The organism is Saccharopolyspora oryzae, from assembly GCF_027853915.1.
Classification (GTDB): Bacteria; Actinomycetota; Actinomycetes; order Mycobacteriales; family Pseudonocardiaceae; genus Saccharopolyspora; species Saccharopolyspora oryzae.
Genome location: NZ_JAQGLA010000049.1, coordinates 1 through 51,418, shown reverse-complemented (window position 1 = coordinate 51,418; position 51,418 = coordinate 1). Strand labels below are relative to the sequence as shown.

47 protein-coding genes and 1 pseudogene are annotated in these 51,418 nt (G+C 70.6%); 25 read left to right on the top strand and 23 right to left on the bottom strand.

From position 1 onward, the window contains the following. Positions 1-127 (bottom strand): annotated as a pseudogene (locus OU415_RS24650) (electron transfer flavoprotein subunit beta); the annotation flags it as partial. A 285-nt stretch (positions 128-412) separates the two neighbouring features. Between OU415_RS24650 and OU415_RS24645 the strand changes: the two are divergent. Further along, positions 413-1,255, top strand: coding sequence for a DegV family protein (locus tag OU415_RS24645; RefSeq protein WP_270951548.1), 843 nt, complete (start codon positions 413-415; stop codon positions 1,253-1,255). 327 nt (positions 1,256-1,582) lie between these two features. Here the strand turns inward: OU415_RS24645 and hrpA are convergent, their stop codons facing one another. The 3 genes from hrpA to OU415_RS24630 form a co-directional block, all read right to left on the bottom strand. Beyond that, complete coding sequence (gene hrpA, locus OU415_RS24640) at positions 1,583-5,545, bottom strand: ATP-dependent RNA helicase HrpA (protein ID WP_270951547.1); 3,963 nt, start codon at positions 5,543-5,545, stop codon at positions 1,583-1,585. Between the two features lie 174 nt (positions 5,546-5,719). Further along, the gene (locus OU415_RS24635) at positions 5,720-6,502 is read right to left on the bottom strand and encodes an enoyl-CoA hydratase/isomerase family protein (protein ID WP_270951546.1); all 783 of its coding nucleotides are present in this window, start codon (positions 6,500-6,502) and stop codon (positions 5,720-5,722) included. A gap of 255 nt (positions 6,503-6,757) precedes the next feature. After that, on the bottom strand, positions 6,758-7,522 hold the full coding sequence (locus OU415_RS24630) for an ABC transporter ATP-binding protein (protein ID WP_270951554.1): 765 nt from the start codon (positions 7,520-7,522) through the stop codon (positions 6,758-6,760). A 486-nt stretch (positions 7,523-8,008) separates the two neighbouring features. On the opposite strand from OU415_RS24630, the gene OU415_RS24625 reads away from it, so the two are divergent. The 3 genes from OU415_RS24625 (at position 8,009) to OU415_RS24615 (ending at position 10,340) form a co-directional block, all read left to right on the top strand. Next, positions 8,009-8,626: a cysteine dioxygenase gene (locus OU415_RS24625; RefSeq protein WP_270951545.1), complete on the top strand. Its 618-nt coding sequence runs from the start codon at positions 8,009-8,011 to the stop codon at positions 8,624-8,626. Further along, complete coding sequence (locus OU415_RS24620; RefSeq protein ID WP_270951544.1) at positions 8,623-9,048, top strand: rhodanese-like domain-containing protein; 426 nt, start codon at positions 8,623-8,625, stop codon at positions 9,046-9,048. Before OU415_RS24625 ends, OU415_RS24620 begins: the two co-directional genes overlap by 4 nt. Positions 9,049-9,197: 149 nt before the next feature. Next, positions 9,198-10,340 (top strand): hypothetical protein, encoded by a 1,143-nt coding sequence (locus OU415_RS24615; RefSeq protein ID WP_270951543.1) that lies wholly within the window; start codon positions 9,198-9,200, stop codon positions 10,338-10,340. A gap of 1 nt (position 10,341) precedes the next feature. Here OU415_RS24615 and OU415_RS24610 read toward each other — a convergent pair whose 3' ends face one another. Further along, a complete protein-coding gene (locus OU415_RS24610) occupies positions 10,342-11,286 on the bottom strand; it encodes an NADP-dependent oxidoreductase (RefSeq protein ID WP_270951542.1) in 945 nt (314 codons plus the stop codon). 69 nt (positions 11,287-11,355) lie between these two features. On the opposite strand from OU415_RS24610, the gene OU415_RS24605 reads away from it, so the two are divergent. After that, positions 11,356-12,294, top strand: a complete 939-nt coding sequence (locus OU415_RS24605; protein WP_270951541.1) for a GlxA family transcriptional regulator — start codon at positions 11,356-11,358, stop codon at positions 12,292-12,294. Here OU415_RS24605 and OU415_RS24600 read toward each other — a convergent pair. Then, a complete protein-coding gene (locus OU415_RS24600; RefSeq protein WP_270951540.1) occupies positions 12,291-12,890 on the bottom strand; it encodes a TetR/AcrR family transcriptional regulator in 600 nt (199 codons plus the stop codon). The genes OU415_RS24605 and OU415_RS24600 overlap by 4 nt on opposite strands. Positions 12,891-13,008: 118 nt before the next feature. Here OU415_RS24600 and OU415_RS24595 point away from each other — a divergent pair, with 118 nt between their 5' ends. Then, the gene (locus OU415_RS24595; RefSeq protein WP_270951539.1) at positions 13,009-14,193 is read left to right on the top strand and encodes a Cmx/CmrA family chloramphenicol efflux MFS transporter; all 1,185 of its coding nucleotides are present in this window, start codon (positions 13,009-13,011) and stop codon (positions 14,191-14,193) included. A gap of 52 nt (positions 14,194-14,245) precedes the next feature. Here OU415_RS24595 and glgP read toward each other — a convergent pair whose 3' ends face one another. Continuing rightward, positions 14,246-16,795 (bottom strand): alpha-glucan family phosphorylase, encoded by a 2,550-nt coding sequence (gene glgP, locus OU415_RS24590; RefSeq protein WP_270951538.1) that lies wholly within the window; start codon positions 16,793-16,795, stop codon positions 14,246-14,248. 104 nt (positions 16,796-16,899) lie between these two features. Between glgP and OU415_RS24585 the strand changes: the two genes are divergently transcribed. Both OU415_RS24585 and OU415_RS24580 read left to right on the top strand, forming a co-directional pair. Continuing rightward, the gene (locus OU415_RS24585; protein WP_270951553.1) at positions 16,900-18,027 is read left to right on the top strand and encodes a neutral zinc metallopeptidase; all 1,128 of its coding nucleotides are present in this window, start codon (positions 16,900-16,902) and stop codon (positions 18,025-18,027) included. A gap of 133 nt (positions 18,028-18,160) precedes the next feature. Beyond that, the gene (locus OU415_RS24580; RefSeq protein ID WP_270951537.1) at positions 18,161-19,633 is read left to right on the top strand and encodes a neutral zinc metallopeptidase; all 1,473 of its coding nucleotides are present in this window, start codon (positions 18,161-18,163) and stop codon (positions 19,631-19,633) included. A gap of 236 nt (positions 19,634-19,869) precedes the next feature. Here the strand turns inward: OU415_RS24580 and OU415_RS24575 are convergent, their stop codons facing one another. Continuing rightward, positions 19,870-20,802 carry a tetratricopeptide repeat protein gene (locus OU415_RS24575; protein ID WP_270951536.1) on the bottom strand — a complete coding sequence of 311 codons (933 nt, stop codon included), beginning with the start codon at positions 20,800-20,802 and terminating at the stop codon, positions 19,870-19,872. 325 nt (positions 20,803-21,127) lie between these two features. Between OU415_RS24575 and OU415_RS24570 the strand changes: the two genes are divergently transcribed. Next, positions 21,128-21,382, top strand: coding sequence for a hypothetical protein (locus tag OU415_RS24570; RefSeq protein ID WP_270951535.1), 255 nt, complete (start codon positions 21,128-21,130; stop codon positions 21,380-21,382). 105 nt (positions 21,383-21,487) lie between these two features. Here the strand turns inward: OU415_RS24570 and OU415_RS24565 are convergent, their stop codons facing one another. Beyond that, positions 21,488-21,790 (bottom strand): MTH1187 family thiamine-binding protein, encoded by a 303-nt coding sequence (locus OU415_RS24565; RefSeq protein ID WP_270951534.1) that lies wholly within the window; start codon positions 21,788-21,790, stop codon positions 21,488-21,490. A gap of 146 nt (positions 21,791-21,936) precedes the next feature. Between OU415_RS24565 and OU415_RS24560 the strand changes: the two genes are divergently transcribed. Further along, on the top strand, positions 21,937-22,437 hold the full coding sequence (locus OU415_RS24560; protein ID WP_270951533.1) for a MarR family winged helix-turn-helix transcriptional regulator: 501 nt from the start codon (positions 21,937-21,939) through the stop codon (positions 22,435-22,437). A 70-nt stretch (positions 22,438-22,507) separates the two neighbouring features. On the opposite strand, the gene OU415_RS24555 is transcribed toward OU415_RS24560, so the two are convergent. Together OU415_RS24555 and cutA are read right to left on the bottom strand one after the other, a co-directional pair. After that, positions 22,508-22,867 carry a DUF3817 domain-containing protein gene (locus OU415_RS24555; RefSeq protein WP_270951532.1) on the bottom strand — a complete coding sequence of 120 codons (360 nt, stop codon included), beginning with the start codon at positions 22,865-22,867 and terminating at the stop codon, positions 22,508-22,510. A 77-nt stretch (positions 22,868-22,944) separates the two neighbouring features. Continuing rightward, a complete protein-coding gene (gene cutA / locus OU415_RS24550; protein ID WP_270951531.1) occupies positions 22,945-23,262 on the bottom strand; it encodes a divalent-cation tolerance protein CutA in 318 nt (105 codons plus the stop codon). Between the two features lie 187 nt (positions 23,263-23,449). Here cutA and OU415_RS24545 point away from each other — a divergent pair, with 187 nt between their 5' ends. The 8 genes from OU415_RS24545 (at position 23,450) to OU415_RS24510 (ending at position 30,923) form a co-directional block, all read left to right on the top strand. After that, positions 23,450-24,424, top strand: a complete 975-nt coding sequence (locus tag OU415_RS24545; protein WP_270951552.1) for a LacI family DNA-binding transcriptional regulator — start codon at positions 23,450-23,452, stop codon at positions 24,422-24,424. Continuing rightward, complete coding sequence (locus tag OU415_RS24540; RefSeq protein WP_270951530.1) at positions 24,421-25,464, top strand: class I mannose-6-phosphate isomerase; 1,044 nt, start codon at positions 24,421-24,423, stop codon at positions 25,462-25,464. The genes OU415_RS24545 and OU415_RS24540 overlap by 4 nt, the downstream gene beginning before the upstream one ends. Then, positions 25,461-26,225 (top strand): ATP-binding cassette domain-containing protein, encoded by a 765-nt coding sequence (locus tag OU415_RS24535; RefSeq protein WP_270951529.1) that lies wholly within the window; start codon positions 25,461-25,463, stop codon positions 26,223-26,225. The genes OU415_RS24540 and OU415_RS24535 overlap by 4 nt, the downstream gene beginning before the upstream one ends. Continuing rightward, positions 26,225-27,274: an ABC transporter permease gene (locus OU415_RS24530; protein WP_270951528.1), complete on the top strand. Its 1,050-nt coding sequence runs from the start codon at positions 26,225-26,227 to the stop codon at positions 27,272-27,274. The genes OU415_RS24535 and OU415_RS24530 overlap by 1 nt, the downstream gene beginning before the upstream one ends. A 252-nt stretch (positions 27,275-27,526) precedes the next feature. Further along, positions 27,527-28,504, top strand: coding sequence for an ABC transporter substrate-binding protein (locus OU415_RS24525; protein WP_270951527.1), 978 nt, complete (start codon positions 27,527-27,529; stop codon positions 28,502-28,504). Positions 28,505-28,570: 66 nt separating this feature from the next. After that, entirely contained in the window at positions 28,571-28,750 is a 180-nt protein-coding gene (locus OU415_RS24520) for a hypothetical protein (protein ID WP_270951526.1), read from the top strand. A gap of 172 nt (positions 28,751-28,922) precedes the next feature. Continuing rightward, positions 28,923-29,342: a TipAS antibiotic-recognition domain-containing protein gene (locus OU415_RS24515; protein WP_270951525.1), complete on the top strand. Its 420-nt coding sequence runs from the start codon at positions 28,923-28,925 to the stop codon at positions 29,340-29,342. Positions 29,343-29,603: 261 nt separating this feature from the next. Next, the gene (locus OU415_RS24510) at positions 29,604-30,923 is read left to right on the top strand and encodes a DNA polymerase IV (RefSeq protein WP_270951524.1); all 1,320 of its coding nucleotides are present in this window, start codon (positions 29,604-29,606) and stop codon (positions 30,921-30,923) included. A gap of 227 nt (positions 30,924-31,150) precedes the next feature. On the opposite strand, the gene OU415_RS24505 is transcribed toward OU415_RS24510, so the two are convergent. From OU415_RS24505 to OU415_RS24495, 3 genes are all read right to left on the bottom strand, one after another. After that, on the bottom strand, positions 31,151-31,912 hold the full coding sequence (locus OU415_RS24505) for a hypothetical protein (RefSeq protein ID WP_270951523.1): 762 nt from the start codon (positions 31,910-31,912) through the stop codon (positions 31,151-31,153). 81 nt (positions 31,913-31,993) lie between these two features. After that, positions 31,994-33,181: an acetyl-CoA C-acetyltransferase gene (locus tag OU415_RS24500; protein WP_270951522.1), complete on the bottom strand. Its 1,188-nt coding sequence runs from the start codon at positions 33,179-33,181 to the stop codon at positions 31,994-31,996. Between the two features lie 120 nt (positions 33,182-33,301). Next, on the bottom strand, positions 33,302-34,306 hold the full coding sequence (locus OU415_RS24495; protein ID WP_270951521.1) for a hypothetical protein: 1,005 nt from the start codon (positions 34,304-34,306) through the stop codon (positions 33,302-33,304). 131 nt (positions 34,307-34,437) lie between these two features. On the opposite strand from OU415_RS24495, the gene mce reads away from it, so the two are divergent. After that, complete coding sequence (gene mce, locus OU415_RS24490) at positions 34,438-34,884, top strand: methylmalonyl-CoA epimerase (protein ID WP_270951520.1); 447 nt, start codon at positions 34,438-34,440, stop codon at positions 34,882-34,884. Between the two features lie 4 nt (positions 34,885-34,888). On the opposite strand, the gene OU415_RS24485 is transcribed toward mce, so the two are convergent. Further along, on the bottom strand, positions 34,889-35,758 hold the full coding sequence (locus OU415_RS24485) for a sigma-70 family RNA polymerase sigma factor (protein WP_270951519.1): 870 nt from the start codon (positions 35,756-35,758) through the stop codon (positions 34,889-34,891). Between the two features lie 90 nt (positions 35,759-35,848). Between OU415_RS24485 and OU415_RS24480 the strand changes: the two genes are divergently transcribed. Beyond that, the gene (locus OU415_RS24480; RefSeq protein ID WP_270951518.1) at positions 35,849-36,313 is read left to right on the top strand and encodes a carboxymuconolactone decarboxylase family protein; all 465 of its coding nucleotides are present in this window, start codon (positions 35,849-35,851) and stop codon (positions 36,311-36,313) included. A 6-nt stretch (positions 36,314-36,319) separates the two neighbouring features. Here OU415_RS24480 and OU415_RS24475 read toward each other — a convergent pair whose 3' ends face one another. From OU415_RS24475 to OU415_RS24465, 3 genes are all read right to left on the bottom strand, one after another. Beyond that, positions 36,320-38,704: a penicillin acylase family protein gene (locus OU415_RS24475; RefSeq protein WP_333778624.1), complete on the bottom strand. Its 2,385-nt coding sequence runs from the start codon at positions 38,702-38,704 to the stop codon at positions 36,320-36,322. Positions 38,705-38,839: 135 nt separating this feature from the next. Next, a complete protein-coding gene (locus OU415_RS24470) occupies positions 38,840-39,502 on the bottom strand; it encodes a TetR/AcrR family transcriptional regulator (RefSeq protein ID WP_270951517.1) in 663 nt (220 codons plus the stop codon). A gap of 115 nt (positions 39,503-39,617) precedes the next feature. Further along, positions 39,618-39,995: an SPW repeat protein gene (locus tag OU415_RS24465; protein ID WP_270951516.1), complete on the bottom strand. Its 378-nt coding sequence runs from the start codon at positions 39,993-39,995 to the stop codon at positions 39,618-39,620. A gap of 265 nt (positions 39,996-40,260) precedes the next feature. Between OU415_RS24465 and OU415_RS24460 the strand changes: the two genes are divergently transcribed. The 3 genes from OU415_RS24460 (at position 40,261) to OU415_RS24450 (ending at position 43,383) form a co-directional block, all read left to right on the top strand. After that, positions 40,261-42,123, top strand: a complete 1,863-nt coding sequence (locus OU415_RS24460; protein WP_270951515.1) for a M protein — start codon at positions 40,261-40,263, stop codon at positions 42,121-42,123. Positions 42,124-42,300: 177 nt separating this feature from the next. Beyond that, positions 42,301-43,116 (top strand): MerR family transcriptional regulator, encoded by an 816-nt coding sequence (locus OU415_RS24455; protein WP_270951514.1) that lies wholly within the window; start codon positions 42,301-42,303, stop codon positions 43,114-43,116. A gap of 102 nt (positions 43,117-43,218) precedes the next feature. Continuing rightward, positions 43,219-43,383 carry a hypothetical protein gene (locus OU415_RS24450; RefSeq protein WP_270951513.1) on the top strand — a complete coding sequence of 55 codons (165 nt, stop codon included), beginning with the start codon at positions 43,219-43,221 and terminating at the stop codon, positions 43,381-43,383. A 6-nt stretch (positions 43,384-43,389) separates the two neighbouring features. Here the strand turns inward: OU415_RS24450 and OU415_RS24445 are convergent, their stop codons facing one another. Both OU415_RS24445 and OU415_RS24440 read right to left on the bottom strand, forming a co-directional pair. Beyond that, positions 43,390-44,205, bottom strand: a complete 816-nt coding sequence (locus OU415_RS24445; RefSeq protein WP_270951512.1) for an alpha/beta fold hydrolase — start codon at positions 44,203-44,205, stop codon at positions 43,390-43,392. Positions 44,206-44,262: 57 nt separating this feature from the next. Beyond that, a complete protein-coding gene (locus OU415_RS24440; protein WP_408641907.1) occupies positions 44,263-45,210 on the bottom strand; it encodes an extracellular catalytic domain type 1 short-chain-length polyhydroxyalkanoate depolymerase in 948 nt (315 codons plus the stop codon). Between the two features lie 179 nt (positions 45,211-45,389). Between OU415_RS24440 and OU415_RS24435 the strand changes: the two genes are divergently transcribed. After that, positions 45,390-46,625 (top strand): 3-hydroxybutyrate oligomer hydrolase family protein, encoded by a 1,236-nt coding sequence (locus OU415_RS24435; protein ID WP_270951549.1) that lies wholly within the window; start codon positions 45,390-45,392, stop codon positions 46,623-46,625. Here OU415_RS24435 and OU415_RS24430 read toward each other — a convergent pair. Genes OU415_RS24430 through OU415_RS24420 form a run of 3 tightly spaced genes read right to left on the bottom strand, consistent with a single transcriptional unit; the run spans position 46,622 to position 50,535 of the window. After that, positions 46,622-48,400 carry a helix-turn-helix domain-containing protein gene (locus OU415_RS24430; protein WP_270951511.1) on the bottom strand — a complete coding sequence of 593 codons (1,779 nt, stop codon included), beginning with the start codon at positions 48,398-48,400 and terminating at the stop codon, positions 46,622-46,624. The two genes, OU415_RS24435 and OU415_RS24430, sit on opposite strands and share 4 nt — an antisense overlap. A gap of 4 nt (positions 48,401-48,404) precedes the next feature. Next, positions 48,405-49,742 (bottom strand): MFS transporter, encoded by a 1,338-nt coding sequence (locus OU415_RS24425; protein ID WP_270951510.1) that lies wholly within the window; start codon positions 49,740-49,742, stop codon positions 48,405-48,407. A gap of 28 nt (positions 49,743-49,770) precedes the next feature. Next, positions 49,771-50,535, bottom strand: coding sequence for a 3-hydroxybutyrate dehydrogenase (locus OU415_RS24420; RefSeq protein ID WP_270951509.1), 765 nt, complete (start codon positions 50,533-50,535; stop codon positions 49,771-49,773). Positions 50,536-50,685: 150 nt separating this feature from the next. On the opposite strand from OU415_RS24420, the gene OU415_RS24415 reads away from it, so the two are divergent. Then, on the top strand, positions 50,686-51,204 hold the full coding sequence (locus OU415_RS24415) for a GNAT family N-acetyltransferase (RefSeq protein ID WP_270951508.1): 519 nt from the start codon (positions 50,686-50,688) through the stop codon (positions 51,202-51,204). The last annotated feature ends 214 nt before the right edge of the window (positions 51,205-51,418 follow it).

Sequence of the window (51,418 nt, the reverse complement as noted above, 5' to 3'; positions counted from 1 at the left end):
CGGCGCGCTCGTTGATCTCATCCAAAACCGCATCGGCCGATTCGCGGTCCAACGTGTGATCCGCATCCGTGAGCTTCCGCTCGGAATACGTGTCGGGCACCTGCTTGACCAGGACGACGATGTTCATGGGCCCTCTTCGACCTCCTGCGGACTGACGACGCTCGCTGGCCCTCCAGCGGCTTTGCTTGCGGACCCGGCGCTGTGCGGTCCGGGTAGGTTGACCTTGCCATGCCCCTGGTTGAAAAGCACAGTGATGCCAACCACCGGCTATGTTACTCATCGGTAGCACGGCTGCACACCAGGCCCCGCACGTGACGGTACTCACCTTTCCCGACCTCGATGGAAGCGGAGTGGCGCGAACGTCTCCACGGGGCAGATATGAAGAATGTTTACCTCTTAGTAGCCTGGCCGCATGAGGCAACGCGTCGCCATCGTGACCGACTCGACGGCTTCCATCCCGCTCGACGTCGCCGACCAGCTCGGCATCTCGGTCGTCCAGCTGGAGCTGAAGGTCGGCGAGGAGCAGAACGACGAGCGCCGCGTACCGCACGCCCAGCTGGCCCAGGCGATGGCCGCGGGCACCCCGGTGGCCACCGCCGAACCGCCGCCGCCCGCCTTCTACTGGAACTACAGCGACGCCGTGGCCTCCGGCGCCGAGGCGATCATCTCGGTGCACATCTCCGAAGGCCTGTCCCGCACTTGCGAATCGGCCCGCATCGCGGCGGCCGAGATCGGCATCCCGGTCTACGTGGTCGACTCCCGGCTGGTCGGCCTCAGTCTCGGGTACTCGGTGATCGCCGCAGCCGAGGCCGCGGCCGGCGGTGCGACGCCGCAGGGCGTCATGGGCGTGCTGGACCGGCGCCTGCGCAGCACGATGCAGCTGCTCTACGTGGACACGCTGGAATACCTGCAGCGCGGCGGCCGGATCGGCCGGGCGCAAGCGTGGCTCGGCCAGACGCTGTCGATCAAGCCGGTGCTGGCCCTCAAGGAGGGCATCATCGACCAGCACGCCAAGGGGATCGGCATCGATCGCGCGCTGAAGAAGGCGGTGACCACCGCCGTCGAGCGAGCGGGCAACGCCCCGGTCGACATCGGCGTCGAGCACTTCGAGTTCGCCGACCGCGCCAACCAGGTGCTCGACGGGCTGCGCTCGAAGCTGCCCCAGATCCAGCGCGCCACCGTGGCGGAGACCAGTGCGATCCTCGGCGCCCACGCCGGACCGGGCGCGCTCGGCGTGACCGTCTCCCCCGTCTGATAGCTCTTCCGCCTCCGCAGCTTGGAGACTCGGGACGCCCGAACCCCAAGCTGCGGAGGCTCTTCATGAGAAGACGCGAAAACCGTTCTAACCACACACCAAACCAGCCTGCGAAACGCAGAACCCGTTAATCCCGAACGGTTTTCAGCAAACTAGTTCCCGGCTTCCACTCCGTCGAGTGATGCAAACGGCTGTTCGACTCCGGATACTCGATTTCGGGGCAGCGCGAAACGCACGAAACCCACTCCCGCGCTGCGCCCGCCCACCCGAAACCGATTCCGGAGGAACCCCATGTCTTCGAGCACCGTGCTGTTCCCGCTCGTCGGATCAGCGCTCCAGCTTGTCCATCGCGCGGTGGATTCGCTTCACCGACACCGGGAACGCCGTGCCGAGCGACTGCGCGAACAGGCTGACCCGCAGCTCCTCGATCATCCAACCGACGTGCAGCAGGGCTTCGCTCGGATAGCGGCCCTGCGGCACCCCGGCCAGCAGATCCCGATAGCGCTGCTCGACCTCGTCGACCTGGTACATCCAGTCCCGGTCGCGCTGCGGGTGGTACTGCAGCTTGTCCAGCCGCTGCTCGATCGCGTGCAGGTAGCGCACGAGGTCGGACAGCCGCGCGTACCCGGTTGTGGTCACGAAGCCGGGCCGCAGCAGCGCGTCCAGCTGGTCCCGGATGTCGGCGTAGGACTCGCCCGGCAGCACCTTGGCCCGGTCCGCGAGTGCGGACTCGACCCGCTGCGCGGTGACCAGCACCTGTTCCACTTTGGACATCGCGTCGACGGTGACCGCACCCAGCTGCGCCCGTACCTTGTCCTGCAGCGCGCTGAACGCCGCCTCGTCCCAGACCGGGCCGCCGTTGTCCGCCATCAGCTTGTCGACGGCGCAGCGCAGGCAGTCGTCCAGCACGGTGTTCAGGTCGCCGTGCCGGCTGCCGCCGAGCACCAGGCGGGTGGTGCCGCTCATGCCGCGCTGGATGGACTTCACCGGCGAGGGGATGTTCAGCAGCAGGAGGCGGCGGGTGCCGTCCCACAGCGCCCGGCGCTGCTCCTCCTCGGTGTCGAACATGCGCACCGCGACGCTGTCGCCGTCGTCGACGAGCGCCGGGTAGGCCTTCACCGGGTGACCGGAGCGCTGCTGCTCGAAGGTGCGCGGCAGGTTGCCGAAGCTCCAGGAGCGCAGTCCTCGCTGCTCGATGTCGTCGGCGGCCGCGGCAGCGGAGATCTCCGCGCGCAGCTTGGGCTTCAGCTTCCGCTTCAGGGCCTCCAGGTCCTTGGACTCGGCGAGCTTGCGGCCCTTGCCGTCCACCACGCGGAAGGTCATCTTCAGGTGGTCCGGCACCTTGTCCAGGTCCCACTCGGTGCCCGGCACCGCGATGCCGGTCATCTGCTTGAGGCCCTGCTGCAGGCTCTCCAGCAGCGGAGCGGCGAACGGCTCGATCCGGGACAGCACCGCCTTGGCGAAGTCGGGGGCCGGCACGAAGTTCCGGCGCAAGGTCTTCGGCAGCGACTTCAGCAGCGCGGTGACGAGTTCCTCGCGCAGTCCCGGGATCTGCCAGTCGAACCCGCTCGGGTCGACCTGGTTGAGCACCGGGAGCGGGATGTGCGCGGTCACGCCGTCCGCATCGGCACCCGGTTCGAACTGGTAGGACAGCGCCAACCGGAGCCCGCCCTGCGGCCAGAGGTCCGGGTAGTCCTGGTCACTGACCGCCGCCGACTGCTGGTTGATCAGCATCGACTTCTCGAAGTTGAGCAGGTCGGGCTGCTCGCGGCGCATCTTCTTCCACCACGAGTCGAAGTGCCGTCCGGAGACGACTTCCTCGCCGACGCGCTGGTCGTAGAACTCGAACAGGGTCTCGTCGTCGACCAGGATGTCGCGCCGCCGCGCGCGCTCCTCCAGGTCCTCGACCTCGTCCAGCAGCGCCCGGTTCTCGTGGAAGAACTGGTGCCGGGTGTCCCAGTCGCCTTCGACCAGCGCGTGCCGGATGAACAGCTCGCGGCTGAGCTCCGGGTCGATGCGCCCGTAGTTGACCTTGCGCCCGACCACCAGCGGAACGCCGTAGAGGGTGACCCGCTCGGCGGCGACCACGGCCGCACGGTCCTTCTCCCAGTGCGGTTCGCTGTAGGTGCGCTTGACCAGGTGCTGCGCGAGCTGCTCCACCCAGTCCGGCTCGACCTTCGCCACGATGCGCGCCCACAGCCGGGAGGTCTCCACCAGCTCGGCCGCCATCATCCAGCGCGGTGGCTTCTTGAACAGCGAGGATCCGGGGAACACCGCGAACTTGGCGTTGCGGGCGCCCTGGTACTCGTTGCTGCCGCGCCCCGGCGGGCCCTTCTTGTCCTGCCCGGACTTCTTGTCGACGTCCTTGAGGCCGATGTGCGAGAGCAGGCCGGCGAGCACCGACTGGTGGATCCGCGCCGGGTCGGCCTCCTGGTCGTTGAGCGTCAGGCCCATCGACCGGACCATCTGGCGCAGCTGGCCGAAGAGGTCCTGCCACTCGCGCACGCGCAGGTAGTTGAGGAAGTCCGTGCGGCACAGCTTGCGGAACTGGTTGGACGACAGCTCCTTCTGCTGCGTCCGCAGGTAGCGCCACATGCTGAGGTAGGTGAGGAAGTCGGACTCGGCGTCCTTGTCCACGAAGCGCGCGTGCTTCTGGTCGGCCGCCTGCTGCTTGTCCGTGGGCCGCTCGCGCGGGTCCTGAATGGACAGTGCCGCGGCGATGACCAGCACCTCGCGCAGGCAGCCGTTGCGATCGGCTTCGACGACCATCCGGGCCAGCCGCGGGTCGATCGGCAGCTGCGCGAGCTTGCGGCCGACCGGGGTGAGCCGCTTGGCCAGCTCGGACTTCGAGTTGTCCAGCGCGCCCAGTTCCAGCAGCAGGTTGATCCCATCGGTGATCTGCCTGCGGTCCGGCGGTTCCACGAACGGGAAGGACTCGATCTCGCCGAGCCCCAGCGAGGTCATCTGCAGGATGACCGAGGCCAGGTGGGTGCGCAGGATCTCCGGGTCGGTGAACTCCGGACGGGACAGGAAGTCCTCTTCGGAGTAGAGCCGGACGCAGATGCCCTCGGAGACCCGGCCGCAACGCCCCTTGCGCTGGTTCGCCGAGGCCTGCGAGACCGGTTCGATCGGCAGCCGCTGCACCTTCGTGCGGAAGCTGTACCGGGAGATGCGCGCGGTGCCCGGGTCGATGACGTACTTGATGCCCGGCACCGTCAGCGACGTCTCGGCCACGTTGGTGGACAGCACGATCCGGCGCCCGGAGTGCGGCTGGAACACGCGGTGCTGCTCGGCGGCCGACAACCGCGCGTACAGCGGGACGATCTCGGTGCCGGGCAGCTTCTGCTGCTTCAGCGCGTCCTCGGCGTCCCGGATCTCCCGCTCGCCGCTGAGGAAGACCAGGATGTCGCCTGGGCCCTCGGCGCAGAGCTCGTCCACCGCCTCGCAGATCGCCTGGGTCTGGTCGCGCACCACGTCCTCGGACTCGTCCGAGTCGTCCACCAGCGGCCGGTAGCGGACCTCGACCGGGTAGGTGCGGCCGGAGACCTCGACCACCGGTGCGTCGTCGAAGTGCCGCGAGAAGCGCTCCGGATCGATGGTGGCCGAGGTGATGATCACCTTCAGGTCGGGGCGGCGCGGCAGCAGCTGCTTGAGGTAGCCCAGGATGAAGTCGATGTTGAGGCTGCGCTCGTGCGCCTCGTCGATGATCAGCGTGTCGTAGCGCCGCAGCAGCCGGTCGTGCTGGATCTCGGCGAGCAGGATGCCGTCGGTCATCAGCTTGACCAGCGTGTCCTCGCTCGCGCGTTCGGTGAACCGCACCTGGTAGCCGATGGCATCGCCGAGCTCGGTGTCGAGTTCCTCGGCCACCCGCTCGGCGACGGTGCGCGCCGCGAGCCGGCGGGGCTGGGTGTGCCCGATCATGCCCTGCACGCCGCGACCGAGCTCCAGGCACATCTTGGGCAGCTGGGTCGTCTTCCCGGAGCCCGTCTCACCAGCGACGATGACGACCTGGTGATCGCGGATCGCGGCGATCAGGTCGTCCCGGCGCTGGCTGACCGGAAGGTGCTCCGGGTAGCGGACCTCGGGCACGTTGGCGCGCCGGTTCTCGATGCGCAGCTCCGCGGCCTCGACATCAGCGGTGATCTCGTCGACCACCGACTGCAGGGCCTGCGGATCGCGGATCTTGCGCGCCCCCTCGATGCGGCGGCGCAGCCGACGCTGGTCGTGCAGCATCAGCGCGGGCAAGCGGTCCCGCAGACCAGCGAGCGGAGATTTCACAGACGTACCCATACTCCGGACAAGCATAGAGAAGGCGCCGTCGGCTCTGCCTCTGGTTTTCGCCACCCTCACACCGCACGGCGAACGCGTCACCAGGTGCGATCAGACGTACCCCGCGCGGCGCGGGGCCGGAGGGCTCGGCGGCGGCATCTCGTTCCGCCGCCGAGCGGGGGAGAACAGCTCGGCTCAGTTGCCGGTGAACTTCGCCTTGCCCGGACCGTTCTCGATGAACGAGCGCATGCCGATCTTCTGGTCCTCGGTGGCGAACGTCCCCGCGAACAGGTGCGTCTCCAGCTTCAGACCGTTGTCCAGGTCCAGGTCCAGCCCGCCGTCGACAGCGGCCTTGGCCGCGGCCAGGGCGCGGGCGGCGCCGTTGGAGAACTGCTCGGCCCAGCGCCGCGCCGCCGCGTACACCTCGGCGGCCGGCACCAGCTCGTCGACCATGCCCAGCGACAGCGCTTCCTGCGCGCCGACGAACCGGCCGGTGTAGATGATGTCCTTGGCCTTGCTCGGCCCGATCAGCCGCGCCAGCCGCTGCGTGCCACCGGCGCCGGGGATCACGCCCAGCAGGATCTCCGGCTGGCCGACCTTGACGTCGTCCGCGGCGATGCGCCGGTCGCAGCTCAGCGCCAGCTCGAAACCGCCGCCGAGGGCGTACCCGGTGAGCGCGGCGACGGTGGGCTTCGGGATCGCGGCGACCTGGCTCATCGCGTCCGACAGGCCGCGCTGCTCCTTGCGCGCCATGTCCGCGTAGGACATGTCGGCCATTTCCTTGATGTCCGCGCCCGCGGCGAAGACCTTCTCCCCGCCGTAGACGATCACGGCGCGGATGTCGTCGCGCTCGGCAGCCTCGATCGCGACTTCCCGCAGCTCGACCTCGATCTGCCGGTTCAACGCGTTCATCTTGGGCCGATCCAACCGGATCGTCCCGATCGCGCCGTCCACCTCAAGCCTGACGAACTCGCCCACGCAGCAACCTCCTCGTCGAACCGCCACTCGCCGCGCAGGCTATCGCGCCAACCCCGACAACTGCTGTGTCACGGATCTCAGAACAATGTCCGAAGCTCTCGTTTCGCGTGGCGGTGCAGATTCTCAGACGTCGCCTGGCGAGGACAGCCCTTTTGCCGTGCATCGGCATACATAAAAGGGGATCCCCGCAGCCAGGCGGCGTCTGAGGTTCCGCCACCCGCACCGTCACGCAAAAAGAGCCTGGAAACAGGCCCGTCAGCGGCGGCGGGCGAAGTAGCGGTTTCCGCTGCGCTGCAGCTCGAGGTCCTGGTCGAAGGTCTTCGACAGGTTGTCCTCGGTGAGCACGTCCTCGAGCAGGCCCTGGGCGACGATGTGGCCGTCGCGCAGCAGCAGGCCGTGGGTGAACCCGGGCGGGATCTCCTCGACGTGGTGCGTGACCAGCACGGACGCGGGGGCATCGGGGTCCATGGCCAGCGCCGACAAGCGCGCGACCAGGTCCTCGCGACCACCCAGGTCGAGTCCGGCAGCGGGCTCGTCGAGCAGCAGCATCTCGGGGTCGGTCATGAGGGCGCGCGCGATCGTGGCGCGCTTGCGCTCCCCTTCGGACAGCGTGCCGAACTCGCGGTCGGCCAGGTGCGCGACGCCGAGCAGTTCGAGCAGCTCCGCGGCGCGGTCGGTGTCCATGTCGTCGTACTCCTCGCGCCACCGGCCGAGGACCGCGTAACCGGCGCTGACCACGACGTCGCGGACCAGCTCGTCGCCGGGGACGCGGGCCGCCAGCGCCGCCGAGCACAGACCGATGCGGGGGCGCAGGTCGAAGACGTTGGTCTTGCCCAGCCGCTCGCCGAGCACGTCCACAGTGCCCTCGCTCGGGTACATCTCGGTGCTGGCCATCTTCAGCAGGGTCGTCTTGCCCGCTCCGTTGGGCCCGAGCACCACCCAGCGCTCGTCGAGTTCCACCGACCAGTTCACGTCGGCCAACAGCGTGGTCTCTCCCCGCCGAACACCGACGCCATCCATCCGGATGACCAGGTCGTCCACGTCTACCTCCCCGCTGTGACTGACCGCAGCGCCTGGGCGTGGCGCCCCCGGTTCGTCTTCGATCCAGGACCGCCGCAGGCCTTCGGCGGGTCCGCTCCGCGCCCCATTGTTCCGTTCCCGGCCGGAACGCTTGCGGGCGGGAGCACCCAGCGCTCGCTCAGCCGGGTGACACCCGTCCAGGGCTCGGCAAACGTCGCCGCCCAGCATTCGGGAAGGTTGCGGTCGCGCTGGCACGAAACGCCGTCATCGTGCCACGATCGCTGGCGTGTCCGATTCGTTGCTCACCCGCGATCGCGTGACCGACCTGTTCCTGGTCGTCACCTCCGCCTGTTGCTGAAGCGGTCAACCGCTTTCCAGGTCCTTTCGCGCGGCTCGACGAATCACTCCACTCCGAAGCCATCCCGCTCGCCCGGGGGCTGTCGGGTCGTGCCGTGCTTTCCGCAAGACACGAACTGGAGACACGCCATGAGCGCTGTGCAGCAGCACCGGCCCGATCAGCGAACCGCCCAGCTGTCCGAGTACACCCCGACCGAACCAGTCCCCGAGCCCGGCGAGGCGGAACTGCACCCCGGCCTCGACCTTCCCCTGCTGCGCGACTTGATCCGCCCCGACCACCAGCTGTGGACACCGCGCGAACTGCGCGAGCTGACCAGGCTGGTCACCTCCGAGCTGACCGGACCGCTGCTCGACGTCGTTCGCGTCGACGACGAGCAGCGCTGGTGGGCCAAGCTCGGCCTGACCTCAGGTGTCGAGCTGTGGTTGCTGTCGTGGGCGCCCGGTCAGGGCACCACGCCGCACGACCACGGTGGAGCGTCCGGCTCGTTCTCCGTGCTCTTCGGCGCGCTCCGGGAGGACTACCGCTACCCGGCCGGCCCGATCCGCACCTCGCACCACGACGTCGGAGCGAGCATCGGGTTCGGCAGCGGGCGCGCCCACCAGGTCCGCAACGTCAGCTCGGTGAACTCGGCGAGCGTGCACGCCTATTCACCGCCGCTGCTGCCGGTCCACTACTACTCGGACCTCTCCGAGGTCCCGCCAGTCCCGCCGCAGCGCGCACACCAGCAGCAGAAGGAGCACGGATGACCACCATCCCCGCGCAACGAAGCGCGGACATCACCCCCGGCCCGTTCGGCATCGACCACCTGCTGGCCGATGCCCGCGAGAAGCTGACTCGGGTCTCACCGCAGGAAGCGCTCGCGCTGCAGCAGGACGGCGGGCTGATCATCGACATCAGACCGCAGTCCGACCGCCTCGCCGAGGGCGAGATCCCCGGCGCTCTGACGGTCGAGCGCATCGTCCTGGAGTGGCGCCTGGACCCGGCGGGCGGTCACCGCCTCGACGGCCTGCACCCGGACCGCCCGGTGGTCCTGGTCTGCAACGAGGGCTACGCCTCCAGCCTCGCCGCAGCCCAGGCGAAGGGCCTGGGCCTGCGCCGGGCAACGGACCTCGACGGTGGCTTCCGCGCCTGGAAGGCCGCGGGCCTCCCGGTCACGACCACCGCCTGATCCAGCGGACTTCCGCGATTTCAACGGAGATCACCCGACTTCCGTTGGAATCGCGGAAGTCGTCCGCGGGACCGGGGTCCTCGCCGAAAGCGGACATGGGCGACTGCTGCGTCCCGTACGCTTTCGTCCTTGTGCAAGCGCAGAGTCTGATGTTCCGCCCGTGGATGATCGCCGGGTTCGTGGGAGCCGTCGCCGTTGCCGCGGTGGAGGCGTACGCGGGCACCGGTGTCGCCGGGACCACTGCGGCGTGGGCCGGTGCGCTAGTCGGGGTGCTGCTGCTTCCGATGGCGACGCAGCTCGGGTTGATCCTCGGGGCCGTCGTCTTCGGTCTGCGCGTGCGGCACGTGATCTTCGGCGCCATGCGCGAGGTCGCGTCCTGGACCCCCAAGCGCGTGAAGTTCACCTTGCGCGCACTGCCGATCACGCTGCGGGCCCAGATCGGCCCCTGGAAGTCGCCGGTGATCCTGCGCTGCTGGCTGGCCGGGTCGTTGTCCGCAGTGGTCGGTGTCGCCGTGGTCGCGGGCAGCTGGGTGCTGACCGATTCCGCGTTCTGGCGCGGGTTCGCCATCGCGGCCACCCCGCTGATGCTCTACAAGCTGTGGCCGCAACGAGTTCCGCTGACCACCTCGACCGGCTGGCTGCTCTTCTCGCTGCCTCGGCTCGGAGGAACCGAACGCGACGAGTTCGTGGCCGCACCACTGGCCGCCCGCGCTTACGAAGCGCTGCAGGTCGGCAAGATCGACCAGGCGCAGTCCTACGCCGATGAGCTCACCGAGAACTACCCCGGGCTGAACGCCACGATGTCGTGCCAGGTTTCGGTCATGGAGGCGCGCGGCGAGTACGCGCCGGGCGTGCTGACGCTGCTGAAGCACATCTCGGAGAACGACGACATCCCGCAGCGCAAGATGTCCTACCTGCTCGCCGGGTTGGCGGGTCTCGGCTTCAAGGCGGTCGAAGCGGGCCAGCTGCCCGCGGAATCCCTGCTGCCGACCGCGAAGAAGGCGCTGGAGGACGCCGTCAAGCTCGGCTACCCGGAGTTCGAGCTCAACGGCACCAACGGGCTGCTGGCCCTGATCGAAGGCGACCCGGAAACAGCGGTCCGCCTCGCCCGGGCGGGGGCGGACTACAACCACACCCCGCTCTCCCTCGCCGACGACCTGGTCACGCTGGCCCGGGCCCACATGGCCTGCCACGACAACGCAGCGGCCCGCGAAGCCCTGGCCAGGGCCGAAGAACTGGCGCCGTGGTCTCCCCGCGTCGCCGAAACCCGCCAACGACTCTCGGTGGCCTGACTCAGCGCACGGTCAGCACGATTTTCCCGGTGGTGCGGCCGGTTTCGCCCAGCTCGTGCGCCTTGGCCGCCTCGGCCAGCGGGAACGTCGCGGCGATCTCGGCGCGCAGCTGCCCCGACTTGACGAGGGCGGCGATGGCGCGCATGCCTGCCTGATCGGCTTCGACGAGCATCGTCTCGGCCCGCATCCCCAGCTGCTCGGCTTCGGCCGCCAGCTCTTCCTGGCCGTACGGGAGGATGGAGACCAGCACGCCGCCGCGCCGGAGGGTGCGCAGCGACCTGCCGCGGTAGTCGCCGCCGATGGTGTCCAGCACCACGTCGACTTCGCTGACCACGTCGGCGAAGTCGGTCTCCCGGTAGTCGATCAGCTCGTCGGCGCCCAAGCCGCGCAGGAACTCGTGCTTGCCCGCGCTCGCCGTGCCGATCACGTAAGCGCCACGTGCCTTGGCGATCTGCACTGCCGCGTGCCCGACACCTCCGGCGGCAGCGTGGATCAGCACCCGCTGACCGGCCTGCAGGTGCGCGGTGTCCACCAGCGCTTGCCAGGCGGTCAGGGCTACGAGCGGGATCGCACCCGCCTGCACGTGGTCCACTTCGGACGGTTTGGGGACGAACGCGCGGGCCGGGCCGGTGACGTACTCGGCGTGCGAACCGGCACCGTGCGGGTAGGGCAGCATGCCGAACACCTCGTCGCCCGGCTTGTGCAGGGTGACGCCGGTGCCGACGGCCACCACCACACCGGAGACGTCCCAGCCGAGCACGTACGGCGGTGTCCCCAGGAACCGCTGCTGGGCGCGGTGCTTCCAGTCCGTCGGGTTGACCCCGGCCGCGTGCACCTGGACGAGCACCTGGCTCGGACCGGGTTCGGGGCGCGGCAGCTCGACTTCGCGCAGCACCTCCGGGCCGCCGAACTCGTCCTGGCTGATCGCGCGCATCGTTTCGCTCATGCCCCGAGGCTGCCGCATCCGGGCCACCGGCGAAATGGCAAGAATGCCAACATTCGATAGGATCGTGCCATGCATCGGGTCGTGGTCCTCGCGCTCGACGGGGTCTACCCGTTCGAGCTCGGCATCCCCAATCGGGTCTTCGGCAGCGCCGACGGTCGCTACGAGGTGCTGACCTGCACCGTCGACGGCGGTCCGGTGCGCAGCGACGCGGATTTCTTGATCACCGCGGAGCACGGTCCCGAGCTGCTGGGCACTGCGGACACCGTCGTGATCCCGCCTTACGACATGACCCGGCTCGCTGCGGAGCTGCCGCGGCCGGTGGCCGACGCGCTCGCGCTGATCCGGCCGGGCACCCGCATCGTGTCGATCTGCACGGCGGCGTTCGCACTCGCCGCGACTGGGATGCTCGACGGCCGCCCGGCCACCACCCACTGGTGCTGCACCGACCTGTTCCGGCGGCTGTTCCCCGCGGTCCAGCTGGACCCCGACGTGCTCTACGTCGACGACGGCGACGTGCTGACCTCCGCGGGCGCGGCTTCCGGCGTCGACGTGTGCCTGCACCTCGTGCGCAAGGACCACGGCAGCGAGGTGGCGAACCAGGTCGCGCGCAGGTGCGTGGTGCCGCCGTGGCGGGAGGGCGGCCAAGCCCAGTACATCGAGCGCCCGATGCCCGATCCGACGACCTCCAGCACGGCTGCGACCCGGGCTTGGGCGACCGCGAACCTGAACTCGCCGTTGGCGCTGGCCGATCTCGCCGAGCACGCGCGGATGAGCGGCCGCACGTTCGCCCGCCGGTTCCGCGAGGAGGTGGGCGTCAGCCCCGGCCGGTGGCTGATCCAGCAGCGCGTGGCCAGGGCCCGCCACCTGCTGGAGTCCACCGATCTGCCGATCGACGAGATCGCCGAGCAGGTCGGCTTCGCCACGGCGGCCTCGCTGCGCCAGCACCTCCACGCCGAGATCGGCGTCGCTCCCCTCGCCTACCGCCGGACCTTCCGCGCCGGCGTCTAGCCGCGGTCCTCAGCGGCCGCGCAGCTTTTCAGCAGGTTCTCCACCACGTCCAGGAGCGCTGAGCGGTCCGGCTGGACGCGGGCGAGCACGCGCAGGCCGTAGTACGTGCTCAGCACCTGGCGGGCCAGGCTTTCCGCACTGCGGGTCTGGTCGATCTCGCCGGAGCGCTGGCCTTCCGCGAGGGCTTCGCGCAGCGCCTCCTCCACCACCGCGAAGTTCTGCCGCACCTGCTCCCGGGCGTCGGGGTCGACCGCCGCTCGCTCGATCGCCGCGTTGATGGCGAAGCAGCCCGGCCGGTCGGTGCCGGAGAGGTCGGTGTCGATCGCGGTGGCCAGCAGGTTGCGCAGCCGGTCCTCGACCGGGCCGGGCGCGCGGAGCACCTCGACCTGCTCGGCGGTGGCTGTCTCCTGGTACTGGCGCAGGCTGCGCAGGTAGAGCTGGTGCTTGTCGCCGAAGGCGTTGTAGAGGCTGGACGGCCCGAGTTCGGTGCGCTCGCTGAGGTCCCGGGTGGAGGTCGCCTCGTACCCGCGACGCCAGAAGGTGTCCATCGCCGCGTCGATGACGCGGGCTTCGTCGAACTTCCGCGGCCTGGCCATACCGCCACCCTAACCGTTTTGGAGCGGGTGGACGAAAACCTCACAATTTTGAATCGATCGCTTCAAAACACTGCTAGCGTCGGAGCGCACCACCGATCACCGCCGTGCTGGAGGTTCCGTGCCCCTCGCCATCTACGTCCTCGGTCTGGGCATATTCACCCAGGGCACCTCGGAGTTCATGCTCTCCGGACTGCTCCCGAACATCGCCTCCGACCTGGGGGTTTCCATCCCGGACGCGGGCCTGCTGATCTCCGCGTTCGCCATCGGCATGGTCGTCGGCGCCCCGCTGCTGGCCATCGCCACGATGCGCTGGCCGCGCCGGACCGCCCTGGCGGCGCTGCAGGTCGTCTTCATCGCCGCGCACGTCGTGGGCGCGCTCGCCCCGGGTTACTGGGTCCTGTTCGCCACCCGCATCGTCAGCGCGCTGTCCTACGCCGGCTTCTGGGCCGTCGCGGTCGCGACCGGCGTATCGCTCGTAGCGCCGAACGCGCGGAGCCGGGCCGTCGCGATCATCGCCGGCGGGCTGACGCTAGCCACCATCGTCGGTGTTCCGGCGGGCACCGCCCTCAGCCAGTTCACCGGCTGGCGCGCGGTGTTCTGGGCCGTCGCCGCGCTGACGCTGGGCAGCTTGCTGTGCTCGCTGCTCACGATCCGCGAAGACGCTGGTGCGCAAGGGGAAAAGCGCAGCATCTCAGCCGAGTTGCGCGCGATGAACCGGCCCCAGCTCTGGCTGTCCTACGCGATCACGGCGCTGACGTTCGGCGCGGTCATCGTCTCCTTCAGCTACCTGGCACCGCTGCTGACCGACGTGACCGGACTGCCCGAGCAGTGGGTACCGGCCCAACTGGCGCTGTTCGGGGTCGGCGGTCTGCTCGGCATGTCGATCGGCGGCCGGACCGCGCACGCGCACCCGATCCGCACCCTGCTGTTCGGCCTGAGCACCCTGGTCCTGGCCTCCGCCCTGCTCGCGGTCGCGGCGGACGACGCGCTGATCACCACCGCGCTCGTCTTCGCCCTCGGCGTGAGCGGGTTCATCACCAACCCCGCCCTGCAGTCCCGGGTGTTCGCGCTCGCGCCCGGTGCACCGACGCTCGTCGGCGCCGGCAACACCTCGGCCTTCAACATCGGCAACACCGTCGCACCGGCGCTGGGCGGTCTGGCCATCAACGCAGGCCTCGGCTTCACCTCGGTGGCCTGGGTCGGCGCCGCGATCGGAGCAGCGGCCCTGCTCGCCACGGCGTGGGCGGGCTACCTGCAGCACCGGACCAGGCAGCCGAGCACTCCGGCACCCGTCGCCGTCTGACCAGGACCCGTGAGTCTTTTGGGCTGCCCCAGCGGCCCAAAAGACTCACGGGTCACCCGGCGAGGACGACCTTCCCGAGCTCGGCGGAGCCGGACAGCAGCGGGTGGCGGGGCAGCACGCGGACCGTGTAGCCGGCGGGTCCGGCGTGCGGGAGCGTCACCGTCGCCTCGTAGCGGTCGTCCGCGGTCGGCCGCATGGACTCCGCGACGAAGTCGTGCAGCACGTCGGAGTCGTCGACCCGGCCCACCACGACCTCGACGTCCACATCGGACGGGTCCAGGCCGGCCAGGTCGACCCGCGCCCGCACCGTCACCTGACCGCCGAGCAGCGGCGTCCCGTTCTCCACCGACATCTCGGTGTCGCTGACCCGGACCCAGGTCCACGCCGCCTGCAAGCGCGCCCGGTAGTCCGCGAGCTCGCGCGCGCCGCGGAAGTCGTCGCTGGTCATCGCCCGCATCGAGCGGGCCGCCGGGCCGTAGTGGCCGTCGACGTACTCGCGGATCATCCGGGACGCCTGCACCCGCGGGCCGAGCGTGGCCAGGGTGTGGCGCACCATCGACATCCACTTGCCCGGCACGCCGTCGGTGTTTCGCTCGTAGAACATCGGCGCCACGTGCTCGGAGATCAGCTCGTAGAGCGCCGCGGACTCCAGGTCGTCGCGCCGGTTGGGGTCGCTGACGCCGTCCGCGTTCGGGATCGCCCAGCCGTTGTGGCCGTCGTACATCTCGTCCCACCAGCCGTCGCGCACCGACAGGTTCAGCCCGCCGTTGAGCGCCGCCTTCATCCCCGACGTGCCGCACGCCTCCAGCGGCCGCACCGGGTTGCTCAACCACACGTCGCACCCGGACACCAGGTAGCGCGCCAGGGACATGTCGTAGTCGGGCAGGAACACGATGCGGTGCCGCACGTCGGCCTGGTCGGCGAAGCGCACGATCCGCTGGATCATCGCCTTGCCGCCCTCGTCGGCCGGGTGCGACTTGCCGGCCACCACGATCTGCACCGGGCGGTCGGCGTTGAGCAGCAGCTCCCGCAGCCGTTCGGTGTCGCGCAGCATCAGCGTCGCGCGCTTGTAGGTCGGCACGCGGCGGGCGAAGCCGATGGTCAGCACGTCCGGGTCGAACACCGAGTCGCACCAACCGAGTTCCAGGTCCGACGCACCGCGCTGCAACCACGCGGTGCGCAACCGGCGGCGCACCTCGTCGACCAGCCGCTGGCGCAGCGAGCAGCGCAGCTCCCACAGCAGCGAGTCGCTGACCGGCTCCATGCCGCGCAGGCCCGCTCCGCTGTCCATTTCGGACTCGCCGAGCAGCTTGCCCAGCTCCCGCGCGGACCAGGTCGGCCCGTGCACGCCGTTGGTCACCGACTTGATCGGGATGTCCTCCAGCCCGAACCCCGGCCACAGACCGCGGAACATCTTGCGGATGACCTCGCCGTGCAGCTCCGACACCCCGTTGGCGCGCTGCGCGAGCCGCAGCCCCATGTGCGCCATGTTGAACATGCCCGGGTTGTCCTCGGCGCCGAGCGCCAGCACCCGGTCGGTCGGCACGCCGGGCAGCAGGGCCTGCGCGGAGCCGTCGCCGAAGTAGTGCCGCACCAGGTCCACCGGGAACCGGTCGATGCCCGCGGGGACCGGGGTGTGCGTGGTGAACACCGTCCCGGCGCGCACCGCCGCCACCGCCTGGTCGAACTGCAGGCCGGGCTCGTCCTGGAGCTCGCGGACCCGCTCCAAGCTGAGGAAGCCGGCGTGGCCCTCGTTGGTGTGGAACACCTCGGGCTGCGGGTGCCCGGTCAGCTCGCAGTAGGCGCGGACCGCGCGCATGCCGCCGATGCCGGCCAGGATCTCCTGGCGGATCCGGTGCTCGGCGTCGCCGCCGTAGAGCCGGTCGGTGGTGCTGCGCAGGTCGTCGTCGTTCTCCGGCAGGTCGCTGTCGAGCAGCAGCAGCGGCACCCGGCCGACCTGCGCCTTCCAGATCCGGGCGTGCAGGGTGCGCCCGGCGGGCATCGCCACCTGCACCCGCACCGGCTTGCCGGACTCCTCGGTCAGCACTTCCAGCGGCAGGCCGCGCGGGTCCAGCACCGGGTAGTGCTCGACCTGCCAGCCCTCGGTGGACAGCGCCTGCCGGAAGTAGCCCGACCGGTACAGCAGCCCGACGCCGATCAGCGGAACGCCCAGGTCGGAGGCGGCTTTGAGGTGGTCGCCGGCGAGCACGCCGAGCCCGCCGGAGTAGTTGGGCAGCGCTTCGGTGAGGCCGAACTCCATGGAGAAGTAGGCGATGGAGTCGGGCAGGTCGGCGCCTTCGTCCTGCCGCTGCTGGTACCAGCGCGGCACGGTCCGGTAGCGGCGCAGGTCGTCGGCAACCGCGCGGGTGCGGGCCAGGAAGTCCTCGTCACCGGCCAGGTGCCGCAACCGCTCGGCGGGCACCTCGGCGAGCAGCCGCAGCGGATCGCCGCCGACCGCCGACCACACCTGCGGGTCGACCGCCGCGAACAGGTCCTGCGTCGGCGGGTGCCAGGCCCAGCGGAGGTTGGTCGCCAACGTGCCGAGGGCGCTCAACGGCTCGGGCAGGTGGGCGCGCACGGTGAAACGGTGGACGGCTCTCACGGGAGCGGACCATATACCGGACCGGCGCGGTGCGTGCGGACGTACCGACCGCCGCAGCGGGTGGGAAGCTTGGCGGTGTGCGCGCGCTCGGACCTGTGACGATGATGATCTTGCTGCTCATCAGCTCCTGCGCAGCAGCACCCCCGGAACCGCCGCGTGTGGCCGATCACACCGTCGACCCCGGATTCGTGCACGGCACCGATCAGGGCGACGTCGACCGGCTCGCCGCCACCGCGGTCACCGACGTCCAGGACTACTGGGCCGCGCAGTTCCCGGCGGTGTTCGGCAAGCCGTGGCGCAACCTCGACGGCGGGTTCTTCTCCGTCGACACCAACGGCTCGGGCACCGCCCCGCCCTGCTCCGCCGACGTGCGCGACCTGGAGGGCAACGCCTACTACTGCGCGACCGTCGACGCCATCGCCTGGGACCGCGCTGCGCTGCTGCCGGTCCTGCGCGAGCACTACGGGGACGCTGCGGTCGTCGTGGTGCTCGCGCACGAGCTCGGCCACGCGGTGCAGCAGCGCGCGGGGATCGGCGCCGACGCGGCACCCGTGCGCCTCGAAGCGATGGCCGACTGCTTCTCCGGCTCCTACGTGCGTTCCGTCGTCGACGGCCGCTCCGCGCGCCTGCGCGTCGACGCCGAGCAGCTGGACCGGGCACTGCGCGCGATCACCCTGTTCCGCGATCCGGTGAGCACCAACAGCACCGATGCGCACGGCACCGCCTTCGAGCGCGTCACCGCGTTCCAAGACGGCTTCGCCAACGGCCCGCGCCGATGCACCGAGGTGACCGAGACGCCGATGGCCGGGCTGCCGCCCGACGGCCCCAACGCTCCGTTGGACCAAGCCCTCCGCACCGACGGGATCTCCCAGTACTTCAGCGATCTGGTTGCGCAGCACGGTGCGCGGTGGACGCCACCGGCAGTCGACCTCGACCGCACCGCGCTCGCCCGCGTGCACGCCGACATCGGCGACCAGGCCGTCACCACCCTGCTGGCCGCGAAGTACGCGCGAGCCGCCAACGCCGAGCTCGGCCGCCCGACGACCGGCGAGCAGACGATGTGCCTCACCGGCGCATACACAGCGGCGCAACCCGGGCTGTCGCAAGGCGATCTGGACGAGGCGGTGAGCGTCGTGCTCGACTCGGACGACATCGCCCGCCCGCTGACCGGATTCGACCGGATCAGCGCCTTCCGCAGCGGAGTGCTCGGCGGCGCGACCGCCTGCCGCTGAACGCGCGCTGCGACCTCGACCAGATCGCGGTGGGGATGATCCGTCACCCGATAGGCTTCGGCGAGCACCGGAGGGCGCAGGGGCGTCCGGTGCGCGCAGAACTTTCGGCACCTGCACAGGATGGGGCGCGTCAGTGGCACGGGTATCGACGAGAAACCGACGGCGGAAGCGGATCCTCGGCACCGCGCTGTCCGCGTTCACCTGCATCGCGCTGGTCGCCGGTTGCGCCCAGCAGATCAGCGGTACCCCGACCACGATGGGCAGCTACTCGACCACCGAGGTCGCCGGACTGCCGGTGACCAACGGCCCCAGCGGCCCGAAGCCCGGAGCCCCGGAGTCGCCGCTGCCCGTCGAGGGCACCGACAACGGCCCGATGGACAAGCTCGCCCGCAACGCCGTGGCCGACATCGACGACTACTGGACCGCGGTCTTCCCGGAGGCCTTCCACCGCCAGCAGTTCGCGCCCGTCAAGCGCCTGGTCTCCTACGACGCAGGCGGCCCCGGCACCCAGGTGTGCGGCGAGAACACCGCAGGCGTGGTCAACGCGTTCTACTGCCCGCCGGACGACCTCATCGCCTGGGACCGCGGCACCCTGCTCCCCGAGCTGGACAACAGCTTCGGCCCGATGGCCGTGGTCGCCGTGCTCGCCCACGAGATGGGCCACGCCGTGCAGCACCGGGCACGCACCGTCCGCAGCGACGACCAGGTGATCGTGCTGGAGCAGCAGGCCGACTGCTTCACCGGCGCCTACTTCCGGCACGTCGCCGAGGGGTCCTCGAAGTACTTCCAGATCTCCACCGGGCAGGGCCTCAACGAGGTCATGGGCGTGCTGAGCTTCATCCGCGACTCCCCCGGCAAGTCCGACTTCCAGGGCAGCAACGCGCACGGCAGCGCCTTCGACCGGGTCACCGCCTTCCAGTACGGCTTCGACGAGGGCCCGCAGCGCTGCGCCAAGATGGACTTCAACGACGTCTCCAAGCGCACCACGCTGTTCAGCTCGTGGAAGGCCGAGCAGGACACCGACCTCCCAGTGGACCAGAAGGGCCTCGAAGCCGTCGAGAAGAGCCTGCGGGAGGTCTTCCGCGACACCGGCGCCGAGCCGCCGCGCATCACCACCGACCAGTCCGCGTGCGCCGGTCGCAAGCCCACCACCCCGGCGACCTACTGCGAGTCGACGAACACCATCTCGCTCGACCTGCCGACGCTGCAGAAGATCGCCAAGCCGCCGAACAAGGACGTCGAGTCCGGCTACGGCGACTTCGCCGCCTACGCCCAGGTCGCCTCGCGCTACGCGCTCTCGGTGCAGAAGGCGGCCGGTCTCCCGCTGGACGACCCGGCGGCGGGCCTGCGCACGGCGTGCATGGTCGGCGCCTGGAGCGGCCTGCTGGTGGAGGACCCGATCGGCAAGCGGAACCCGGTCGGCAGCCTCCGCGTGGTGGCCGACGACATCGACGAGGGCGTGTCCGCGCTCCTCGGCGAGGACGGCCTGATCGCGGCCGACGTCAACGGCGACCAGGTCCCGGTCGGCTTCGCCCGGGTGGAAGCCTTCCGCGTCGGCGTCCAAGAAGGAATGTCGCCCTGCACCACCAAGTACAGCGCGTCGTGATCTGAACCCCAGCCGAGCAGTGCCGTCCCGCGACCGGGGCGGCACTGCTGCTTTTCAGGCCCGAGCAACCAGAACGCGACGACTGCGTCCCACGGTCAAACGCCGGGCCGAGCAGTGCGCTGCGGCAGGCCTGTGCGATGACACGCCCGCGGTGCACGACTGCATGCTCACCTGACCTCGCGGGAACGACAGCGGCCCGCCACCCGGTGCTGGGTGGCGGGCCGCTGTCGGGAGGCTCAGAACAGGGCGCTGGCCAGGGCCCGGCGGGCGGCGCTGACCCGCTCGTCGCCCTCCGGGAAGACCTCGAAGGACTCGACGAGGTGGCGGCGGACGCGGTCGCGCTCGTCGCCCGAAGTGCGCTTGACCGTCTGGATCAGCCGGCTGAAGGCCTCTTCGACCTTGCCGATGGCCAGCTCGGCGTCGGACGCGGCCAGCTGGGCGTCGATGTCCTCGGGGGCGGCGTCGGCCCGCTCGATCGCGGTCGGGTCGGCCTGCTCGGCGCGCGCGGAGAACCGGACCTGCGCGAGCGCGGCCTTGGCCAGCTCGTTGTTCGGCTCGGCGTCCAGGATCTTCTGGTACGCGTCCTCGGCGGCGGCGTAGTCGCCGCGCTCCAGCGCGTCCTCAGCGGCGGTGAACCGCGGGTCCTCGGGCTCCTCGACCGGCTCGGCCGCACCGCCCTGCTCCGCGGCGCGGATGCCGGGCATCTGGTCGCGCAGGGCGTTGAGCAGCTCGGTGATCCACTGGCGGATCTGCGGTTCCGGGAGCGCGCCGTTGAACGCGTCCACCGGCTGCCCGCCGGCGATCGCGATGACCATCGGCACCGACTGCACCTGGAAGAGCTGCGCGATCCGCGGGTTGGCGTCGACGTCGACCTTCGCCAGCACCCACGAGCCGCCACCCTCCTGGGCCAGGCGCTCGAGCACCGGGGAGAGCTGCTTGCACGGTCCGCACCAGGTCGCCCACAGGTCGACGACCACCGGAACCTGCAGGGAGCGCTCGACGACCTCGTCCTGGAAGTTGGCCTCGGTGACGTCGATGACCGCTGCGCTCGCGGGCGCGGCACCACCTTCGCCAGCGGCGGCGGGCGGCTGCGCGGCTGCGCGAGCGTTGGCCTCGGCCCGGTTCTTCAGGGCCGACAAGTCGACTGCGCCCGCCATCGCGGCGGACATTGCTGCTGCGTTCTGGCGTGGATCCGGCCTCGTCACACCCCCATCCTGACACGTTCCACCAGGCGGGCGGCGGCAGGGCGGTCGATGTTCGACGGGTGGCGACACCGCCTGGCCAAGCCAGACACGCCGTGAACTCCGCAGATCAACTCGAAACAGTGAACAACTTCCCTCTATGGAGTGGAAGCCGCTCAAGAACTCTCAAGTTCCGCCGGTTTCACCACCGAAGGACATGGCAGAGCCCGCGAGGACTGATGGTCTCGCGCGGGCCTTCGGGGCCTCCGTTTGGTGGACCTCCTGAAAGTAGTTCGACGAGAGGTACGAAACAGTGCGTATTGCTACCCGTGTTGCCGGTGTCGCCGGTGCCGCCGCTCTCGGCGTCGTGACCCTGGGCACCGCCGCGTTCGCGGACAGCGCCGACAACAACGGCATCAACGCCGTCGACGACAACAACATCAGCGCCGTTCCGGTGCAGGCGTGCGGCAACAACGTTGGTGCCGCCATCGGCGTCGTCGTCCCGATCCTGTCGCCGCAGGCGAACAACTGCCTCAACGCGCCGGTCGTCGACCACCCGAAGCTCTGAGGGTTGTCGCAGCCAGCGAGCTGAAAAAGACCGGGGCGGTGTCGATGCCGACACCGCCCCGGTTTTTTCAGGTCCTTGTCTTCCCTTATGCATGCCAGAACTGCGTCACTGCTCCCGCAGGTGGTTCTCGACCCGCTCCACCTTCGCCTTCAGCTGGCCGGTGTGGCCCGGCCGGATGTCGGCCTTGAGCACCAGGCTGGTGCGCGGGGCTCCGGCCGACGCTGCCTCGGTGGCCCGCTTCACCACGTCCATGACCTCGTCCCACTCGCCCTCGATCGTGGTGAACATCGAGGTCGTCTCGTGCGGCAGGCCGGACTCCCGGACCACCTTCACCGCAGCCGCCACCGCTTCGCTGACGCTGTCGCTCTCACCGACCCCGCTCGGGGCCACGCTGAACGCCACCAGCACGTCTGCTCCTCCATTCTCCTGCCCGGCGACCGGTGCCACCGGGCGCTGTGATCATGCGCCACCAACGCAACCACTGTCGCCGATTCCCCCGCCCACGGCACCACAGCCCACGACCGGACGGGAAACCGCTGCTAGCGTCGAACACCATGAGCACCCGTAGCCCGCTGCCCTTCGACCCCATCGCCCGCGCGGCCGAGATCTGGGCCGAACGGGTAGGCCCGTCGACGACGATGGCCGCGGTCACCAGCGTGATGAGGGTGCAGCAGATCCTGCAGTCCGCGGTCGACAACGCGCTCCGGCCGCACAACCTGACGTTCGCCCGCTACGAGGCGCTGGTGCTGCTGACCTTCTCGCGGCGCGGCAGCCTGCCCATGCGGGTCATGGGCGACCGGCTCCAGCTGCACCCGACCAGCGTCACCAACATCGTCGACCGGCTCGAGCAGGACAGCCTGGTGCGGCGGATGCCGCACCCCACCGACCGGCGCACCACCCTGGTCGAGATCACCGAGGACGGCCGGGACCTGATGAAGAAGGCCACCGAGTCCGTCAACGAGATCGACTTCGGCTTGCGCGGCATCACCGAACGCCAGACCCAGCAGCTCACCGAACTGCTGGGCAAGGTCCGCCACGCCGCCGGCGACTTCTGATGATGTTTTCCAACCTCGTTCTGCGTGACGGAGCGGGTCGCGGCTCGCGCCGCTTGCGGAGTACGTACGCCTAGTTGAGCTCGCGGAAGGCGTAGCGGACCTTGCCCCAGAAGGTGGGGTCTTCGGAGTCGGACTCGGTGAGCAGGCCTCGGCGGTTGGCCCAGCGCTCGAACCACACCGTTGCCAGGGGCGGGACCGAGGCGACCAGCGCCAGGACCAGCACCCAGAAGCGCCAGCGGAACGGGCTGAAGACGACCAGGCAGGTCACCACGTAGGCGGTGAAGATCGCGCCGTGGATCCAGCCCATCACCGTCACGCCGGCCGGCATGCCCAGGCCGTACTTGAACGCCATCGCCGCCAGCAGCCCCACCCACGAGAACGCTTCGGCGATCGCCACCAACCGGAACCAACCGGCATGAGTCCGCGGCACGTCGACCCCACTTCCGTCTAGAACGGCACTTCCTGCGAGTGTGCCCGGTGACGCGCCTCACCCGGCCGCCGGTGCCGCTAAGCGCGGGTCTGGTCGTCCACCCAGGACAGGTAGTCGGGATTCCCCCCGATGATCGGGGTGGCGATGATCTCCGGGACGTCGTAGCCGTGCACGGCCTTCAGGTGCTCGACGAGCGCGGGCAGCCGGGCGGCGGAGGTCTTGATCTGCAGCTGCCACTCCGGGTCGTCCTGCGCCGCGCCCTCCCAGACGTAGAAGCTGCGGATCGGCACGACCTGCACGCAGGCGCCCAGCGCGGCCTCGACGACGCCGCGCGCCAGCTCGGCGGCGGACTCCTCGGAGTCGGTCGTGGTCACGACCTGCACATGATCAGCCATTCCCCCAGCGTAACCAGCCGCCATCCGGACAACCTTGTCAACGGGCCGGTTGGGCCGATCGGCTGGCGCTGCGGGGCCGGGTGGAGGCATTGGCGTGCGGCGGGATTGACATCGGTCGGCGGGGTGGGGTGCAATGCCGCACGCCATGACAACGTTGTCTGACTCCGGGAACGTCCGGCGCGCCACGATGAGCGACGTGGCGCGGCTGGCCGGCGTGAGCATCAAAACCGTGTCGCGGGTCGTCAACGCCGAGAGCGGCGTCACCCCGGCCACGGCGGAACGCGTGCTGTCCGCGATCGACCAGCTGGGCTTCCGGCGCAACCTCAGCGCCCGCAACCTCCGGCGCGGCACCGGGACCGGCACGCTGGGCCTGGTCCTGGAGGACCTCGCGAACCCCTTCTACTCGGTGCTGACCCGCGCGGTGGAGGAAGTCGCCCGGACCCGCGGCAAGCAGGTGCTCACCGGTTCGTCCGACGAGGACCCGGCGCGGGAGCGCGAGCTGGTGCTGGAGTTCTGCGCCCGCCGCGTCGACGGGCTGATCGTCGTCCCCGCCGGTCACCAGCACGGCTACATCGCGCACGAGATCAACGCGGGCACACCGGTGGTGTTCGTGGACCGCCCGCCCGGCAACCTCGACGCCGACGCCGTGCTCATCGACAACTCCGGCGGCACCGCGCTCGCCGCGCAGCACCTCGCCGAGCACGGGCACCAGCAGATCGCGTTCCTGGGCGATGCCCCCGAGATCCACACCGCCGCCGAGCGGCTGCGCGGGTTCCGCGAGGGCTGCGCGCGGGCGGGGGTGCCGTTCGAATCCGACCTGGTGCTGATGGGCCCGCACACCGACGAGTCGGTGGCCGAGGCGCTGAGCACCACCCTGCGGCGCGCGACCGCGCTGGTGACCGGCAACAACCGGATCACCATCCAAGCGCTGCGCGCCCTGGCCGGGCGGGCCGACCGCCCGGCGCTGGTGGGTTTCGACGACTTCGAGCTGGCCGATCTGCTGGATCCGCCGATCACGGTCGTCACCCACGAAACGACGGCGCTGGGCCGGTCGGCCGCCGAGCTGCTGTTCTCGCGGCTCGACGGCGACCGCACCGCACCACGCCGCATCGTCGTCCCCACTCGGCTGCTGGCCCGAGGTTCTGGAGAGGTTGCACGTTGAGTTCTGTCCACGATGACCAGTCGGTGCGGGCGATCGTCCTGCCCGCCAACCAACCGCAGCAGTTCTACCGCGGTGGCGCGTCCATCGCGGCGCTGCGCGGCGGCGGTGACGATCGCGCGTTCGGCCCGGAGGACTGGGTCGGGTCCACCACGACGCGGTTCGGGCAGTCCGAGTCGGGGCTGTCGCGGCTGCCCGACGGGCGTTGGCTGCGCGACGCGGTGCACGAGGCTCCCGAGCAGTGGCTGGGTGCCGAGCACGTCGCCGAGTTCGGCGACAGCACGGCGCTGCTGGTCAAGCTGCTCGACGCCGGGCAGCGGCTGCCGGTGCACTGCCACCCGTCGGACCGGTTCGCCCAGCAGCACCTGGGTTCGCGGTTCGGCAAGACCGAGGCGTGGATCGTGGTCGGCACCAGCGGCCCGAATCCCGTGGTGTACCTGGGTTTCCGGGACGACGTGGCGCCCGAGGTGGTCGAGCGCTGGGTGAGCACCCAGGACTCCTCCGCTCTGCTGGGGTCGCTGAACGAGATCCCGGTGCGCCCCGGCGACACCGTGCACGTGCCCGCCGGCACCCCGCACGCGATCGGCGAGGGCGTGTTCATCGTCGAGCTGCAGCAGCCGACGGACTTCTCCGTCACGTTGGAGTGGCAGGGCTTCCTGTCCGACGCCGAGAGCGCGTTCCTCGGCATGGACCAGCGGACCGCGCTGCAGACCCTCAACCGCAGCGGTTTCGACGACGCCGTGCTGACCTCGCTGATCAAGCGCACCGCGGACCAGGACGCGGCACGGGTCGGGCTGCTGGCCGAGGACGCCGAACCCTTCTTCCGCGCTGATCGCCTGCACGGCTCGGTCGAGCTTGAACCTTCCTTCGGGGTGCTGATCGTGTTGGACGGCAGCGGGAAGCTCCGCTCCGACGACGGGAGCGACCTCGAACTGCGACGCGGCACCACCGCGGTGGTCCCGCACGCAGCCGGGGCCGCGCAGCTCGAGGGCGATCTGACCGCGGTGCACTGCCGCCCACCGTCCGCAGGGAGCCGGATATGACCGAACCACTGCTGGAAGCCCGCGACCTGGTCAAGCGCTACGGCGGCGTGGAAGCGCTGCGCGGCGCCTCGTTCACCGTCCACCCCGGCGAAGTCGTCGCGCTCATCGGCGACAACGGGGCCGGCAAGTCCACACTGGTCAAATGCCTCTCCGGGGTGGAACAACCGGATTCCGGGGAGATCCGGGTCGCGGGTGAACCGGTGGTGCTGGACTCCCCCACCACCGCCCGCGCGCACGGCATCGAGACCGCCTACCAGGACCTCGCGGTCGCCCCGGACCTGGATCCGGCGGCGAACCTGTTCCTGGGGCGGGAGCTGCGGCGGCCGGGGCTGCTGGGCAAGCTCGGCATGCTGGACAAGGCGGGGATGCGGGCGCAGGCCGCCGAGCAGTTCGCCAAGTTCGGGGTGTCGCTGCCGGACCTGAGCGTGCCGATCGGGTCGCTGTCCGGCGGTCAGCGGCAAAGCGTCGCGGTGGCCCGGTCGGTGGCGTGGGCCGACAAGCTGGTGTTCATGGACGAGCCGACCGCCGCGTTGGGCGTCGTGCAGCGCGAACGCGTGCTGGAGGTGGTGCGCCGGGTCCGCGACACCGGCATCGCAGTGGTGCTGATCAGCCACAACATGCCCGAAGTGCTGTCGGTGGCGGACCGGGTCGAGGTGCTGCGCCTCGGCAGCCGGGTCGCGCGGTTCGACGCCGCCGAAGCGACCTTGGAGGACCTCGTCGGTGCGATGACCGGCGCGCTGTCGCAGGAGGACGCGAGCTGATGGCCACCCAGCAGGAAACCCGGAAGTCCGAAGTGGACGGCGGGCTCGCGCCGCAGGGCAAGGGCCTCGGCGCGAAGCTGGCCTCCTCCAACACGCTGTGGACCGGTCTGGTGCTGCTCGCGCTGTGCGCGCTGTTCAGCGCGCTGCGCCCGGACGCGTTCCCCACCCTGTTCAACGCGCAGAACCTGCTGGTGCAGGCCGCTCCCCTGCTGATGCTCGCGGTCGGCATGACGTTCGTGATCATCACCTCCGGCATCGACCTGTCGGTGGGCTCGGTGCTGGTGTTCTCCGGTGTCGTCTCCGCGATGACGATGGAAGGGCTCAGCGGCGGCGACGCCACCGGCGCGAGCTGGGGCGTGATCGCCATCGGCCTGGTCGTGGCGCTGATCGGCGGCGCGCTGTGGGGCGTGCTCAACGGCGTGCTGGTGGCGGTGGCCCGGGTGCCCGCGCTGATCGTCACGCTGGGCTCGTTCGGGGCGGCACTCGGTACCGCGCAGCTGCTCACCAACGGCGTCGATGTGCGCACCGTGCCCAACGCGCTGCGCCGCACGCTCGGCACCGGCACCTCGCTCGGGATCGTGCCGAACCTGGTGATCCTTGCCGCGGTGGTCACGCTGCTGGCGATCTGGCTGCTGCACACCACGACCTTCGGCCGCTACACCTACGCGATCGGCTCGAACGCCGAAGCCGCCCGGCGCAGCGGCATCAAGGTCACCCGGCACCTCATCGCCGTCTACACCCTGACCGGGGTGCTGGCCGGGTTGGCCGGGTTCATGTCGCTGGCCTACTTCGGCACCACCACGATCAGCGGCCACAGCAACGACAACCTCAACGCGATCGCGGCGGTCGTGCTGGGCGGCACCAGCCTGTTCGGCGGCATCGGCACGGTGCTGGGCAGCGTGATCGGCGTGTTCATCCCGGCGGTGCTCGACGCCGGGTTCGTGATGGCGGGCGTGCGGCCGTTCTGGCAGCCCATCGCGGTGGGCGCGGTGCTGGTCATCGCTGTCTGGCTGGACCAGCGACGACGGCGGGCGCGCAACAACCGCTGAGAAAACTGTCTGACGAACTCAATTTGAATAGCGGTGCGGGTAGCGGAACCTCAGCGCCCGCCTGGACTCCGGGTGCCAACCCTTATGTATGCCAATACACGGCGGCTTGGCCGTCCTCGCCAGGCGAACGCTGAGAACCCGCGGCGGCGCAAACGCCGAGGGTGGGCTATTCGCCTGACGGCGAATCAAAGACGGTCATCGAGGAGTTCTTCCGACCAAACCGGCACAACGGCGTGTGGAGGGTGATTTCGGATGAGAACGTGCAAGACGGTGCTCGCGGTGGGTGCGGCACTGCTGCTGGCGGGCTGCGGGTCCGGCCAGATCGGTGACACCGGCGGCGGCCAGACCGACCCGAACAACAAGAACCTCGCGCTGATCACCGGGATGCGCGGCGAACCGTTCTACGTCTCGATCGAGTGCGCGGCCAAAGATGAAGCCACCAAGGCCGGCTACCGGCTCAACACGCAGGCCCCGGAGAAGTTCGAGCAGGCCGAGCAGTCGCAGATCCTGGGCGGCATCGTCAGCAGCAAGCCCGGTGCGGTGATCATCGCCCCGACCGACGACAAGGCGCTGGCCGCGCCGCTGCAGCAGGCCAAGAGCAACGGCATCCAGGTCGTCGAGGTCGACACCGCGCTCGACGACCGCTCCATCGCGGTCACCTCGCTGTCCTCCGACAACTACGCGGGCGGCCAGCTCGCCGCGCAGACCCTGGCCCGGCTGGTCGGCGACAAGCCCGGTTCGGTGCTGGCGCTGAACACCAAGGCGGGCACCTCCACCACCGACGAGCGCGCCAAGGGCTTCGAGGAGGAGATCGCCAAGCACCCGAACCTGAAGCTGCTGCCCACCCAGTACACCGAGAACGAACCGGCGACCGCCGCCCAGATCGTGTCCTCGACGCTGGCCGCGAACCCGGACCTGGTGGGCGTGTTCGGCACCAACCTCAACACCGGTGAGGGCGCGGCGACCGCGCTGTCCAACGCCGGCAAGTCCGGCCAGGTCCAGCTGGTCGGCTTCGACGCCAGCCCCAAGCAGGTCGACGACCTGCGCAACGGCCGCGTCCAGGCGCTCATCGCCCAGGACCCGGCCAAGATCGGCCAGGAGGGCGTCAAGCGGGCGATCGCGGCGATCAAGGGCCAGCAGGTCGAGCGCGAGACCAAGACCGAGATGATCGCCATCACCCGCGAGGACATGGACCAGCAGGCGCAGCACTTCTACAAGTCGCACTGCTGATCCGCGCGCACCACCGGCCCCGGATTTCGCAGGCCGGGGCGGGTGGTGCGCGGCTACCGTGGGGGCATGGCCTCCTACGGCGAACTCCTTCCCGGGCGCAAGTTGAAGCACGAGGGCGACGAGACCGGCATCGCGAAGGGGCACGACCCCGGCGGACCGCTGGACCTCGACAAGGGTGTGGTGTTCCTCGCGCCGCCCGCGCGGCCGGAACCCGACGATCCCGAGGACTCCGACCAGCGGAGTTGATCGGCGTCACAGGCTGGTAGCGGTTCTCCCCAATCACGCGCGGTGCCCGAAAGGCTCCGTTAATGTGCCACGGGCAGATGAACATCGTTAGCGAAATCGTGCAGCGGTGATCACTGCCTGTGCTCTATCGGAGTGCGCCGTACCCGCGCGGGGAGTTGGAGGAAGGGACGCCGTGCAGCCGAACAACGTGTTTGGGAGCCCCGGTCTGGAGGAGGCCGAAGCCGTCGAGGACGGCACGGCTCTGATCGGGAACATGACGCCCGCGGGCGTCAACGGCCCCCTCTCCCCCCAGCAGCGGCAGGAGATCGCGCGGCGGATCGGCCAGGACTGGCAGCGGATCAGCTCCAGCATCGCCGAGCTGTTCGCCACCGGCGTGCCCAGCAACGATCCCCGCACCCAGCAGGTCGTCGGCGAGCACTGCCGCTGGATCCGCAACTTCTGGACCCCGGACCGCGCCTCCTACCTGCGGCTGGCGGAGCTGTACGTGAACCAGCCGAAGTTCCGCCGCCGCATCGAGCGCCGCAAGCCCAAGGGCATGGCCGACTACTTGCGCGAGGCGATGATCACCTACGCCTGGGCCAACCTGCGCTGACCAAGTTCCTGTCTGAAGCTCTCGTTTTGCGTGGCGGTGCGGGTAGCGGAACCTCAGCGCCCGCCTGGACTCCGGGTGCCCGACTTTATGTATGCCAATACACGGCAGCCGGGCCGTCCTCGCCAGGCGAACGCTGAGAACCCGCGGCGGCGCAAGCGCCGAGGGTGGGCTATGCGCCTACGGCGCATCAAAGACAACGACAAGAAACATGGCGTCAGGCTGCATCAGCCGCTGTCAGGGCGATCCCGTTGAATGGTCGTCATGCGGAGGTGGGTGCTGCACATGGACATGGATGCGTTCTTCGCATCCGTGGAGCAGCTGACCCGCCCCACCGTGAAGGGCCGTCCGGTGCTGGTCGGCGGCGCCGGACCGCGCGGCACCGTGGCCGGGGCCAGCTACGAGGCCCGCGAGTACGGCGCTCGTTCGGCGATGCCGATGGCCGAGGCGCGCCGCCGCTGCCCCGTCGCCGTGGTGCTGCCGCCGCGGTTCCAGGTCTACCAGGCGGTGAGCAAGCGGGTGCTGGGCATCGTGCGGGAGGTCTCCGACGTCGTCGAGCAGGTGTCGGTGGACGAGGCGTTCCTGGAACCGAGCGAGCTGGCCGGCGCGCCGACCGAACGCGTCGAGCACTTCGCCACCCAGCTGCGCGCGCGGGTGCAGCGCGAGGTCGGGGTGACCGCCTCGATCGGTGCCGGGCCTGGCAAGCAGCTCGCCAAGATCGGTTCTGACCTGGCCAAACCGGACGGGATGCTGGTGGTGCCCGCCGAGGAGCAGTTGGAGCTGCTGTCGGCGCTGCCGGTGCGCAAGATGTGGGGCATCGGGCCGGTGACCGAGTCCAAGCTGCACCGCATCGGCGTGCACACCATCGGCGAGCTGGCCGATCTGCACCTCAACGACGCGATCTCGCTGCTGGGGCAGGCGCACGGCACCGAGCTGCACCGGCTCGCGCACGGCATCGACGAGCGCCCGGTGGCCGAGCGGGCCGAGGCCAAGCAGGTCAGCGCGGAGACCACGTTCGACGTCGACATCACCGATCGCGCCGAGCTGCTCTCAGAAGTGCTCGGGGTGGCCGAGTCGGCGCACCGCCGTCTGGTGTCCTCGGGGCGGGCGGCGCGCACGGTGACGATCAAGGTGCGCGACTCCGACTTCACCACGATCAACCGGGCCGAGACCTTCACCTCGGCGACCAGCGATTTCGGCGCGCTGTCCGCCGCCGCGCGGCGGCTGCTGCCCATCGCGGTCCCGCCCGGGACGCCGGTGCGGCTGGTCGGGGTGTCCTACTCCGGGCTGGCGACCTCCGAGCAGGAGCCGCTCTTCGACAACCCCGCTGACCAGGCCGAACCCACCGAACCGGCACCGCAACCGGTCGCCCGGCCCACCCCGGAGCCGGAGGTCCGGCAGTGGCGGGCAGGCGACGACCTGGTGCACGCCGAGCACGGGCACGGCTGGGTGCAGGGCGCCGGGCACGGCCGGGTCACGGTGCGATTCGAGACCGCCGCCACCGGGCGCGGGGTGGCCCGCACCTTCGCCATCGACGACCCGCAGCTCACCGCAGCAGATCCGCTGGACAGCCTCGGCTGGTGATCCGAGCCCGCCTTTAATCCTGGTTTTTGATCTTTTGCTTGGATTCGCCGCCAGGCGAATAGCCCACCCTCGAAGCTTGCACCGCCGCGGGTTCTCAGCGTTCGCCTGGCGAGGACGGCCCGACTGCCGTGTATTGGCATACATAAAGTCGGGCACCCGGAGACCAGGCGGGCGCTGAGGTTCCGCCACCCGCACCGCCACACAAAACGAGAGCTTCAGACAGGAACTCAGTCCTGCGGCTTGGGCTGTTCTCGGCGGTACTGGCCGACCCACTTCTGCGGGGCGACGTCCTGGACCGCGCCTTCCAGCGCCTTCGGCAGGCGGCTGAACGGCGGCAGGTGGAACCGGTAGCGCTCGCCCGGCAGGCCGGGCATCGACGCGGGCTCGGTGATCCGCCAGCGCTCCAGCTCCGGGTGACGTGCGGGGAAGCCCGGGTCGGTCGGGTAGAACTCCAGCGCGCGGCGGCGCTCGGGGGCGATCGGGCGGCGGTTCTGGACCCACGGCAGCGTGCCGATGCCGATGGCCTTGATCTCGTCCCACGCCACGCCGCAGACCTCGCCGGAGGTGCGCGCGTAGAAGCCGCTGCGGTCGATCAGGAAGCCGCGGCCGTTGAACATGCCGCGGGACGCGGAGATGAACCACAGGAAGAGCACGCCGAACACCAGCTGCCAGAACCACAGGCCGAGGCTGTTGCCCTTGTTGACCAGCGTGGCCGCGATCAGCACCGTGCACAGACCGCTGATCCCGCCGCCGATGGCCAGCGCCTTGAAGCTGCTGGCGCTGACGTCGACGTCGCGCGCGTCGGCGCTGAGGACGACGGGGCGGTGCCCGCCACCCGGCTGGATGCGCGTCGCCGGTTCCTGCATCACGTCGCGCTCCGAGGTGTAGCGGGCGGTGCCCCGCTCGCCGAGCGGGCGAGCGGGCACCGTCTGCCGCTCCTGGTCGTTGCCCCGGTCAGCGCGATCCCATCCACCTGGAAGCCACTTCATGCCGTCCAGGGTAGCCGCGGCCGACCAAATCGATCTTGAAAATCGTCCGATTTCAGGGTCGGCCCCGGGGCGAAATCAGGGTCAGGCGCTCGGAACTCGGATGATCAGCGCGTCGCCCTGGCCGCCACCGCCGCAGAGCGCGGCCGCGCCGACTCCGCCGCCGCGCCGCTTGAGCTCCAGCGCCAGGTGCAGCGCGAGCCGCGCACCGGACATGCCGATCGGGTGGCCGAGCGCGATCGCGCCGCCGTTGACGTTGACCTTGTCCTCGTCGATGCCCAGCGCGCGCGTGGACACCAGGCCCACGGCGGCGAAGGCCTCGTTGATCTCCACCAGGTCCAGGTCGGTCGCCTCGATGCCGTCCTTGGCGCAGGCGGCCTTGATCGCGTTGGACGGCTGCTCGTGCAGGCTGGCGTCCGGACCGGCGACGACGCCGTGCGCGCCGATCTCGGCGATCCACTCCAGGCCCAGCTCCTCGGCCTTCGCCTTGCTCATCACCACGACCGCGGCCGCACCGTCGGAGATCTGCGAGGCGGAGCCTGCGGTGATGGTGCCGTCGGAGGCGAACGCCGGGCGCAGCTTGGCCAGGGACTCCGCGGTGGTGCCGGGGCGGACGCCCTCGTCGGTGTCGACGACCACCGGGTCGCCCTTCCGGCGCGGCACCTCCACCGGGACGATCTCCTCGGCGAAGATCCCCTTCTCGGCGGCCGCGGCGGCCAGCTGGTGCGAGCGGGCGGAGAACGCGTCCTGGTCCTCGCGGGTCACACCGTGCCGGGCGTTGTGCTTCTCGGTGGAAACACCCATCGCGACCTGGTCGAACGCGCAGAACAGGCCGTCGTGGGCCATGTGGTCGAGCATGTTGACGTCGCCGTACTTGAAGCCCTCGCGCGACCCGGTGAGCAGGTGCGGCGCCTGGGTCATCGACTCCTGACCACCGGCCACCACGACGTCGAACTCACCGGCGCGGATCAGCTGGTCGGCCAGCGCGACCGCGTCCAGCCCGGACAGGCACACCTTGTTGATGGTCAGCGCGGGCACGTCCATCGGGATCCCGGCGGCGACCGCGGCCTGCCGCGCGGGGATCTGCCCGGCGCCTGCGGTCAGCACCTGGCCCATGATCGTGTACTCGACCTGGTCGGGCCGGACCCCGGCGCGCTCCAGCGCGGCCTTGATCGCGAACCCGCCGAGCTGGGCACCGGAGAAATCCTTGAGCGACCCGAGGAGTCGCCCCATCGGGGTCCGCGCACCTGCCACGATCACCGAACTGCCCACGACTACCTCCCGGTCTTCGCCACGCCTCGTCGCGCCGCCAGCACCATCATGGCCCGGCGAGCACCACGGGGACCATACCCGCGATGACACCCGGTGCCGCCTGTGACGACTGCCATACGCTCAGCAGTTGCCGGAGCCGGTGGTCGTGTCGCAGAGCCCGGATTCGGCCGCCCAGTACAGCTTCGCGCGGGCGTTGACGCCGAGTTCGCGGGAGGCCGAGACGTCGGTCTTCGCACCGGAGTCGCCCTTGAGCCAGTAGCGGACCTCGTAGTCCTTGCCGGACTTGGTGTAGGTGAAGACGTAGAACGGGTCCGGGACCGGCGCGGGGCCGAAGTCCGGTGAGGTCCAGGCGTCCTCGCCCTGGGCCGCGCTCGGGTCGACGTACAGGCAGTCGTACTCGGTGCCTTCGAAGGTGCAGCTGCGCTTCTCGGCTCCGCCGTAGCGGGTGACGGTGGCGTCCTTGGTGACGCCGTCGGCCTTCAGCCGCTCGTAGATCTGCTCGCAGGCGCCCTGGTCGCAGGCGTGCCAGTCCTGCCACGCGGTGGCGCGCGCTTGAGCTGCGCTGGAGCCCGCGTTGATCGCGGAGCAGTACTTGCCGACCATGTACGGCGCCATCTTCCCGGCCGCGGTGACCGAATCGATGGCGGTCGCCGCCGTTTCGTCCGCGCCGAGACCGGCCGAGTCGAGCTGCCAGATACCGACGCCGGGGTTGAAGAACAGCCCTTCGGAGCGCTGCTCGGGGTCGGCGAGGGCGGTTTGGTCGTCGTAGCGGGACATCGTCATCGGCGACGGCGAGTCCCCGGAGCCGGAGACCTCCGGCCAGGTAGTGGACAGCACGAGGTTGGTGGCGTCCGCCGTGCTGATGCTGCAGTCGGCCTTGCCCGCCGCGTCGCCGGCGGCCGAGTGCACCGCGTCGTAGGGTTCGGCCCCGAACTTCAGCGGCCCGGCCTTGACCCAGGCCCGCTCCCGGAGCAGGTCGTCGGCCGCCCGGTTCTCGCCGCCACCGCCGCTCGGAACCCCGTCGCCGCCGGCGGCCAGGGCCGGCACGCCCAGTCCCAGCACCAGTCCCATCGACGCCAGCAGCACTGCACTCCTGCGGCCCGGTCCACGTTGCTTCTTCGCCATGTGCGCCCCTCCTACGTGAATTAGCCACATGCTCGTGCTGGAGCAAGGTCACCCGACTCCGCCCATCGGGGCAATTCGATCTAGCGTTTTCCACGCTTTTCCCACGATCGGGGCACGGTTAGGCTGCGGGCATGCGAGCGGAACTCAACGGTCTGGTCACCGCGGTCGACCACGTGGGCATCGCGGTTGCGGACCTGGAGGCGGCGATCGCCTTCCACCGGGACACCTTCGGCCTGGAAGTCACCCACTCCGAGGTCAACGAGGAGCAGGGCGTGCACGAGGCGATGCTGCGCGCCCCCGGCGACGCGACGGGCGCGACGCAGCTGCAGCTGCTCGCCCCGCTGCGCGAGGACTCGGCGATCGCGAAGTTCCTGGACCGCAGCGGCCCCGGCCTGCAGCAGCTCGCGTTCCGGGTGACCGATGTGGAGGCCGCGATGTCCGCGCTGCGCGCCAAGGGCCTGCGCCTGCTCTACGAAGAACCGCGCCGCGGCACCGCGAACAGCCGGATCAACTTCGTGCACCCCAAGGACGCCGGCGGTGTCCTCGTCGAGCTCGTGGAGCCCGCCGAAGTCCACTGAGGACTCAGTCGAGGAAGGACAGGTCCAACCCGTTCAGCCGGTCGGGGTCGGCGAGGATGTCCAGCGCGACGACCTTGCCGCCCACGACCGTGAACGCCGCGAGCGAGATCACCTGACCGCCGACGATCGCCACCGCCCCGGCGGCGCCGTTGACCAGCACCGGCTCGACCGCCTCGGCGATGCCGGCGAAGGTCGTCGCGCCCTGGGCCACCGCCTCCGGACCGCGCCGCACGATCCCCGGGCGCAACGGGCCGAAGTCGCTGCGCACCACCACGTCCGGGGCGAGGACCGCGAGCAGCCCCTCCAGGTCGCCGCCGCGCGCAGCAGCGAGGAAGGCGTCCACGACCTCCCGCTGCCGCCCCAGATCCGGGTCGGGTGACGGTGCGCCCTGGACCCGGCGGCGAGCGCGGCTGGCGAGCTGGCGGGTCGCGGTCGAGGTGCGGCCGACGATCGGCGCGATCTCGTCGAAGGGCAGCGCGAACAGGTCGTGCAGCACGAACGCGAGCCGTTCCGCCGGGGCCAGGGTTTCCAGCACCACCAGCAGCGCCAGGCCCACCGAATCCGCGAGCAGCGCCTCCTGCTCGGGGTCGACGGCGTCGACGCTGCTCACCACCGGGTCCGGCAGGTGGGGGTCCAGCGGCTCCTCGCGGCGGGTGGCGCGGGAGCGGAGCATGTTCAGGCACACCCTGCCGACGACCGTGGTCAACCAGCCGCCGAGGTTGTCGATCCCATCACCGCCCGACCTGCTGAGCCGCAGCCACGCTTCCTGCACCGCGTCGTCGGCCTCGCTCAGCGAGCCGAGCATCCGGTAGGCCACGGCCCGCAGCCGCGCCCGGTGGGTGTCGAACTGCTCGGCCAGGATTTCCGCGTCCATCGGTCACATTCCTCCGTCGCCCGGGGTCACCCCCATGACCGATGGAACCGGGCCGGTGTGACACCGGCGCCCGAATCCCCTGGAGGCGACGTGCAGCCGCGCATGCAGAACCCCGCGATGATCCTGCCCGATGCGATGACCGGCATCCAGCACCTGCTCAAGGCGACGAACTCCGGTGGGGTGCCGAAGCGGACGCTGGAGCTGATCGGCCTGCGGGTCAGCCAGCTCAACGGCTGCGCGCCCTGCCTGGTCGGCCACCTGCGCGAGGCCCGGAACGCCGGGGAGACCGACGAGCGGCTGGTCACCTTGGCCGCGTGGCGGGAGGCGCCGTTCTTCACCGACGCCGAACGCGTCGCGCTGGAGCTGGCCGAGGCCGTCACGCGGCTCGCCGACCGCTCCGACGAGGCGGTCCCGGACGAGCTGTGGGCGGAGGTGACCGAGCACTACGACGAGCAGCAGATCTCCGCCGTCCTGCTGATGATCGGCACGCTCAACCTGTTCAACCGCATCAACGTCCCGATCCGGGAGCGCGCTGACCGGCCCAGCTGGGGTTGAGCCTGCTCACGCGGGCAGCAGCAGCATCCGGCGTTCGGCGATGCGTTCCACCGCGGCGCGGCTGTAGGCGAGGGGGAAGTACTCCCCGTTCTGCCACGCTTCGGCGAGGTCGCGGTAGTGCGGGTCGCCCGGGTTCCCGGACTGGCCCGGGGTGTTCACCGCCACCGACGAGTCCCAGTCGCCGACGTCCAGGACCATCCGGAACGACGGGCCCGCGGTCTGCCGGAAGTCGCTGAACCGGTAGGCCGACTGGTTGACCGTGTCCGGGGAGCCGCCCCGCGGCAGCGGGCCGACGTCGTAGTGGGACCGCTCGCCCTCGCAGAACGCCGCCGACGCCGGGTGCTGGAAGTAGCTCTGCTGCAGGTTCCCCCACTCCCACGTCGGGTCGGCCCTCCCCAGCAGCTCGCGCACCTCCGCGTAGGCCGAGCGCAGCGTGTCCAGCAGCAGGCGGTCGCGAGCCGCCGCGTTCGGCAACCACCGGCCCGGTTTCTCCAGCTCGCCGAGCAGCACCAGGGTGTCGGGGTCGTCGATGATCTTGGCCGCCTTCGGCACCGCGGCCGCCACGAACCCCGGCCCGAGGTGCTTGGACAACCACACCTCGAACAACGCCGCGGCACCCGAATCCGCCGATTCCACCGCGTCCCAGCGGCGCAGCATCCGCAGCGCCCGGCGCAGGTCGGCCTCGCCGCTGTCCACATCGGACAGCAGCGCGAGCAGGCGGCGGGCCGGGATGGACAGCTGGTCGTTCTGCAGCTCCTGCGAATCGGCGACGGTGTGCCTGCGCTGCTGGGACAGCACCTCGGTGATCCGCTGGTGCCGGAACGGGTTGGTCCACTCGTAGCCGAGCCCCAACCCCTGGTACTCCGACGGCAGGTTGAACTGGTTGGCGGTGGCGATGAACCCCGCCGCCGGGTTCAGCTGGCGCGGCAGGTCGTCGCCCGAGTAGAAGCCGTCCCACTCGAAGCGGCCGTCGCCGGGAACCGGCAGCAGGCCGTCGAAACCGACCCGCTTGGGCGCCAAACCGCCCGGCACCCAACCGATGTTGCCGTCCACGTCGGCGTAGACCTGGTTCTCCGTCGGCGCACCCCAGTTGCGCATGGCCCGGGTGAACTCGTCGAAGTTGCGGGCCCGCATGTAGGCGATGCTGCCGAAGTACGGCGACATCCCGGGCGAGAGCCACGCGGTGCGCACCGCGTAGGCGAGGTTGCGCTCCTCGTCGACGTGGATCACCGGGCCGTGCCGGGTGAAGACCAGCTCGACGGTCTGCGCCGCACCGCCGCGCACCTCGACCTGCTCGCTGAGCACCGTCATCGACTCCCAGCCGTCCCGGTACCGGTAGCGGCGGTGATCGGCCGGATCCAGCTGGTAGACGTACAGGTCCTCCTGGTCCACCGGGAAGATCGTCAGGCCGAAGGCGACGGTTCCGTTGTGCCCGATGGAGATCCCCGGCAGCGCCGGCTCCCCCGCACCGATCACGTCCAGCCCGGGCGCGGACAGGTGCGCCAGGTAGCGCAGCGACGGCGCGGAGTAGGAGCGGTGCGGATCGTTGGCCAGGATCGGGCGCCCGGTGGCGGTGCGCTCACCGCTGACCACCCAGTTGTTGCTGCCCTCGGCGGCCGCGTCGCGGGCCGACTTGCGGACCCACCCCTCGGAGAACTCCACACCCCGGGTGGCCAGGTCGAAGACCTTGAGCACGTCGCCGGGCACCGCGCACGGGTCGAAGCCGTCGGGCACCTCCACCCGGTGGTCCGGTTGCAGGCCCTGCCTGATCTCGTCGGCGTCCAGCCCGGCGGCGCAAGCGACCCTGGCGCGCTCGACCTCGCTGGTCAGGTTGCGGGTCAGGCCGTGGCTGCGGATGCGCACCACGTCCGCCGGATCCCAGCGCGCCGGGCCGTAGCCGAGCTTGTCGAACTCGGGCGGCAGGTGCTCGGGATTGGCGTCGAGCCAGTCGAGGTAGGCGTTGATCCCGTCGGTGAACCGGGTCGCGATGTGCTGCGCGTCGGGCGAGTAGCGCGCCCACTCCGCGTCCATGTCGCCCCGGTACAGGAACAGCCGGGTCGCGCGGTCCTGCTTCACGTAGGTGGGGCCGAGCACTTCGGCGAGCCTGCCGAGTCCGCGCCGCCGCCACAGGTCGATCTGGAACAGCCGCTCGCGGGCGGCGTTGAAGCCCTGCGCGAAGAACAGGTCGTCCTCGTTTCGGGCGTAGATGTGCGGGACGCCGTAGCGGTCCTCGATCACCTCCACCGGGGCCCGCAGCCCCCGCACCGGGTATTCCTCGTGGTTCTGCGCCGCATCCGCCGTGGCACCCGCCATCACACCGACCCCCGCGATCCCGACCCCCGCGGCCACCAGCCCTTGTCTTCGGGAGAACCGCAACCGACCATTGCCCACCACGACCTCCCGTGCCGAACCGCTGCCGGAGATCCTTGTGCGAGCAATCGCTTTTCACAAGACCGAAGAGCTTTCAGATGTGTGTGACTCAGGACGATTCGGGCGGAGTTCCCGCGGACTGGACCCCGCACCGATTCAGGCGGGCTTGACCTTGCGGGGCTTGCCGACGCCGAGCTCGAGGGCCTTCGCGATGAAACCGATCTCGCGGTCCAGCTCGTCGTCGCGCGCACCGTGCCGGGCCACCGAGTGCCGGTGGTTGACCACCCGCGCCAGCAGCAGCGCGGCGGTGTCGACGTCGCAGCTCGCCGGCCCCGGCGGCAGCGCCAGCTCGATCACCCCGCGGATCTGCTCCACGACGTGCCGGAACCGCTGCTGCAACGCCTCCCGGACCGCGGCGTGGGTGTCCGCCTCCCGCCACAGCAGGTGGCTGAGCAGCGGCGACGCCTCCAACCGGGCGTCCAGCTCGCGCACCAGCCGCCGCAGGCTGCCCGCGACGTCACCGCGCACCGCGACCCGGTCCGAGACCACCGGATCGTCGGGCAGCTGGTCGACCAGCGCGGTCAGCAGGTCCTGCTTGCGGCGGAAGTAGTAGTGGATGAGGCCCTTGGGCACCTCGGCGCGCTCGGCGATCCGCGAGGTCGGCGTGGCCTCGAAGCCGTGCTCGGCGAACAGCTCACCGGCCGCCTCGAGGATCCGCTCCCGCGCGGATGAACCGCCCTCTCCCGGTCGACCGCCCTCTCCCGATCGACCGGAGTCCGAAGGGGCCCCGGAGGGGCGACCGCCCGGTGCTTGCGCCATGAACCCGACCTCCCGCCGCCTGCGCACCGGAGAAAGCGCGCGGCCCGGACGTTACCGCCAGGCCGCGCGCACGCCGTACCCGTGAGTGGCCGCGCCGCGCGCGGCCAGAGCGCCGTCAGTGCTGACCGGCGATTCCGCGGTGCGCGGCGTTGGCCTCCGGCAGCGCGGCCGCCCCGGCGATCACCGCCAGCACACCGACGATCCACGAAGTCCACGAGGCACCCATGTGCGCGGTGTACCCGAGGACCCACGGCGAGATGAACAGCAGCACCCCGATCAGCATGTGGGAGTACTCGCTGGTCATCGACCCTGGCATGGCCAGCGACCACACGCTGGCGATCACCAGCAGCGCACCCAGCACGATCATCGCGGACAGCGCCGACCCGCTGGTCGGCGTCCAGAGGGTCCCGATGATCAGGTAGGCGCCGAGGACCACCCCGACCCAGTCCTGCCAACGAACCCAGGGCTTCGCAGTCGAACCGCTCTCGGCCACGTCGATCACCTCCGCAGAACTCCGCTGAGAACTCCGACGAACAACTCCATTGCACGCTTGGTTGGCCAGCCGGTCAAGAGTCTTCCACCGGTTCTCGGTTTGTCCGGTTCGTCACTGCCCGGATCGGCGTTCGCCGGTTTCGGTTGCGGGGGTTGGGGGTTGCGCAACGCGCCGGGCGCAGGAGTGATCCGATCGGCTCGGAAAATCCGGCCGATCCGCGCCACACCTCCCACAACAACGCTGCCTTCCAGGTAACTTGGTCCCCATGGGCCTTGCCGACGACCGCGACTTGCTACCCCTTGGATCGGGTTTCGACCTCGTTCGAAAGAACGGCTACGACCGCGCCCAGGTCGATGAGCACCTGGAGCGCCTCGACGCCGACATCCGCATCCTGAGCGCGGATCGCGACGCCGCCGTCTCCCAGGCCAACGACCTGTCCAAGCAGCTGGAGTCGGCCCGCTCCGAGATCGAGAACCTGCGCGGCCAGGTGGACCGGCTGGCCAAGCCGCCGACGACCCTGGAAGGCCTCAGCGAGCGCCTGCAGCGGATGCTGCGGCTGGCCCAGGACGAGGCCAACGAGATCCGCGGCCGCGCCGAGAACGACGCGGCCCAGATCCGCGCGCGCTCCGAAGCCGAGGCCAACAACCTGCGCACCCGCTACGAGCGGTTGATCTCCGAAGTGGACAGCCGGCGCTCCGAGATGGAGACCGAGCACCGCACGCTGATGGACCGCGCCAAGGCCGAAGCGGAGCGGATCACCCGGGAAGCCGAGGAGAACCGCAAGCGCGCCGACAAGGAGTCCGAGGCCCGCCGCACGCAGGTCGAAGAGGACTTCGAGATCGCGATGGCCGCGCGCCGCAGCGAATCGATGCGCACCCTGGCCGAGCAGGAGGCCAACAGCAAGTCCGAAGCCGAGCGCCGCGTCCGGGAAGCCACCGACGAGGCCAACCGCCGCCTGCGCGAAGGCACCAACGAGGCCCACCGCCGGGTCCGCGAAGCCACCGACCAGGCCAACCGCCTGGTCAGCGACGCGACGGCCAAGGCCGAGAAGCTCACCCGCGAGTCCACCGAAGCCGCGAACAAGCGCGAGCGCGAATCCGTCGAAGCGGCGGAGAAGCTGAAGCGCGAGAGCACGGCGGCCGCCGAGAAGCTGAAGCGCGAGTCCACCGAAGCCGCCAACAAGCTCGAACGCGAGTCCACCGAAGCGGCCAACAAGCGCGAGCGCGAGAGCAAGGAAGCCGCGGAGAAGCGACTGCGGGAGTCCAAGCAGGAAGCCGAGCGGCTCGTCACCGAAGCGACCGCGAAGTCCGAGCGCATGGTCCGCGAGTGCACCGAAGAGGCCACCCGACTCATCGACGAGGCCACCCGCGAGAGCAAGCGCCTGGTCACCACGGCCCGCGAAGACGCCCGCATCCGCCTCAGCTCGACCACCGAAGAGGTCCAGCGCCGCCTCGCCAAGGCCGACGAGCACGTCCACTCGCTGACCCAGCTCCGCGAAGCGGTCGCCAGCAAGCTCCGCGACGTCGCCGAAATGCTCGGCCAGACCACGCCCCTCCTCGAACGCCTCGACCAGGAAGACGCCGAAGAGGACAAGCTCCGCGTGGCCGCGGCCGAAGCCCGCGAACAAGCCCGCAAGGACGCCGAAGAAGCCCTCGCCCAGGACAGCCGCGTCACGCCGAAGGCCGAAGCGGCGAAGCCGGCGAAGGACACCGAGAAGGCCGAGGCGACGAAGTCGCCGCAAGCCGACGGAACCAAGCCGGCCGAGCCCGCGAAGCAGGCGCAGGCCGCGGCAGCGAAGCCGAAGCCGGAGGCGAAGGCGGAGCAGCCGACCGAGGCGAAGCCTGCGAAGCTGGCGCAGCCGAAGGGCGACATGCCGTCGGGCGGCGGCGGAGCCGTCGACGACGGCCCGACGGAGCAGATCCACCGCGACGTGGCCCGCGGCGGCCAGTCCGGCCAGGCCAACCAGTCCGGCGGCCAGAACCAGAACAGCCAGACCGGTCAGAGCCAGAACAGCCAGACCGCCAAGGCCCAGCACGGTTCGCACGACGAGCCGACCCGCCGGATCCAGCTGCCGGTGCCGGAGAAGAACGGCCAGCGCTCGCAGACCACGAGCCAGCAGCGCCGCTGACCCGTCCGGTCCGCAATTTCCATTGAAATCGGACGTTCGATTTCAATGGAAATTGCGGATCACGTCACCCGACCAAGCGATGTGCGGATCGGTCCTGGGCACTGTTCGACACAGCCTCGCCGCCTACGAGCAGGTGCTTGCACCTGACACCGTGTCAGGTCGTAGACCGGGGATGTCATGTTCAGCATTGGAGATTTCGCCAGGCACGGGCGGGTGTCGGTCCGGATGTTGCGGCACTACGACGCCATCGGGCTGCTGCAGCCCGCGCACGTCAACCGGTCGACCGGCCACCGGGCCTACCACGCGGCGCAGCTCGCCCGGCTCAACCGGCTCGTCGCGTTGAAGGAGCTCGGGTTCACCCTGCAGCAGGTGCAGCAGATCCTCGACGAGGAGTTCAGCGCCGAGCAGCTGCGCGGCATGCTCGCGCTGCGGCAGGCCGAACTGCAGAACCAGATCGAGGCGGACACCGCCCGGTTGACCCGTGTTCGGGCGCGGCTCCAGATCATCGAAGCAGAGGGAACCATGCCCACCGAAGACGTGATCATCAAGTCCCTGCCCGCGGTGCGGCTCGCCGAGCTGTCCGGCACCGCGCGGAACATGGATCCGCAGTCGATCGGCCCGGTCATCCAGGGGCTCTACGACGAGCTGTGCGCAGGTCTGGAGCGCGCCGGGGTGACGCCGGTCGGCCCGGCGACCGGCTACTACACGGACGGCGAGGACGCCGACACCGTGGTCGTGCACGCCGGGATGCCGGTCAACGCCGAGCCGGATCCGGCGTTCGAGTTCGACGTGGTGGACCTGCCCGCGGTGGAGCGGGCGGCGACGATCGTGCACCGCGGTTCGATGGACGACTGCCTGCCCACCTACCAGGCGTTGGCGCAGTGGATGGAGGCCGCCGGGCACCAGCCGGGCGGTGCGGAGCGCGAGGTCACCCTGGCCTGCCCGGAGGATCCGGCCGGGATGGTGACCGAGATCCAGACGCCCATCGCCTGACGTTTTTCCCGGTCGGATGGATGCGCGTCATCGGTCCTGCGGCCCGCTCTCTCTACTCCCGGAGGGGGCGGGCACTGCACCTGACGGGAAAGGATCACGTCGATGGTGGACCAGGACTTGCCGACCGGTGATGACGCCACCGCCCGAGCCAGGCGGCCGGCGGGGAACTACTTCGTGCTGCCGAGCGAGATGGCCGACGAGCTGCGGCGGACCGATTCGAAGCGGGACGAGCACGACTCGCACCTGCCCGCCAAGGACGACGATTAGCGCGGGTCAGGCGAACCGGGCCAGCCACGGTCGCACGACGTCGGCGAACTCCTCCGGTGCCTCGACCGGCGGCAGGTGACCTGCACCGGGCAACGTCACGAGCTCACCTTCCGGGAGCACGTCCGCGAGTTCGCGGGCCTGTTCCGGGGGCGTGAGGGGATCCTCCTCGCCCACGATCACCAGCGCAGGACCGGCGAAGGCCCGCAGCGCATCCGTGCTGTCCGGACGGCTCGCCATCGCGCGCTGCGCCCAAGCAACGCCCTCCGGCGGCTGCGCTTCGATCAACTCCCGGACGTGCTCGCGCACCTCGGGGCGCTGCTCGTGCGTAGTGCGGCCGAGCACGTTGGGCAGCGTGCCGTCGGCCAGCCAGCCGCTCGTGCCTTCGCGCTCCGCGCGATCCGCGGCGTTGAGGCGGTTGGTGCGCTGCTCGTCGTTGTCGGCGACTGCTTTCGTGTCGACCAGCAGCAGCCCGGCGACGCGCTCCGGCGCGGCCCTCAGCACGCCCATCGCGACGTAACCGCCCATCGAACAGCCGCCCAGCACGACCTCCGGCAGCTCCAGCCGGTCGAGCAGTTCGAGGACGTCGGCGGCTGCGGTGTCGATGCTCGGGTGCTGGGCCGCCCAGTTGCTGTCGCTCGGCTCGGCCAAGCTCCGCGCCCACGAGCCGTCCAGCGGGCTCTCCCCCAGTCCTCGCTGGTCCGGGGTGATCACCCGCGCCTGCTCCTCCAACCTGGCGCGAGCCGGGTTCCACATCCGCGCGTCCGCCGGGAACGCGTGCAGCAGCACCAGCGGTGTCCCGACGCCCGATTCGATGAAGTGCACCGCCCCATCGTGCCGCACGAGCACCACCGACGCGGCGCAGCGGCGGCCGCGTTTCGCCTACAGGCCCCACGACTCGCCGAGGTGCCAGGCGGCGCAGACGTCGACGTCGAGCAGGTAGGCGCCGGCCTGCCCGCACTGCCCGTCGGCGGTGCCCGGGTCGATCGGCTGGCCGTGGCCCATGCCGGTGATCGAGACGGTTTCGACCAGGGTGCGCCCGGAGCTGTCGGCGTAGCGCTCGCGCGGGTAGCCCGCGATGGTGTCGGTGGAGGTCGGCGTGGCCGGGATGCCGTGCACGTTCGTCCACTGCTCGACCAGTTCGCGCTGGTTCGCCGGTGCCACGGTGGAGTCCGCGGTGCCGTGCCAGATGCTCAGCGTCGGCCACGGTCCCTGGTGCGAGCTCGCGCCGCGCACCGCGTCGCCCCACTGCTGGGGCGTCCGGTCCTTGCCGGGGTTCATGCAGGTGAACGCATCGATCGCGGACGTGGCGCAGCCGAAGGGCACCCCGGCCACGACACCGCCGCCGGCGAACTTTTCCGGGTAGGCGGCGAGCATCACGGCAGTCATCGCCCCGCCCGCCGACAGGCCGGTGACGTAGACCCGCGACGGGTCCGCCCCGGTGTCGTCGACGGCGCGCTGGACCATCTGCGAGATCGACTCGGCCTCGCCGCTGCCCCGCGCGATGTCGCCGGGCTCGAACCAGTTGAAGCACCGGTTGGCGTTGTTGGCCTGCTCCTGCTGCGGCAGCACGAGCGTGAACTTCGCGCGGTCCGCCATCTCCACCCAGCCCGCGCCGGTGCCGTAGCCCGCCGCGTCCTGGGTGCAGCCGTGCATCGCGACGACCACCGGGCGTCCTTCCGGCATCCCGTCGGGGACGTACTCGAACATGCGCAACGCGCCGGGATTGGTGCCGAACCCGGTCACTTCCCGGAGTTCGGCCGCCGAAGCCGTCGGGGCCGAGATGACCGCCGCCAGCAGCACCGCCGCGATCAGGGACAGAATCCGCACGCGAACCACCTCCTCGTGGTCCGAACCACGCTAGAGCCAGGTCGAGTGGGCCTTCCACAGTGGACAGCACTACTCCCGGGCGTGCTTTTGTGTGCTAGGTCCACATGTCCGAGCTCCGGCCGCGGCTCTACCGTCACGAAGCGGAACCGAGGAGGTCGCCCGTGCGCAGGGGAATCACGCTGCTGGCCGCCGGACTGCTCACCGGCACGTTGCTCGTCCCGACCGCGTCCGCCGCTCAGCGCTGCGGCCCCGAAGTGCGGGTTCCCGGTGCGGCGCACCAGGAATCGGCCTGCCTCGACGACCTGACCACCACCGGCACGCTCGCCTCCGGGCACACGGTGCAGGCCGACTGGGCGGGCCTGACCTCCGCTGACCTGCCCGCGCCGGGTCCGGTGCCGGGCCGGCAGGTCGACGGCTACTTCCCGGACACCTCGACGACCAACCAGAACCACGGCTGGAACCACGACGCCCAGTTCGTGCTGCGCCTGCCGCAGCGCTGGAACGGCGGTCTGGTCGTCTCGGGAAGTCCGGGAAACCGCAGGCAGTACGCCAACGACCGGGCGATCGCCGACCACGCGCTGGCCGCAGGCTACGCCTTCGCCGCCACCGACAAGGGCAACACCGGCGCGGAGTTCTTCACCGACGGCGACCGGCCGGGCGACGCCGTGGTCGAGTGGAACGACCGGGTCACCGAGCTGACCGTGGCCGCCAAGCTCGCGGCGTGGCGCCACTACGGCCGACCGCCGACTCAGACCATCGCCGCCGGGCTGTCCAACGGCGGCTACCTGGTGCGCTGGCAGCTGGAGAACCGGCCGTGGCTCTACGACGGCGGAGTCGACTGGGAGGGTGCGCTGTGGACCCAGCGCGACAACCTCCTGACGTTCCTGCCGCCGGCACTGCGCGCCTACCCCGCAGGTGATGAAAGCGCAGTTCTGGCAGCGGGTTTCGCACCGGGATCGCAGTTCCTGTGGGACTACCACCACCGCGTTTACTGGGACCTGACGCAGCGGATCTACCGCGAGGAGTTCGACCCGGGTTTCGACGGGGACCGCCAGGCCGGAATCCCCTTCTGCCGCACCGGAACCCCGGACTGCGACGCCGACTACGACTACGCCGCGCGGCCCGCCGAAGTGCACCGCGCGGTGGAGCGGGTCGCCCTGACCGGCCGCATCGGCAAACCGCTGATCAGCCTGCACGGAACCCTCGACACCCTGCTGCCGATCAGCCGCAGCTCCGACGTCTACGCCGGGATGGTGGCCGCCAGCGGCCGCGGTGACCTGCACCGGTACCACCGCATCGAGAACGGCAACCACACCGACGGCCTCGTCGACCAGTTCCCCGGGCTCGAACCGCTCGCCCCGCACTTCCGCGACGCGTTCGACGAACTGCAGTCCTGGCTGCGCGCACGCGGCTAGCCCTGCAAGGTGCGCACGCGCAGGGCGAGCTGGATCTCCAGCGCTCGGTCCGGGGTCTGCCAGTCCGCGCCGAGCAGGGAGCCGATGCGGTCGAGGCGCTGCACGACGGTGTTGACGTGCACGTGGAGGACGTCCTTGGCGCGGGTGAGGTTCGCGCCGGACTCGAAGTAGGCGTTCAGCGTGGCGAGGAGCTCGGTGCCCCGGCGGGCGTCGTAGTCGAGCACCGGGCCGATCGTCCGCCGCACGAAGCCGGGCAAGTCGGTCTGCTCGCCGAGCAGCACGCCCAGAAACCCCAGTCCGTCCATCGACGCACCCTCGCCGACCCGGCCGAGCGCGAGCAGCGCCCGCAGGCAGCGGGCGGCTTCGGCGTGCGCCGCCGCGATCTCCCGGGGCCCGTGCGCAGGGCCGGAGGCTCCGACGGTGACCGGACTGTCCACTGCGGACCGCAGGGTCTCGGCGATGCGCGCCGCGAGCGATCCGGCATCGGTGGCCGGGACCAGGAAGACGACTTCCTCCGCGTGGATCCCGGCGAGCGCGGCGCATCGACCGGCAGCCACCGCCAGCCGAGTGCGCGGCACGCGCTCAGCATGCGCGATCAGCACGGCATGCGGCTCGGCCAGGTCCAACCCCAGCCGCTCAGCGCGTGCCAGCAACGCCCCCGGGTTGCGCTCAGGCGCGGTGAGCAGGTCGGTCAGCAGCTCACCGCGCACTTCGTCCTCGGCCTTGGCGACCGAACGCCGCAGCATCAACAACAACGCCGTGACCACGGCAGCCCGCTCGAAGAGCCGACGATCGGCGTCCACCAGATCGCCGCGGCCGGACAGCACGAGACTTCCGAGCAGTTCCGGACCGGCCTGCACCGCGCACACCCATCCGTCCGATGTGGACATGGCGCGTCCGCTCGCGCGCGAGGCCGCGATCGCCGCCGGCGGCGGCACCGGGGCCACCGGATCGCTGGTCAGCTCGGCGCCGTCGGCGTCGAACACGCTGATCCCGCCGTGCAGCACGTCCGCCACCGCAGCCGCCACTTCCGGCACATCGGCACCTCGCAGCGCGAGGTCCATGAGCCGGTCGTGCGCTTCCTCCGCCCGGCGCAGCGCGGCGCTCTGCTCGCTGATCTCCTCCAGCAACCGGGCGTTGTCCAGCGCGATCGCGGCGTGGTCGGCCAGCGAGGACAGCAGCGCGATCTCGTCCGGGGTGAACTCGCGGGGCGTGCGATCCGAGGCGTAGAGCACGCCGATGACCTGGTCCCCGAGCGCCAGCGGCACGCCCAGGATCGCCGTCAGCCCCTCGTCGCGGACCGCCGAGTCGATCGGCCAGGTGTGCCGGTACCGCTCGTCGCCGAAGTAGTCGCGGGTCGCGTACGGCTGGGCGGCCTGCGCGACCAGTCCGCCCAAGCCCTCCCCCATCCCGAGCGTCACCTTCTGGAACAGCGCCGACACCGAACCGTCGGTGACCCGCATGTAGGTGCGCCCGGCGACCTCGTCGTTGAGGCTCAGGTAGGAGACGTCCACGCCGAGCAGGGTGCGGGCCCGGCGCACGATCGACCGCAGCACCGCATCGGTGTCGCGCAGCCCGGCCAGGTCGCTCGCGGTGTCGAACAGCGCGCTGAGCTCGGCCTCGCGGCGGCGGTGCGCGGTGAGCGTGCTGTGGATCCGCAGCGCCAGCGCGCTCGCCCGGCTCAGCTGCGGGTTCTCGACCGCGACGTGCGCCAGCTGCTCGCCGCCCGCCCCGTCGGCGAGCAGTTCGAGCAGCCGGACCACGTCGTCGTTCACCCGCTCATCTTGGCACCGCGGGCTGCTGTTGCGGGGCTTCGTCGTGCAGCGAAGTTCCCGCGGTCTCCCGCGCCACCAGCACCGCCGCCACCGTCAGCACGCACATCGCCAGCAGGTAGACCGACACCGCCACGGTGCTGCCGAAGTGCTGCAGCAGCGCCACCGCGATGATCGGCGCCAACGCGCCCGCCGCGATCGACGACAGCTGCCCGCCGACGGAGAGCCCGGTGTAGCGGACCCGGGTGGCGAACTGCTCGGCGAAGAACGCCGCCTGCGGCCCGTACATCGCGCCGTGCAGCAGCAGACCGGTGGTGGTGGCCAGCGTGATCACCCACGGCGATCCGGTGTCCAGCAGCGCGAAGTACGCGAAGCCCCACACGCCCATCGACACCGCGCCGAACAGGTACACCGGCTTGCGGCCCACCCGGTCCGACAGCGCACCCCACAGCGGGATCGTCGCGAAGTGCAGCGCGGAACCGATCAGCACCGCGTTGAGCCCGACCGACTTCGGCATGTCCAGCGGGCCGGTCACGTAGACCAGGATGAACGCGGTGAGCACGTAGTAGGAGACGTTCTCGGCCATCCGCGAGCCGATGGTGATCAGCACCTCGCGCCAGTGCTCCCGGAACACCGCCACCACCGGCACGTGCTCGCTGCGCTGCTCGGCCTTGCGCTGCGCTTCGAGGAAGACCGGCGATTCGCTGACCGCGAGCCGGATCCACAAGCCGATCACCACTAGCACGCCGGACAGCAGGAACGGGACCCGCCAGCCCCACGCCAGGAACGCCTCGTCGGACTGCGTCGCCGCCAGCACCGCGAGCACCGCGGTGGCCAGCAGGTTGCCACCCGGCGCACCGCACTGCGGCCATGACGCCCACAACCCGCGGCGGCGGTCCTCGCCGTGCTCGGACACGATCAGCACCGCGCCGCCCCACTCGCCGCCGAGCGCGAAGCCCTGCACCAGGCGCAGCAGCGTGAGCAGCACCGGCGCGAGCGCGCCCACCGCGGCGTAGGTGGGCAGCAGGCCCATCGCGCAGGTGGCGCCGCCCATCATCAGCAGGCTCACCACCAGCAGCTTCTTGCGCCCCACCCGGTCGCCGAAGTGGCCGAACACCAACCCGCCCAGCGGCCGGGCCAGGAACCCGATCGCATACGTGGTGAACGCCAGCAGCGTGCCGGTGAGCGGATCGGCCTCGGGGAAGAACAGCTGGTTGAACACCAACGCGGCGGCCGAGCCGTAGAGGAAGAAGTCGTACCACTCGACGGTGGTGCCGATCAGGCTCGCGCCGACGACCCGCGCGATCGAGCCGCCCCGCGCGTTGCCGGATCTGTTGCTGGCCAAGGCGAACACTCCTTTGTGTCAGGCCGGTTCAGGCGGCGGTCCAGCCGCCGTCCATCGGGAGGGAAACACCGGTCAGATGTGCCGCGTGGTCTCCGCAGAGCCAGCGCACCAGCTCGGCGACCTGCGCCGGATCGATCAGTTCCTTGAGCGCTGCCCGGCGCAGCAGCACGTCCTCGACCACCTCGGACTCGGCGATCCCGTGCGCGGCGGCCTGATCGGCGATCTGCGCGCGCACCAGCGGGGTGTCGACGTAGCCGGGGTTGACGCAGTTGCTCGTCACGCCGTGCTCCGCGCCCTCCAGTGCGACCACTTTGGACAGACCTTCGAGCGCGTGCTTCGCGGTCACGTAACCGGCTTTGAACGGGCTGGCGCGCAGCCCGTGCACGCTGGAGACGTGCACGACGCGCCCCCAGCCCCGGCCGTACATGTGCGGCAAAGCGTTGCGCACCAACTGGAACGGGGCGGTCACCATCACCTGCTGCATGCGGATGAAGGTGTCCAGCGGGAACTCCGGCAGCGCGGCGACGTGCTGGAAACCGGCGTTGTTGACCAGGACGTCGACCTCCGCGGGCAGCGCGTCCACCGCCGCCGGATCGGCGAGGTCCGCCACGTGCGCCCGGCCGCCGACCTCTACGGCGACTCGCTCGGCGGAGGTCCGGTCGAGGTCGACGACGTGCACCTCCGCGCCGTCCGCAGCGAGCGCGCGGGCGCACGCCCGCCCGATCCCGCTGCCCGCGCCGGTCACCAGGGCCACCCGCCCGCCCAGCGTCCCGACGTGCCCGTTGTCACTCATGCCGTAGGACGTTAAGCCGCAGCCCACCGCTGGGGTACGTGTTCCTCCACCACAAGATCGAGCAGGACCATGGTCCCATTCGCCACTCTTCTGCCGCCCGCGCCGAAAATCGGCTGCTCGCTGACGGGGTGGGCGACTACCGTTCGCGGCGTGGTCGAGCCAGAAGAAATCCGCACCCGGCGACTGCTGCTGCGCCGCCCCGAACCCGCCGACGCCGAGCCGTTCATCGCCCTGCACAACACCCCGGAGGCCTACCCGCACGACAGCTGGCTGCGACGCTCCCCCGAAGATGCCCGCCAACAGCTCGATTCGTTCGGCGAGAAGTGGGACGAGAACGGCATCGGCTACTGGACGATCCGGCTCGCCGAGACCGGTGAGGTGATCGGCTTCGGCGGGCTCCAGCACTGGGACGGTGACGGCGACCCCGTGCTCAACCTCTACTACCGCTTCTTCCCCACCGCCTGGGGCAACGGTTACGCCCCCGAAATGGCCGCAGCAGCGATCGACTGGGCACGTCGACACCGCCCCGAGCACCCCGTCCGGATCGTGACGGGTTCCGAGAACAGGGCGTCGATCCGGATCGCCGAGAAGCTCGGCTTCAAGTTCGAGGAGCACCGCGAACGCGACGGTCGGCCCGAGGTCGTCTACCTGCTGGACCACTCGCGCTGAACCCGAAAACCAGCTGCTCGACGACAGGTTCAGCGGTTACCGTCCCCAGCGTGGTCGAGCCCGAGGAGATCCGCACCCGGCGACTGGTGCTGCGCCGCCCCGAACCCGCCGACGCCGAAGCCTTCATCGCGGTGCACTCCGCTCCGGAGGCCCACCCCTACGACGACTGGTCGCGCCGATCACCCGAGCAGGCCCGGGAGCTGTTCGACCGCTT

Excerpts from the sequence above, each read along its gene's own strand:
- OU415_RS24615 (WP_270951543.1), top strand. The coding sequence starts at position 9,198 with ATGTTCCGCCCGTGGATGATCGCCGGGTTCGTGGGAGCCGTCGCCGTT.
- OU415_RS24485 (WP_270951519.1), bottom strand. The coding sequence starts at position 35,758 with ATGGACGCGGAAATCCTGGCCGAGCAGTTCGACACCCACCGGGCGCGG.
- OU415_RS24625 (WP_270951545.1), top strand. The coding sequence starts at position 8,009 with ATGAGCGCTGTGCAGCAGCACCGGCCCGATCAGCGAACCGCCCAGCTG.
- OU415_RS24520 (WP_270951526.1), top strand. The coding sequence starts at position 28,571 with ATGGCCTCCTACGGCGAACTCCTTCCCGGGCGCAAGTTGAAGCACGAG.
- OU415_RS24610 (WP_270951542.1), bottom strand. The coding sequence starts at position 11,286 with ATGAGCGAAACGATGCGCGCGATCAGCCAGGACGAGTTCGGCGGCCCG.
- OU415_RS24645 (WP_270951548.1), top strand. The coding sequence starts at position 413 with ATGAGGCAACGCGTCGCCATCGTGACCGACTCGACGGCTTCCATCCCG.
- OU415_RS24630 (WP_270951554.1), bottom strand. The coding sequence starts at position 7,522 with ATGGATGGCGTCGGTGTTCGGCGGGGAGAGACCACGCTGTTGGCCGAC.
- OU415_RS24510 (WP_270951524.1), top strand. The coding sequence starts at position 29,604 with ATGCGGAGGTGGGTGCTGCACATGGACATGGATGCGTTCTTCGCATCC.
- OU415_RS24495 (WP_270951521.1), bottom strand. The coding sequence starts at position 34,306 with ATGGCGAAGAAGCAACGTGGACCGGGCCGCAGGAGTGCAGTGCTGCTG.
- mce (WP_270951520.1), top strand. The coding sequence starts at position 34,438 with ATGCGAGCGGAACTCAACGGTCTGGTCACCGCGGTCGACCACGTGGGC.
- OU415_RS24575 (WP_270951536.1), bottom strand. The coding sequence starts at position 20,802 with ATGTCCGCCGCGATGGCGGGCGCAGTCGACTTGTCGGCCCTGAAGAAC.
- cutA (WP_270951531.1), bottom strand. The coding sequence starts at position 23,262 with ATGGCTGATCATGTGCAGGTCGTGACCACGACCGACTCCGAGGAGTCC.
- OU415_RS24530 (WP_270951528.1), top strand. The coding sequence starts at position 26,225 with ATGGCCACCCAGCAGGAAACCCGGAAGTCCGAAGTGGACGGCGGGCTC.
- OU415_RS24535 (WP_270951529.1), top strand. The coding sequence starts at position 25,461 with ATGACCGAACCACTGCTGGAAGCCCGCGACCTGGTCAAGCGCTACGGC.
- OU415_RS24455 (WP_270951514.1), top strand. The coding sequence starts at position 42,301 with ATGTTCAGCATTGGAGATTTCGCCAGGCACGGGCGGGTGTCGGTCCGG.
- OU415_RS24525 (WP_270951527.1), top strand. The coding sequence starts at position 27,527 with ATGAGAACGTGCAAGACGGTGCTCGCGGTGGGTGCGGCACTGCTGCTG.
- OU415_RS24470 (WP_270951517.1), bottom strand. The coding sequence starts at position 39,502 with ATGGCGCAAGCACCGGGCGGTCGCCCCTCCGGGGCCCCTTCGGACTCC.
- OU415_RS24505 (WP_270951523.1), bottom strand. The coding sequence starts at position 31,912 with ATGAAGTGGCTTCCAGGTGGATGGGATCGCGCTGACCGGGGCAACGAC.
- OU415_RS24600 (WP_270951540.1), bottom strand. The coding sequence starts at position 12,890 with ATGGCCAGGCCGCGGAAGTTCGACGAAGCCCGCGTCATCGACGCGGCG.
- OU415_RS24560 (WP_270951533.1), top strand. The coding sequence starts at position 21,937 with ATGAGCACCCGTAGCCCGCTGCCCTTCGACCCCATCGCCCGCGCGGCC.
- OU415_RS24620 (WP_270951544.1), top strand. The coding sequence starts at position 8,623 with ATGACCACCATCCCCGCGCAACGAAGCGCGGACATCACCCCCGGCCCG.
- OU415_RS24460 (WP_270951515.1), top strand. The coding sequence starts at position 40,261 with ATGGGCCTTGCCGACGACCGCGACTTGCTACCCCTTGGATCGGGTTTC.
- OU415_RS24585 (WP_270951553.1), top strand. The coding sequence starts at position 16,900 with ATGATCTTGCTGCTCATCAGCTCCTGCGCAGCAGCACCCCCGGAACCG.
- OU415_RS24420 (WP_270951509.1), bottom strand. The coding sequence starts at position 50,535 with ATGAGTGACAACGGGCACGTCGGGACGCTGGGCGGGCGGGTGGCCCTG.
- OU415_RS24545 (WP_270951552.1), top strand. The coding sequence starts at position 23,450 with ATGAGCGACGTGGCGCGGCTGGCCGGCGTGAGCATCAAAACCGTGTCG.
- hrpA (WP_270951547.1), bottom strand. The coding sequence starts at position 5,545 with ATGGGTACGTCTGTGAAATCTCCGCTCGCTGGTCTGCGGGACCGCTTG.
- OU415_RS24450 (WP_270951513.1), top strand. The coding sequence starts at position 43,219 with ATGGTGGACCAGGACTTGCCGACCGGTGATGACGCCACCGCCCGAGCC.
- OU415_RS24605 (WP_270951541.1), top strand. The coding sequence starts at position 11,356 with ATGCATCGGGTCGTGGTCCTCGCGCTCGACGGGGTCTACCCGTTCGAG.